Origin of the sequence: Methanolobus sp. (assembly GCF_030682845.1) — an archaeon.
Taxonomy (GTDB): domain Archaea; phylum Halobacteriota; class Methanosarcinia; order Methanosarcinales; family Methanosarcinaceae; genus Methanolobus.
The window spans coordinates 1-49,790 of sequence record NZ_JAUXNK010000011.1 but is presented as its reverse complement, the minus strand read 5'-3'; the positions used below and the strand labels follow the sequence as shown (position 1 = coordinate 49,790).

The following is a 49,790-nucleotide window of genomic DNA, read 5'->3' as shown; positions in this document are numbered from 1 at the left end:
TTTTTTGTCATTGTTCATCATACATATGGTTATCATACGTATTTATACTTGTCTCTGAAAAGTTGACGAGCTGTATCCCACCTTTGAAAAGGCGGGGATTAGCCCTTTCTTTATCCTAAAATCCTCGATTCAGATATATTAAAACATATGACAAGTTATTTAAACAAGGGGCGTAATTTATTGCATATGGAGAAAGAGAATCTCAAGTATGTCTCTTCAGGAAAGGCTAAGGACATCTATGAAAGCTCAAGCGGGAACCTCGTTTTTGAATTCACCAACAGGGTAACTGCTTTTGATGGCAAGAAGAAATCAGAATACGATGAAAAAGGAGAAATTACGTGCAAAATAGCGGAACACTGGTTTAAGATCATGGAAAAAAACGGTATTCCTACGCACTACATTGAATGCCCGACCTCAACCAGCATGATTGTCAAACGTCTGGACATAGTACCTGTTGAGGTCATCTGGAGAAATTACGTGGCAGGTTCCTTTTTGCGTCGATATAGAGCAGGCGAGATCACACTTCCCGAAGGTGTAGGAACAGAAGAAGGTTCGCCAATACCTGGTGGAATGATCGAGTTCACCACTAAGTTCGAAGCCGTGGACCGGCCTGTAGACACAGACGAAATAATAGCAAATGGCTGGTTAAATAAAGAGGAAATAGAATATATAACGGATCTTACAAAAACAATAAATGATATAATAAGTCAGGAACTTGTTTCCAGTGGTATAATACTGGCAGACTTCAAGGTAGAATATGGAAGAACCCCTGATGGTCAAATAATCCTTGCTGATGAAGTGGGCACTCCGGATGGATGTCGTTTCTGGAAAAAGGATGATTTTGATAAAGGAGTTATAACGAGTCTTGACAAAGATGTGTTCAGAAAAAGCATCGGAAATCTGAGTGTTGCTTACAGGGAACTGTTCAATAAGCTACAGGGAACCAATATCTGAAACAACAATACCAGACAACTTTATTTGAGGAGATCCTTATGGATAATCGGAATGAGAATTCGTTAGATGAACTGCTTATATGGGTCATAAGTGTCGATCGGCGTCTGGTACTAATGGAGGCTATGAAAGATCATACTATTATCAAGGCTTCCGACATTGCCCATGAGACAAACAGATCGACACAGAATATCAGTCGTGCCTTGAAGGAGCTTGAGGATAAGGATCTGATAAAATGTCTGACTCCCGAAAAAGCAACCTGGAAAAAATATATTTTAACGAGCACGGGAAAAGAAATATTGAAGAAGATGGAAGATGAATATTATGATTGATATTCATCTTTTCCTGAACATAATTTGAGATACTAGGCTTTACGGAACCTATTCGAACAGGCTTAGTGCGTCCATCTCTACTTTATCTGCAAGTTCTTTTCTATATTCTGCCATTTTTGCTTCCAGTTCCTTATCAGTGACTGCCATTATCTGAGCAGCGAGAATGCCTGCATTGTCCCCCCTGCCAATTCCCACACATGCAACCGGAATACCCGGAGGCATTTCTGAACCATCGAGAGCAGGGAATCATTTCCGTCAAGCTCGGCATTCACAGGAACTCCAATAACCGGTTTCGTTGTGTGTGCTACCACCACACCGGGAAGATGCGCTGCTAGTCCCACCACAGCTATGAAGACTTTGACATCGTTCTTATGAGCATCTTCGATAATCTCAAAAAGCCATTGAGATAGATGTAGATGCTATCTGTGATGGAAAAGATGTGTATATTGCCGGGATCATGGAACATATTGAAGAAGCAGGTATCCATTCGGGGGATTCAGCCTGTGTCATTCCCCCATAATCCCTGTTAATGGAGTGATCGAGAAGATCAAGCGATATACTCGGGATCTTTCACTTGAATTAAAAGTAAAGGGACTTATAAATATACAATATGTTGTGTGCAACGGGGATGTGTACATACTTGAAGCCAATCCAAGAGCCAGCCGCACAGTTCCTTTTGTGAGAAAAGTAACAGGTATGGCCACCGCAAAGATAGCTACCAAGGTATGGCAGGAGCAAATCTCGAAGACTTTGTTCTCACTGAAAAAGAAATAGGCCATGTGGCTGTAAAAGAGTCTGTGTTCCCATTTATAAAGCTCAAAGGTTCAGACATCCTTCTAGGACCGGAAATGAAGAGCACAGGTGAGGTCATGGGAGTTGACGGCTCCTTTGAGGTGGCATACTACAAGGCACAGTTAGCAGCAAACTCTCCACTTCCAACAAAAGAAAGCATATTTGTTTCAGTCGAAGATGACGAGATAGCAAGTATAATTATAGCTGCTTGTTATACTAACTTCAGCTGTCCGTATATGTTTAGATATGCGAACACAGCCATTCTCTGACATATCATGGTCATCAAGGATATGACTCACAGCGATAACGTATCTGAAACAATGGATTGCTGTATCAATGGCATCACTTATAAATATACGGAACACAATCATAATAATTATGTTCCGTAATTTCGTTAATCGTGTTCATGAGCTGGAATATCTAAACAGGGAATATGGTTCCGGCGCTTTCTCGTTCACAGTTATCTACGGGCGCCGGCGTGTTGGCAAGACAGAGCTTATCCAGCAGTTTATGCAGGACAAACCTCATATCTATTTTCTGGCAGACATGAGAGGTACACAGTCCAATGTTCTAAGGTTCAGGAAAAGGGCTTCAGACCTGTTCAATGGTATTGAGCCGGCCGCCGAAAGTTTCGATGAGATATTCGAGTACATAAGAAAACAATGGAAAAGTGACCAAAAACTCATTATTGCCATCGATAAATTTTCCTACCTGGCACAGCAGGATGAATCCATACCTTCTGTGTTCCAGCTCATTGTTGATGAGGTCCTCAGGGGAGGAGCATTTCACCTGATCCTCTGTGGTTCCTCTGTCTCCATGATGAAAAAAACAACCCTTGCCCGCTCCAGCCCGCTTTATGGCAGAAGGACGGGACAGATGAAGATAGAACCACTGCTTCTGCGTCACACCGCTGAATTCTTTCAGGGTTTAACAGCACAGGAACTGATGCGGATCTATGGTGTGACCGGAGGTATTCCCTTTTACATGGGCTTCCTTGATCCGAAAAAGGATCTTTATACCAACCTTGAACGCTCCGTATTTTCCAAAGAAAGCGTGCTTTATGCCGAAGGCGAGTTCCTTCTTCTGGAGGAACTGCGGGAGCCTGCCACTTACATGAATATACTGTATTCCATATCCCAGGGAGCGACCAGAGCAGGAGAGATCGCCACCAATGCCTTCCTTGAGGCCAAAGACCTATCCTATTACATGGATACCCTCATGAAGCTTGGCTTTGTGAGAAAAGAACACCCTGTAGCTGAGAAGTCATCAACGCGCAAGACCATTTACTCCATCGATGATCCATTCCTTCGCTTCTGGTTCCGTTATGTACTGATTCACAGGAGTTCTATTGAAACCGGCGATGTCTCGCATCCTATCAAGGACCTTGATAAGAGCTACGACCGACACCTTGGGGAAACATTCGAGCAGGTGGGCAAAGAAATACTCATGTACCTCAGTTCACAGGATGAACTCCCGTTCCAGATCAGATCCATCGGCAGGCAATGGGGAAAGATCTTAAACATGCCGGCAGGAAAGAATGATTATGAGATAGACATAGTGGCTCTTAATCAGGATTCAAAGGATATCCTTTTCTGCGAATGTAAATGGCAGAACCAGAGAACAGACGCAGATGTCTATTTTGAACTGAAGGAGAAGGCAAAACATGTAAAATGGCTGCCGGAAAGAAAAGAGCACTTTGCCCTTATAAGTAAGTCCGGTTTCACAAAAAAGATGCATGAGATCGCCAGACAGGAAAGTGTTCTGCTGATCACACTGGAGGAGTACCTGTCACATTTCCAGGCTGAGTAAGTTCCACTGACTTATACTTATCTCAATATACTCAAGCTCACACGATCTGTGTGAGCTTACTTTCTTACACTGGCACCTGTCTGATCTCATCCCATGATCCATCAATTACAGCCGATATGATCTTCCGCTGGCTAAGACCAACTCTGATTGTATGGTTTGTGGCTGTTTCAGTTAACACTTCATCCGAGCGATTACCATAGCCTTCATGACTGCTGGTAAACGTGTAGATCAATCCATGTGTTGAAGGCAATGTCTCTTCAACAATATGGTCTTTTAATGTGAGGTTAGAACCATCAAAACTGTAAGTTGGCATCGAAGTGATCCATTGTTCTGTAATTTCCTGATTGTTTGTGTGTCAAAACCGAAATTTCTGATATTTGACCTATATTTTCAATTCCCTTCACTGGGTCGTAGTCTTCTATAGTTTCATCATCATTTGAACCTCTCGTTAATACTATTTTTTTTATGAGCCATGTCCCAATAGAATACGCAGATTGAGGGCACCAGTTTCTCCTTTAGGATTTTAGTCGTGAGCTCTAAAATCGCTTCTTCTGTCATTGCTGTACTCATCTGATTACCTTAAAGTAGTGTTCTACAATTCCTGTCATTTGAAACTTATAGTATTTTTATTTTTTTAACTTTAAGAAAATGCTCTTACTTTGTAATTTGCTTCGATTTGAACATGTAATACGTATAGGGAAAGTATGGATTTTTGATGCATTGTGCAATACATATAGGAATTACAAGCACATGCGAAACAAAAATTATATATATGTCAAAAATATTACACCATACTTAGAAAACTATTGAAGAAGGTACATATGACACAAAAAATGGTTATGACTAGGCTTGGCGTGATTTCCTGCGCAAAGATGTTGGGTATATTGTATTTGATCATAGATTATTGATTGCAATTCCGATGGGAATAATAGCAATTCTGAGTGGCCCTGTTTCTGAGGGTATTTTTATCTTCGTTGGGTTCCCGATAATCTACGGTATTATGGGAGTAATTGGAAGCATAATAATGGCCATCCCGTACAACCTTATTGCAAATAAGATCGGTGGCATTGAGTATGAGGCCGAAGCGGTCTTAGATTGAATCGACAGGACCTAAAAAAGACTTTTTCCTCTCTTTTTTTACACTTAATTGTAGCCTTACAGATTGAGGAAGTGCCCGAAAAGGTGCTGGAATTCAAAGCTGATCATCCTTTTATGTTCTTCATTGAGAATAAACGGACGAAATGAATACTCTTCATGGGAAAAGTTGAGGATCCTGAATATTGAGATACGAAGCCGCACCAAGAGGACTGTAAAATGGATAGGGAACTTGTAAAAGTAGTAGTTGACGAGGACACAATAAATAAAGGATGGCTCTGTGAAATCATTGACCCGTTGTGGTGGACCGTCAGCATCTACGACGGCGAAGAGCAGTATCTGAAGGATCTGGAGAAGTTTACCGTTCCCCAGAAGTATGTATTTGCAATTGAGTGGTATCTGGCAGAAGTCGGCAACGGTGGGCATGACCAGTTCTACTTCAACTCCACGGGGGTCGTCTGGGAAGATGCCATGAAAGCCTTCGAGTTAATGGGAATGAAAGAGAATTATGAGCTCATCAAAGAATCAGCCAGAAGAATGGGCGGATATCCTATTAAGGACAGATACGAACGGCAGAAACAACTCGATGAACTCGAACCGGATTTTGGAGATTTGGATGATAAACTATACAAACTGCAGGCTGAGACTGAAGCTGGCGTACTTGAGTATGTTAAAAATCATAAGTCGGATTTCTTTTTTGAAGGAATGATTGAGAAGCCAAAGATTTGAGCCCAGCGTGTTGGGAACCAAGAGAAGCTCCCCAGCCGGAATGAGTACTTCAACAAATTTAATAGCTGGCTACATCAATCATAAATTATGAGCCATAGAAAAATTATTTGCATTGTATTATTTTGTTTTTCTATGCATCAGATGCATAGGCAACGATACAAACCAGAGGATGCTGTGGATAAAGTTGAGAATCCTGGGAGTAGTGTAACTCCCGGCAATGCAACTGAGATCGAACAACAATGAGGAATAATGGATGAGAGATAACACAAGATCTGGAATAATTTCTATTGTTGTTATAGTATTCGTCATAACTATAGCATTCTCTGCTGCGATTATTGCCGATGTAGGGTCAAAAAAGAATTACACTAACTGATGAAGAACTTCATTCTCTGTACCAGAAGTACGGGATAACTGAGAACGACGTAAAATTTGCACGGGAGGAACTTCCTGCTTATCTGAATGAGACATCCTTGAGAGTGGAAAAAGAATCATCGTTACTGAAAATGGAGTGCCGCCAGAAAACATGGTTAAGGGCAAGGACTACGACCTTATTATGAGCGAGCAGGAAATGCTGGATGTTTCTGAGAATGCAAGGCTGGCTTATATCGAAGAATATGGTGTCAATCCTTTTTTTCAGGAAGCACCAGCACTTCAAAGTTCATCGATGCTCACGAACTCGTCCTTACGCTCAGCAACGAAATTGCAGCTGTGCTCCACAAGCACTTTGCTGTTATGTTCTCTGATAAGGCCCTCGATCACACTATTATAATCCTCGTACATGCGACCTAGCGCAAGCAGAGCGTTTCTGGTGGTCTTTTTTACCTGGATGGTTATTGTGTCGTTCATATAGGATATTATAGGCACTATAGGCACTATACGACTTATAATTTTAAGAAAGGCAAAGAAGATTGCAACTCAAGGTGCTTTGGAGGTTGGTCCGGTTGATGACCTGAAGAATAGATCAGGCATATGAGATGCACAACCTTAAGATCAAGCCCGATCTTGAACACACACTCAAGAAGTTCGCTAAGAAGAACAAAAAACAGGCCGAGATCATTCTATCGAAGGCAGAAGAGATCCTTTAGAATTCTCATAGATACAAGACATAGAATATATCTATTAGGTTTTATTTTGCTTGAAACATGTTCCTATGATATTATCTCGAAAGTTTATAATGCATATTATAGAAAACAGCGTATGAATAAGACTATATAATGTATATTAGTAGCCCGGCACGGATTCGAACCGAGGTTGCGGGATCCAGAGTCCTGCATGATTGACCACTACACTACCGGGCTTCTACGAAAGTATTCCTAAATTGCAATAGTAAGATATTAAGATATCGGTCGAAGCCTCCTGAGTTTTTAAAGGCTTTCAGGATTCTCATTAAGGACAGCTGTCCACCACCATCGGGCCAGGTCGATGAGATCCTTGCTGAACTGGCCGGATAAACGATACTCTCCATTGCGATTAGATATCAGGCCGGCTCCCAATAGCTTATTACGCATGGCATAAAAGGAAGCGCGTCCGATGTCAAGCTCCTCAAGCATTTTTTCCCATTCGCTTGTTTTGATAGGGTTGCCGCTCTTCTGTCGCTCTTCTACCATGACAAGGAACTTCTGACCGCGCACGGCAGTGGCTTCTTCCTGGAAGAGGCGTCTCATCAGGTTATAGTAGGGGTCCCTGGAATGAGTTATGCGTGCATTAGCATCGGAACGTATAACGATAGTGGTAGATGTCCGTGGAGCATTCTTGACTATGGACATGCCATCCTGGTAAATCACACTGCTGGTTGTGCGGTGTTGCTTGATTCAAGCGCATTTCTGATAAGATCAGCATACTCTTCTTTCAGGGAATAGATTATGGGAGTTTTGTAGGATTCCTTATAGGATCTGAGTATTCCTATTTTAGAGTATATATACCCGACCATTGATGCCACAGCACTGCGTGAGACCGCATACTTTTCAGTGATGGCTGCATGCAATTTGTCGACAGTGGTTTCCTTGACGTTCAGGAATTTTGATAGTATACAACTGCGAAGACCATTGACATCAAGTTCGATAAAGCGTTGGAGTCTTCGTATTATTTTTGATCGAATTGATTCTATAGTCACACCTCTTACTATATTGATATAGCCTTTTTTTATATCTACTTCTATCTATAAATAGGTTTTTAAAGTTTGATATCATGAAGGACTAAAAAAGCTTGTATTATAGTTGTACAAAAGTTGCATTCTCAATAATCTCTCAGTTTTTGGTGAAGCTATGCCTTATACTTATGACCTGCAGAAGAATATCCTCAAAACCAGCGAGATAGAGCTTCCCCTTGATAATCTTGAACAGAACCTTATTGGTATTTGCAGTAAATGTAATGCTGATGTTGTCAGTATAAGTTATCATCTGCAAGGTGACAAGAATGTGGTCGCTTCCAGGTGCTCTGCATGTGGGCGAATGTATGCTATCCTGTATGATGAATATTGGGTATGGCTTGGAGAACATCCTCTCCAGGAAGTCACTTCCCTACAGCAGCCGGTATTGGAAGATGCGGATGCAGTAAATGAGGTGAACACTGAACCTACTGAAGAATTATTAGCTTTACAGGCGATCCCACTGAAGAAGCTGGAAACCATATTCACCCGGGCTGAGATCGAAACTCTGTTCGCAAAAGCAAACAATAAAAAATACGTACGTCAATATCTCTACAGGGCACGCAAGAAATATCCGGAGTTCGGAGAACTCTTTGGTATTTATTTACAGATTTAAACAGTATTAAGAAACGCGTTTCTACAATTTTATGATACATCCGTAAACTAATAACATCTAAATTTTATGGAGTACATAGAATTAGTTGATACTGATTGTAAGATATATCTATTAAACTAGTTATTTCTATGTAACTAAAAATAGTTACAAAAGATATACACATTTAAATAAAAATATATTTATTAAATAAATATTATATATTAAATTTAATATATTTATTCATATTTTATTTACTTCGTTCGCCATATTGCAAACAAAACCCCTCCAATATTCCCCCTGAAAAAGTGAGAGGTTACATAATAATTAAAATTAACATTATGCAATTGAGTAATATTGCACATTTAAGCTGGAGTATATCTCACTATTATAAGGCTATTTTTATATATGTACATTTGGCACGTTTAGTCTACACTACGCAGTCATAATTCTAGTCAGTACGTATAGGGCAAAATGGTAATGTCATTGTAATTAAAAGTATTATTCGAGTTAATTTTTTGTTCAAACGAAAGTCTTTTTTCGAGCCAGCCTACAATAGCCCTTCACATTTCACTTCATGGCACATGTTATCCATTCATTTCAAAATTGTGTTCCCCTTAAACATGACTTTATAGAGAAGCGGCCGCTTGCTATCATTACAATAACTATAAGAATACAGTTCTGACAAAATATGATGTACGTATTTTGAATCTTTTCTTGTAGATCATCGTAGGGTTGAAGGTGGAAAACCCCCCATTCTTATAGTCCATAGAATGAGCGAGTTAAGAGAAATATAGGGTTGAAAACTCCAGGCAAACTCATGCATATAGTATATATGAATACACAAAGCTGCATTTTTTTGCACTTGCAGTGTAAAGAAGAAACACACATAATATTATTTATAGTTATAATAATACACGCATTTATTAAAAACGTATTACGTTCTGAACTAAGAAAATATATCATTACTTAATTGCATAAATATACTATTTTTTATTACACAATCCCTCAGTTTCTCACACCTCCCTTTATTCTTATCAATCCTATCAAGTTATAAAAATTGTTAAAATGAATTTTTATGCTACTATGTTTATATTTACTTTTTTTGTTTACGGAGTATACACTAAACAAGTTAAAAACAATTATATAAATATAGCATTAATTAATTAGACTTTATTATTTTATTTTGTATTAAAATTTAAAAGTTGATACGTAATATAAACAATTCTTTAGAAAAAATATATTAAAGATGTTGTTTGTGTTAATACGAACATTAGTTTTAATATATACTCGAGCATATACTTTAAAATTTGTTTGTTTGTAACTGTAGCGGGTTACATTCGTACTTATTAAGATTAATTTGCAATTTTTATAACGTTCCAAACTGTGAGCCATTCAGCCGAATCTTTGCTAATACTAGTACTCAGACTTGTCGGTAAGTTCTCTGATGATCATTAATTAATGGCGGTTTTGGAATTGCTAAAGAACCCCGTGTTTGTAAGTGATTTTGCTTTCATTGGTTTATTCCCTTGCGTCCAATAAAGATATCCTCATATAACGTGCGTTATTATTATATTTGGGCTGTGGTTCCCTCAGTTTAGCTCCTGCGGAATACCTTTTCACGAGAGCATATTTTCCGCCACGACCTACAAACAAGAAAACTCCGGTTTTAGTGTTTGGTAAGCTAGGTGAAAACATGCAACAAGATAACTAAAGTTACTCTCTTCTTGTTTCTTCGATAAAATGTGATTAGAATATATGTCGATAGCTGAAATGAAGAACGTTAAAATTACAAGTCCAAAAAAAACATTGACATGAGAATTATAAGCATTGAAATATAGACTTATAAACCCAGAGAAAATGAATCCTGTTAAAATTAAAAGAAGCTCGATCAGTCTTATTCTTTTAACTTCACTTTTAGTTATACTCGTATTATGATAAAAAAAGCTTTGCATAGCATTACATAGTCTTACGGCACAATAAGCCCTAAAAACGCAAATATACGCCACTTTTTAAAACTTGGATTTTTGATAGGATTTCGAGGTACCAATTCATAATCTCTTTTTGCTCGTTGTAGACCCTTTCAGCTAAAGTATGCATATCTTGTGATCCAAAAGATGAAGTCAATATTTTCATTCCATGGAACTCTCACTTTTTGAGTCAGTCAAATCGGTAGTTATGAATTTATTTAAAAATTTCATAAAAAAAAGACGAAACTAGATTAATATAGACACAATTTTATATTATTATTGCTCTTTTGTCAAGTATTTAGGGTCTACTGATAAAAAGGCATATTATAAAAATAGCTATATAATAAAAGTTTGCATTTCTTATTTTTTAATTTAACTTTATTTTTTTGTTTATTTAATATTAAATTTATTTAGGAAGTTAACTTATGGGTGACTATAAATTATTGTATACACAATAGTATCCAATAAAAGAAAAACACTTTTAACAAACGAAAATTGATATTTTAAGAACGTAAATTTTTATTGTAAATTTCTTTTACATTTCAATTCAAATTTGGCTGATTTTTGAGGAGTCAACCCATAAATCCTGCATGTTACGGGTTGCATGTACCCTAAGAGATTCTCACTAAGTACACTTGTTCTGATCCTGGGGAAGTGAGAGTTGGCCATGGCCAGCTTTCACGATAAAGGCTATTAAGCTCCGAGCCAATCACTGTGGAGTGGTGACAAAGAGGTATGGACAAAAACAGGCTATTGCTTTACTTTACTGTATTCCTGATAATGGGGTTGTCCAATGCAGTTATACCTGTACTGCCGGAAATAGCGGCTTCGGGGGAGGAGAGTACAGGAGTCCTTGCATCGGGCCTGCTGTTCTCGGGATACTTCATAGGGGCATTGGTGATGATGCTGCCTTTTGGCCTGCTTTCGGACAGGTACGACGGTCTTCGGCTGATTGTATTTTCAATCCTGCTGACGCTGGTTTCCGGTATAGTGCTTCTTGTCAGCGAGAACCTGTTCGTGCTTGTGCTTGCAAGACTGGCAGAAGGGGTTGCCTGCGGGGCTTTCTTCCCGGTGGCCTATGCAAGGCTGTCAGAATACGAAGAGAAGAGCCGGTACATTGGCGAGTTCAACTTCCTCCTGAATGCAGGTCTGGCACTGGGAGTCGCGCTGGCAGGCTACCTAGCGCAATGGTATATCAAAGGCGGGATCTTTATTTTCACCGCAATGGCAATACTGCTTTTAGTAGCTGGCGCAATGATCCTGAGGCAGGATAACAGGAGCCATGAAACGAGTCCGAAAGTGAGAGCAAAGGAACCGGACATACCCGGTGTACGCACAATTACCGATCACTTTACAAATGCAAAATACTCCCGCATATGGATAATCACATTCCTGCTCTTTGGGATAACCGGAGTAGTGATAGCTTTTTATCCGGACTACAGCCAGGAGACCCTTAGCAAAACTGCTCTTGGGATATCCATTGCAGCAATGTATGTCAGTGCGATGATAGCAAATATAGCTGCAGGCAGATTGAATTTGCACTACAGTCAAATGATACGGGCAGGAATAGCAATCGCTGCAACTGGCACTTTGTTAACCATCCTGCACCCCTTGTCCGGATTTGCACTGATTGGTGCAGGCTCCGGCACCGGCATGGTAGGTTTACCGCTGGCAGTCACCAATATGAGAATCCAAAGAGGGCTTGCAATGGGCATCTTTAACACCTGCATCTATGCAGGCATTGGACTGATGCCAGTGTTTGCCAGTGTTTTCCTTGGCATTCTTGGATTTGAAGCTATCTTTGCAGCCTGCGCCATTATACTCCTGTTTTCTCTTCTTATTAAGGATAAATTAAAAAGTGAGAGTTAGAACTAATTATTTATCCCTTACTTCACGAGAGTTCATTCCGGGTCTTTTTATAAAAATGCGTTTCAAATAGAAACTTTATTATAGCGATTCCTCCTCACAGAAGACATGCAAAGAATACAAAAAACATCACTGTTTACACACTCAAGAGTACTGTTGATTCTTTTTTTGCTGGCCTTTGCATTCCAGACAGCCAGCGCAACAGAGATTCTGGAAGTAAACCCAGTCGATATCCCACAAGGAGCAGTGATCCTGATCATCGATGGCCTGGGCTCCCCGTATATCTATCCCGAGTTAACACCTTACGCACTTGATGGGCAGATGCTTCCTAAATCGCAGGGGGGTAATCTTTCACTCATTTTAAGCAAGAGTTACATGGTGCTTGATGTGCGGGCTCCCCAGACATACACGGAAGCAGGGCACTCTGTCCTTGTTACGGGTTACTCAAAGGCCCTGTCCGATGTAATAGAAGGGTCGGGCACTACCATCTACGATGTAGCTCATGAATACGATTATTACAGTTTCGCAGTAATGCACAAAGGCGATTTCGCGAGCCTGTGCTCCAAGCAGGATGTTATCATACGTGATGTCACCAATTCCGTCAACCGGCCTGAGATGCTCGTCATGACAAATGTTAACTCCGCAGGGCAAAAACAGATACCAATGGAAGTGGCTGCCCTCATGCAGGATAGCATACCGGTACTGGATGACCGGCTCAGGCAATTCCCGGAAGGGTCCCAGCAGAGATACGACATATATAATAACTGGGCTATTAGTACTGCAATAGATGTAATCGATCACATGCACGCCAATTATCCGCAAGAGCACTACCTGCTTACAATTAATGTAGGTGCTGTCGATTCTGCAGGTCACTACAAAAAAGATACTGGCTATATTGCATCTATCGATGGCATTGATGCTGCATGCATGGACCTTTATGTAAAATGCAAGGAGAATAACCTTGCTTTTATCTTCACGGCAGATCACGGCATGGCTTTCCCAAGCCCGGATTCCCGTGGCGGCCACCAGGCAGCCAAATATTCCAAGACCAATGAGGCACAAATGGTGCCTTTCGTTGTATCGGCATCCGGTATTGCAAGTAGCGTCATAGAAGGCAGTTACGGGCAGGAAGATATTGCTCCTACAATACTTGATATATTATATCTGCCAAACGAACTCAGATTGTCCGATGGGAATGCGATACCACTCAGGGACAATACAGTCCTGAAAGTATCAGTGCCTCAAAAAGGCACCCTGGAGATCATGAGAGAAGGAGACACTATTTTTTCGACGACTCTCTCCGACAGCAGCCTGCTCCGGGGAGTGGAAACCGGTTACAATTACAATATCCACTTTACATCCGATGATAGCTCCGTATCGGTTATGAAAAAGGAGATATTTATTGCCGGAAGCGAACATATTGATTTCAGCCTGCCTGCGGCAGCTTCTACAAGCGAGGTATTCCTCAGGAACCCGCGCTATCTTATTGGCAGTGTCCTGATAGTCATTATCAATATCATCGGGTTTGTTCTGATAAGGAAGATACTGAAAGAATAAATCCTAAGTCTTTCTTAGTGATGTTAAAAGTGATGTATTCACTCAATTATACATACAGTCCCCAAGCTATGGTTACAACTATAGACTACAAATAGAAGTTACAATAAGACCTGGACAAATAATGTAGAGTGCTGCACTGTTAAATACTGCAAAGAATATAGTGATAGATATAAAGTGTTGATTAATATCAGTATAGATATCTGTCAAGGGTTAGAACTATATTATTGTAGATAGTACAGAGGAGTTAACAGCGTTAACCAGCTGTTGCATCCGGTCCAACGGGGATTATTATGGCAAAGGTGGAAATTGATGTAAGGGGTCAGACATGTCCTGTCCCTCTCGTGGAATGCCGTAAAGCACTGAGAAAAGCATCGCCTGGAGATGAGGTAGTGGTCATGGGAACACACCCTGCTTCAAAAAAAGAGATACCTATGGCTTGTGAGGCTATGGGGCTTGAAGTTGTTGATATCGAAGGTAAAGACAACGACTGGAAGATAAGGATAAAAAGATAGGCGGCGGTTAAAATGTCCGGAAAGACAGTTATCGTGGTTCACAGCGGGGACCTGGACAAGATATACAGTGCCCTCATAATAGGCAATGGCGCTCTTTCCATGGGAATGGAGGCATCCCTGTATTTCACATTCTGGGGACTGCAGCGGCTTAAGAAAGGGGGCCTGGAGAAAGGGCCCTTATCAAAGATGCACATGCTGGGACTTGGAAAGTGGATGGTCGGCAAGAGAATGAAGAAAGCCAATGTCGCGCCGCTTGAGAAGCTCATGGAGGATTACAAAGAACTCGGCGGCAGGATAATAGCCTGTGAGATGACAATGGAAATAATGGGGATAAAGCCTGAGGAGCTCCGCAGGGAATGGATAGATGATTACGGAGCAGTTGGCACTTACATCCATGAAGCAAAGGATGCCAGTATCACACTTTTCATTTAGATCGATATGTTAAAGTTTAGTTGTTGGAGGTTAAATGTTGGATAAGACAGTTTATCTTGATAACGCTGCCAGTACCCGCCTTGATGAAAGGGTGCTGGATGCTATGAAACCATACTACTTCGATACTTACGCAGTAGCCACTTCAGAGTTCGGTTACTCCATGGGTATCGATGCCAAGGAAGGGCTTGAGAGTGCACGTGCAACGATATCTTCATTCCTGGGGGCAACTGCGGATGAGATCGTGCTCACTTCCGGTGAAACGGAATCAAGCAACATGGCAATCAAAGGTGTCGCCTCGGCTCTCACCAAAAAGAAAGGCAATCACATAATTGTCTCAAAGATCGAGGATTTCCCCGTGCTCAATACCGCTAGGGCCCTGGAAAAACAGGGTTATAAGGCAGATTATATCAGTGTGAGTCCCGAAGGTGTGCTTGACCTGGAAGAACTTGAAAGTGCCATTAACGAGAACACTACCCTTGTTTCCATACAGCATGCGAACCAGGAGATAGGGACTCTCCAGGACCTAAAGGCCATTGCAGAGATCTGTAAAGAGAAGGATGTGCTGCTGCACACAGATGCGACACATAGTTTCACCAGGGTGCCTATCGACGTCAGCAAGATACCAGTTGACCTTGTAACGATGTCCGCACATACCATCCACGGTCCAAGGGGTGTCGGGGCATTGTATATCCGGGAGGGCACACCCATCCACAAGTGGATGGATGGAGGATTCCAGGAATCCAATCGCCGTGCAGGACTTGAGAACATCCCGGGAGCTGTCGGGTTTGCAAAGGCCGTGGAGCTTGTGACACCTGAGGAAAATAAATTTCTTGCATCTCTGAGGGACCATACCATAAAGAGAGCTGAGGAGGAGGTCCCCCATGTGACGCTGAATGGCAGCAGGCATCAGCGTGTACCGCAGAACGCGAACGTAACTTTCCACTATGTTGAAGGCGAATCAATGACACTGCATCTGGACATGAGAGGATTTGCAGTGAGCACCGGCTCCGCCTGCTTCAGCCGGTCACTTGAGGCAAGCCATGTGATCATGGGCATAGGCGGGAATCATGAAAGAGCGCACGGATCCCTGCGCTTTAGCTTTGGACGCTATAACACTATGGATGATGTGGACGGCATAATCGATGCCGTGAAAGAAATAGTGGCACAGCTTAGGGCTATCAGTCCGCTTTACGAGAAAAATAAATGAATTGGAATTCAATATTAAGTTACATATCGAGGTAATATAATGAAGTTCCCATACAGTGAGAAAGTTCTAGAGCATTTCAAAAACCCCCGGAATGTGGGAAAGATGGAGAACCCGGATGGTAAAGGGCTGGAAGGCAGCCCCGCCTGTGGTGACATGGTTGCAGTTTACCTGCAGGTCAACCCGGAAACAAAGGTCATAGATGACGTGAAGTTCGAATCATACGGATGTGCATCCAATATTGCCACAGCTTCAATAATCACTGAGCTGGCCAAAGGCAAAACCATCGATGAAGCAAAAGAGATAAGCTGGAAACAGGCCACCGAAGAGCTTGGAGGTCTCCCGCCGGTAAAAGCCCACTGCTCGGTGCTTGCCGTTGAAGGCCTCAGGTCTGCGATACGTGACTATGAGGAGAAGCATGGACTTGTGAGCGCAAAGGAGCCTACCACCGAGGTCGTGGTCAGGAACCGGCTCAAGCATGTCATGAATCCCATGGCAGGGCTGGACATCGTCAGGACGGAACTGGTGACAAAGATAGACGTAAAGGAAGGATCTGTCAGGATACTGCTTGATCTGCCTTCCAACCACCAGTTTGCCGCAGCCATAAGGGAAGATATAATAGAAAAGATTCAATCTCTCTGGGATGTTACTGAAGTGAAGGTCATCTTTGCTGAATAAAGATGATCCTTCCCATTTTTGGTAGAGATACCTGTAGAACGATTCCATGTTGATGGAATCAGGTAAGTAACCAGGATCTTGAGTAGTACAGGTATGTTAATACTGGGAGTCAGCCCGCCTGATCAGGGCCATCTGACGTTTGATCTCATAATCCCTTATCAGCTGCTCCAAGCAATTTCATAAGTATCTCGAATAGTTTGTAATGTGCTATTCTTATTCCCCCTTTCTCCCATTATCCACTATCATGACAAAGACCCCTATCCAGGGGAAGCGTGAATGTAAAAGTGCTGCCCTTGCCGGGTTCACTTTCCACCCATATTATCCCGCCGTGGAGTTCAATGAGTTCCTTGGAAAGGGCAAGGGCAAGACCCGTACCCTCATATTTTCTGTGAGTATGAGCTTTCCGGAAAGCGTATGTACCTCGCTCAGAAAAACAACCTACTTGATAAAATGCCCGCCGGAATCCATTTTTTCATAATATTGCTGATGATATTCTTTAGCCCTGTAGAAACGGGTCACTGGCAATATTTCAGTAACGATATCCCTTTTGAAGTATCCGGCATCCTGCTTTTCTTTTTTTGAATCTGCAGCTATTTTGCGCTGTCTTTCATTATGATAGAATATCATGGACCTGTACTGGCTGGAAAGGGTTTCTGAGTCCTTCCCGGGGGCAGTCGGATTATGCAATTCCCAGAAAAGTTCCAGCAGTTTATCGTAAGAAACGATCTCATGGTCAAATATAACCTGCACAGCTTCTACATGACCTGTCTTGCCGGTGCTGACCTGCTCATATGTTGGATAGTCGACCGTACCTCCAACATAACCCACGGCTGTGCCTATAACACCTGCTACCTGGCGGAATATGGCTTCAACTCTCCAGAAACTTCCGGCGCCAAAGGTTGCTATCTCATAATCACCGGCCAATAGTTGGTCGTGGAGACTCTGCTCAGTGCTATCCGCCCTTTCAAATGGAGAGATCGCAGCATCCTGCTTCATGATAGTATCAGATATTGTTGACAGACTCTGGTTGCGCTTAGTGTACATATTATAACACTTACATCCAATGTGATTTGGTTTAAAGTTTTGGATTTACCTGCAATAAACATTTCTGTAGCTTCCTATCCAAACCCCTGAGACTTGACTGTGCAGCTTATTCATGACTTGCTTTGTAGTTCATCAGGTAAACAATATATTCTAATCAACAGGTTTAAATAAATTGTCATAAATTCTCATATTAACATCACGTTGAGTTGAAAAGTACGATAAAACATCTCTTCAGGAGAATCGTACTCTGAGATTCCTCGTGCCTTGATGATAACGTAAATTGAAAGAAGGTGAACTAAATGCTGTACCCAAACCCCCAGAACCAGATGCCGCAGATAAGTGAAAAAGCGTGGGTTTCCGAAACCGCCATTATCGTCGGAAATGTCACTATTGGGGATAATGTGTTTGTGGCTCACAATGCGATCATCAGGGCGGACGAGCCTGGCTCATCCGTTATGATCGGTGACAACTGCAACATCCAGGATAGTGTTATCATTCACTCTCTTTCCAACTCCGATGTGGTGGTCAACAGTAACACATCCCTCGCACACGGATGCATAGTGCATGGCCCCTGCATAATGGGCGAGGGTTGCTTTGTGGGTTTTGGCTCTGTGGTGTTTGACTGCGTCGTAGGTAATGATACGCTCGTCCTTCACAATGCGACTGTACGCAAGGTCCGGATTCCTGCCGGCAAGGTAGTGCCTGATGGCATGAGCATAACCAGCCAGGATGCGGTGGAGTGTCTTGAGGATGTAAGTTCTGAGCTTGTGAAGTTCAAGGATTCAGTTGTGAAGGCAAATCTCAACCTTGTGAATGGCTACAAGAATCTTGCTACGCAAGCATAGGGCTTTAAAATGGACCAGAATTATTTTCCTTCCATTTTTGAATAAGTGTCTTGCCATAAGCTGTAAGAACATATCTTTTCCATGTTGTTTTTCCGGGAGTCAGGCATTCGATGATTCCCCTGTCCTCATATTCTTTCAGAGCGCGACTTATATTCTGCGTAGACCGGTTGGTCTTGTGAGCAATATCCGATGCTTTTGCTATTGAGTGTTCTTTCAGATAGTCAATCAATATTACACGGCGTTCAACACTTACTATCCACCTGAGCAGTTCGTCTATCGAATCTTCGGCCATATTATTCCCACCACAAATATCAGACGACGTATCATTTCTAATTAATAATACTTATCGCTATGCAGACTTCCATGTAAGGTGTTACTATGTGTATCACAGGACAGGCTTGAATGTCCTTGGATCAAGAAATAGATCACTTTCACAGTAGTTACACATCGCATTTAGCTGAGTTCCTGTCATTAGGGACCTGTCCACTTCGTCCTGCGGCGTGATGTACTGGGTCATTTCCTCCCCGCAATGGGGGCATTGTATCCTGAACCATTCAAATCTGGTAAGGTTCCTCAAGGTATATATCAGGTATCCCAGTGCATCCGTATAGGTATTCTGCGAGAACAATATTGGTTTTATATGCTGGACTAGTATGGGAAGCTCAACACCCTTTTCTGCAAGGACAATGACCAGCTTGTCACATTCTGATGCAGCCATACCTATTTCCTGGTTGACGCGCGGTGACAGGGCGCTCTCTCTTGTTAGAATAACTATCATGCAATCTGAATGGCTGATACCAAAACGGATGCGTTGCGCCATGGAAATATAAAGAACTTTACTGTACATGGAAGAGGAAGTCTTCAGGTTCACAGCCCATAGTGCCTGCGCCAGTTCCTGCGCAAGGAGTTCGTCATTTTCAGTATAGGAAATGTATATCCTGTCAATCATACAGAGGTAAAATGATATCTTTCCTGATATAACAGGTTCGCGACTACGAGAGAAGAATAATGTCATTCATTAAGTGCCATTTAAATGCAGAATATTTCTGCTGAGAAAAATGAGAAAAGACATTCAGGTAAAGATCATCTAAAAAATAGCAGTTAATTTTCTGTATAGGAAGAGGCCGTCTAATTAGAACTTCGGCATAAAAGCTTATCCTTTTTTTTTCGTTATCCTCAGCACCTATTTTTTTTTTTTGGGGGGGGGGGCGGTAGCTATAAATAGCATAAATCTGGCCCGCCTCATGGCTAAAAAATCTAGAATGTATGGAGGAGTCAAGTTTGAGGAGTCCATTGAAAACTATCTGAACAGAGAAAGCGCCTCAATTTGCCAATTCCTGCACTTCCTCTGCATAGAAGATATTTCACAGTACTTAGAACGTACTGTGTATGCCAACAACAGTTGGCATTTTAAGTATAGCATTTCCTCAATGATAAAACTCTTCATTGTGATGTGTTTCAGGCAGTTATCCTATGAGAAAACTATGGCCTCTTTAACTGAGGAAGAAGCAATACTGCTCGCTTTTTACGATGACAATGGTGTCATAAAACTTCCTTCACCAAAGACATTACATAATTTTGTAAATACCGATTGGGCGAAGATGGAATCAGTGAAATAATGATGTTAGTCGGTGAAAGGATTCTCAAACTTACTCAAATAAGAGAAGCTAAGATCGATTCAACTCCGCTTGAAGCCTCAAGATACGATAAATATGCTGATTACAATTCTCATTACGAATGCAAGATGGACAAAGCCCACATTACAATGGTAGGAACCTATCCTGTTTTCATGACACATACAAATGGCAAAGCAGGGGATTCCCCCGAACTTATCAAACATGTTGAAGCATTGAAAAAAATGAATGCGGATATTGATCTTTATTCAGCTGATACGGGTTATAAAGCATTTACAAATCATGAAGATATCTGGTATCATCTGAATGCAAGACCAGTTATTGCTTATCCTAAAAATGCTGTGATCAGCAAAGAGGGTGAAATTGACCGAATTGATCACTGGGTAAATAAAATGTGGGATATAGGTGAAGATGTACATGCAAGTATTGAAGTTAAATTAAAGTTTCTCTATGAAAATGGAAGGTCTGAACAGGTTGGAATGTACTTGCGGAATCAAAATATGAGAGACAGATTGTTCCTTAGCCTGTACAAGAAAAGAGGAGAATGTGAACCAAAACATGGACACATTAAGGATGTGGTCAAGTTCGATATAAGAAGAGTTAGAGCAGAGAGTGGGAAACTCTACTCTCTACTAAGTTTTGTATCGTATCAGTTGCTTGTACTTACAGAACTGCAGAGTGGGTTTACGAAAAGAAATTCATTTGGAAGGTTTTATTGAAAATGATTTGTCTAATTAGAATGGGAGGGTTTGGGAGCTAATTAGATAACCTCAGGAAAGCGCCTTCCGGCTGAAGAGAAGATTTTTATACTAGTTTTGACTTATTACAACTAATAAAGGATAAGGTGAGACACCTGGAAACCACCTCGCTTTAAGGTTTCTCTCTCCTTACGAATCCGAGATATTCCCCAACATCCCTTAAGTCTTCATTTACGGTTGTGTAGTAGGATGAGGCGCCTGGAAACCACCACGCTTTAAGGCGCCTCTCTCCTAACGAATCCGAGATGTTCCCCAACATCTCTCAACTAATCCACTCCCGTGTTGCGGTTCATTTCCCCACGACCCGCAACACATAGTAAGTCACCTTTTTTATTTAACCTAAACCTTGATTAATTTTGCGTCGCGGCTAAAGATGGCACAATAGATGATTTTCTAAACGTCCCGTTCATTTCAATGACATTGAATTTTCATTTATGCACTGAAATTCCCGCATAAAAAATGAGAGAGGGAAGAATAATCTTTTTCGAATACATCCGGCTTTATTATCATATCTGCATACAACATAATATACAATGGATCTGATAAATCTTCATACTTTACACAATATACGTATAGTCTGGTAGTTGCCCATAAGGAGCACATACCCTTTAAGGTTGAGTTTTTCTAGTGCAGCCTCAAATTGCGACTCTTTTAACGATGTCGCTTTTTTTGCCTCTTCAACGGATACAGCAACATCCGTGCCAAAGGCTGCGCACAGGTCAGTATAAAGGGTTTTTTCAGTTCTCCTGAGGCTGTACAGTTCAGTGAGGGTAACAGGAGTTGACAGTTCCCTGCTGACATTGTGGGTCATATCCACCCAGAAATCAAAGACTTCCTTAACATCATCTTTTGAGCATTCCGTTTTATGCTGCAGCCTTGAATAGGCAAGACCCATAAGGGAAATTGCAGAGCCCAGGTCCTGGTTATAAGGAAGTCCGCCCATATCCATCAGGTCGTTCCTGAGTTCATAGGTCTTCTCAGTGATATAAGGGTCCAGAGATGCAGGTATGGACGGATTCATCAACAGGGTATCAAGAAGGTGCGCATTCAGCACAGAGTAATCCTCTTTACAGTACGCGTTGATCTTGCTCCGGCTTTTCACATCCTCGATATCAAGTATTAGAGGCAGTTGCATTGGCGTCACCGCCGGATTCAGATATGAAAGGCTGACCTCTCTTCTCGTTCCTGTTTCAAATTCCCGGTCCTGCTCTGAGAGCTTGTAGTAATAATCTGAAGATGCTCTTCTGAAGTCTGAAGGAATCACAGCGTTCATTGAACCGGTGTACGCATTCCAGTTTTTCTGTTTTCCAAGCACTGCTGCATTAATACCTCCGACCTGCCGGGTACGTGGAGGAGTGGAGGAAATGTATAGGGCGCTTCCCATGCCGATACAGTCAAGTACGCCTTTATCTCCAATGTAAGGCATTTTCAGGTAATCAATGACTTCCTCAAAGTCCATAAGGCTTCTGGCCTTTGAGATCGAGTTAGGATCGATGGACTCCCAGCTCTTGACAAAATTGACTTTCGTTTTAGAGAATCTGCCCTTCCCTCCCTTGTGAATTATCTCGGAGTCTGCCACCTCCACCTTTACAAGTTCGTTCTTGCCCGGCGCCTTGCCGCTGATAAGATAGAATACCTCATTTTTGTCTGATACTAAAAAAGGAGATGGTTCGAGATAGAATGTGCGTCTGCTATTGCCGTCAAATCTGACAAAACCGGTATTTTCCCGGTTGAAGAGGAGCTCTCTCTCTATAGTGCTCATCTGTGAGCCGTATATCCTGTCATCGAGTTTCATACTGATGATTATGATTGTGGACTTGTTCTGATATCTGTTTTGTGGACGGATGAACTTCTGCAGGCTGGCGGCACATCCATGAAAAAGAATCTATTTTATCGGCAGTTCTTTCTTTATCAGAGGGGGGAAGTCACTCTATAAATATGAACTCTCATAATGATGATAGCCATTATATATTCTAGTATAGATATATTTATATATTATTATTGATTAGTAGGTTTTGCAGGCATAACACCTGCAATGACCAATTAGCATATAGGTACGATATGTAACTTAACCGGAATCTCCGGGAAAGTAAAACGGAAAAACGAAATGCAACTGCAAAACGGAATAAGGGTAAAGGCTCATCCCCTCAGCCCCCTAAAAACGTTGACCTTTGCCTTATCCCTTTGCAGGAACACAATAAGTGGAGTATGAGCGGTTCGGTGGGAAATGGTGGACTGTGGTGGTTCAGTAGGGGAATAGTGTAGTATGAGCATGGGTACGCTACATTCCGGCACTGACGGAATGTACGGGGTTATTGTCAATTATTGAAATTATATTCCGTTCTATTTATTTAAACGAAATAGAACATGCTAAACGAAATAAAACATGCAGCAGCAATCTCTGAATAGGTGCTGCTTTTTAACTATGCTGCAGTCACCTGCTTTTATTCTTTCTCATACCTGCATCCTCTTAGAGTCTGTTCTTTGTCTTGTTGGTGTTTTGCAGCAACTGCTGCTTCGCTCTTATTCACGCTTTCTTTTCTGGCGTTTCCATCTTTACTCTTATTTGTATCCAAACTGAACTTAGACACTACATTCTGCATATCCGATGCTATGTCTGCCAGCTCCTGGGCAGACCTTGAAAATTCATTCATTGAGGCTGTTTGCTCCTGGACCGAAGCAGAAGTCTTTGTAGTATTTCCCTCAGTATTGCTTCCAGCAGGGTTCCTGAGGAGTGGAATGTAAGTCTCCTGAAAAAAAGATCATTACAAATTGTGAGTCAGGCGTAAGGAAATCGTTCCGACTCAATAAGGGCGATTAGTTGTAAAATAAAAAATGCAGGATATATCAAGAAAACTGCTTCTAATCCTATCGTAAAACTTTTATCGTATTGGAATACCTGAGGAATGGGTGCTTATGATTAGATGGATGTAGTCAAGTATAAGTACCTGGAAATAAAATCTATTTCGTGATGACTATAGTAATGGCTGCTGTTGTATAAAGCGGAGGCGAAAAAGAAATAATTGTGATTATATTCTACAACAGCCGGTTTCACAATCAGTTTAAGATGATATTTAGAGTGATAATATGAAAGGATCAGATCTAGCGGACAAGAAAATACTAATGATCATAGCACAAAATAATTTCAGGGACGAGGAGTTCTTTGAACCCAGAGAGATCTTTGAGGATGCAGGAGTGGACATAACAGTCGCAAGCAACAGCACGGATGAGGCCGTTGGGACCCTTGGCAGGAAAGTGAGACCCGATATAAGTATTGACAATGCCAATGTAGCAGAATTCGATGCTGTGGTAATTGCAGGCGGCGGTGGTTCAAGGGAATACCTCTGGTCCAATAAGAAATTGCATAAGCTCGTCAAGGATGCCTATGAGCATGAAAAGGTCGTTGCAGCCATATGCATCTCTCCTGTGGTGCTTGCAAGGGCAGGCGTGCTTGAGGACAGGAGGGCTACAGTGTTCAAGGACTCAGCATGCATTAAGGAACTTGAGAAGGGGGGCGCTTCTTATGAGGATGAGGATGTTGTCGTCACGGATAATGTGGTGACAGCTGCCGGACCAAAGGCTGCGGAAGAATTTGGTGAGGCTGTCCTTGAAATGCTGGGAAAGCTGTAGTAAATGCCTGTGCCAAGACCCCATCATACTTTTTTTACCGGTAGGCCTTAAAACTGAAAACATTAAATCATTGGGCAGCAGTGCTGATACACAGGTCCCGTAAAAGACTGTATAGATTTAAGGACTGCTGCTTGATGACTATACCTCGATCTTCATCAGGTCCGAAGCGATGGTGATGTTACCTTTGAAGTAGCGCATGATGTGTTCCACGGCTTCCGCTTCATGCCCCTGCATGTGGGGGTAGAGATGCACAAGGTAGAGATGCCTGACTTCAAGAGGGTATTTTTGCATCATGCCGGTGAGCATGTCCGGCGTGGTATGGTTGGTTGTCTCAAAGCCCAGCGGGAAAGAGCATTCATGAATAAGTGCGTCAGCACCCTCTGCAAACCTGAAGAGCATCTCCGATGGCTCTGTGTCGCCTGTGTAGACTACCGCCTTGCTGCTGCTCTCCACCCGGTAGGCCAGTGACGGGACGTTGTGAACCGTGGGCGTGCATGTGATCACGCAGTCGTCCCCGGCCTCCCCGTCAACACCTTCGGGAGAGAATGCCTCCCCGCCGCTGAGCTCGGTTATCTCCACCTCAAACCTGCCCCGGAGATAGTCGTAGGATTCCATGACCTTCCCGAACCACTCCTGCGTCCCCTGAGGCCCGTATATATGCACCGAATCCGCCGCGCCCGAGAGCCACCTGGCCTTGAGCAGTGCCAGCAAATCCCCCGCATGGTCAAGATGCAGGTGCGTCAGCACGACAGTATTGATGTCCGTATGCCCATACCCCGCCTCCACGATCCTCCCCAGGACCCCGCAGCCGCAATCGAAAAGCACCGGCCTGCCGCTAATTTCCATGATTAGCCCTGACTGCACTCTCCCCATCTGCGGAATCCCGACACCTGTTCCAAGAAATGTTATCTTCATACTTACTAGAATAAGGGTTAAATAACTTAACTCTTATTAGTGGCTTACAATTCCCAAAGGCCAGTAACTCTGTTCTTTTCATCACGCGAGGGTTGCCCAGCTGGTCAAAGGCGCTGGACTTAAGATCCAGTATCGAAGGATTTCGAGGGTTCAAATCCCTCCCCTCGCATAAGGTTTTTGGGATATAGTTATCTTCGAATTTTTGGCCGTGTCCGTGAGTAATTGAGTTCTTTCCTATTTATATACCTGTAAACCAATTTTTAAGGGGGGGGGGAGAAATCACTTCCGAAATAGATTTATTAGAATTTTGCTGCTTAAATATTGATTGTCCTGATTATGGACTAAAAAATCAAGGAAACATAGTACTTAAAGAAAGATACGGCAAGAGTAATCACGCACTTCTCAAATGCAGAACATGTAAGCATTGTTTTAGTGAAACAAGAGGTACAGTTTTTTTTGAGCTGGATACTCCTCAGGAAGAAGTTCTAAGGACATTGGCCATGATTCCTGAAAAAGGAAGTATTCGTGGAGTTGCAAGAGCTAATAATCACGATAAAGACACAATTCGCAGATGGGTTGAGGTTGCGGGAGCTCATGCTAAAGAAGTTACATCTTACTTCCTCAAAGATCTGAACCTTGATAAGGTAGAAGTTGATGAAATCTGGTCATATATAAAAAAAAGCAAAAGAACGTGACAGAAGAAGATTCTCAAGAGTATGGTAGCGTGTACTCACTTACTGCAATTAAAAGTGATATAAGACTGTTTCTTTTCCATCATGAGGGAAAACGTAGTGCTAAGGATGCAATTGAATTGTTTGCAGAGATAGAGAAGATGCGTGAAGCATCTTCTCCTGTTCCTGTATTCGTTTCAGATGACTGGGATGCTTTTGAAGAAGGACTCGTTAATGTCTACGGTCAGATAGAACTGCCAGAATACAAAGGAATTGGAAGAAAACCATTACCAAAACTGATTCCAGCTGAAGACCTAAAATATATCAAAGTGTATAAGAAAAAAGTAAAAGGCTATGTGGTTAGCACAGTTTCTAGTATTGTTTTCGGCAATGCTGATGAAATCTTTGAGATGCTTGGGGCTTGTTCTGAAGACTATATTGGTACATCCTATGTAGAGAGAATAAACCTCACAATTAGAACCTGCCTTGCCAGGTTCATAAGAAAAGGTGTCAATTTCAGCAAAACAATGATAATGCATCAGAAAGCCCTTGATTTCTTCCAAGCATGGTACAATTTTATTAAGCCTCACAATTCTCTAAAACTTAAAGTTGATTCACAACATAGAAAATGGTTGCAACGAACTCCTGCAATGGCAGAAAACATAACTGACCACATATGGAGTTTAAAAGAATTGTTAACTTTCAGAGTTCCGATTCAATAACTTAGGGACACGACCAATATTTCAAGTAATAATCAAAGAGAAGTTCGCATCCGTCTGTTAAGGTTGGCAAGGCATCAATGCCTCTTTTTTTGAATGTAGTAATTCTTGGCATGTCCTGCCTTATTGGTAGTGATCTTTACAGGCGTAGATGATTCTATGAATCCAAGTTCAGGGTGGGATAAAAATGTACTGATAGCCTGGGGCATGAAGGATATCGCCTTCAGGGAAAAGGAACTGGATCGATGGACAGGAGCATTCCCGGATGCAAAAGTCATCAGATTTAAAGATGCAGGCCACTTTATTTCAGAAGAGGAGCCGGATGGACTGATTGCAGCGATTAACGAATCCATTCTGGATCGATGACATCGGGGCACATAAGAGCAGCCATCCATTAATTAAACTTTCAGTTGCCTCTGTGCTCCTGAAAGCTTTGACCTGAGAGAATATCTTTCAGTCTTCATAATTCCATATTTCAGTCAATAACATCCTCATTCTCCTGCAAATCGCACACTTAATTTTATCCGGGCTACAAGGGGATATTGTCTGAACAAGAATGAACGCGCCTTGATCCGAGATATTCTTTAAAAGGTAACAACTCATCGATTTTAATGACTAACATCTGAATAGGCAGGCCCTCATTAAGCCTGATGGCAAAAGAACGATGCGACTGTTTAAAGGCATCGATAGTTTTTGCATGAACGGGGTTCTTTAGCATATTGTAATATTCAACATAATCTTTGAACATGCTTGCTGCCATATCGCATGGAAACAGAAGCAAGGCATCCGGCATGGTGCTGATGTTGAACGGGAACAATCGGCACATAGTTGGTCTCATGCCATATACGCCGCATCTATCAGATCTTAAAAAGGGGCAGGGAGGATGCATTTTGTAAAGAGGCTCTTCGTCCTCATTATAGGATTCGATCCTGTCGGCCTCATCTTTTGATGCCTGCCTTAATATTCTCATATCTTTTTCATCCAGATTGATATCTGCTATTTTGCAGCAGATCGCAGGACATGTAGATGGGCATGAATAGTGTGAAAGTATTTCCTGAACAGTTTCAAAAAAAGGTACATCGCTAAACCTTCCTTTTCCGTGCATGACAAATAATCAAATGAACAACTATATGACCGTTTCCAGACATCATACCATAAATAAGTCCTGTAGCAGATTTTACACATAAACGGGCTTATCAGAATTGCCTTTAACGGACTTTTCTTATCTTCATCCCGCATTCCTTATCTTCGAAAGCACGATACCGAACAAATTTGGTTCTGACATTTTTGATAAAGACCATTTATACAAAGTTTTAAACATTATTGTTTAAAAAACAGGATTTCTTATGCTTGTCTTCAGATTAAAGACATATCCCAAAACACATATTAAGGAGGAAGTTCATGAAAAAAACGGAAAATCAGATATTCATTTGCGCAGGCACAAGACTGAACGGAAAGGTGCAGAGTGCTGCAAGAACAAAATGTGATGTTAGCCTTTCTTAGATTATTTCGACCCGGGAGATTTCAGGGAAACCCGGAAATCCCAATTCAACTTATTTTTGTTCACGGGTACGAAGTTGCATCTGACCATCGCTTCTTTGAACTGCTTGTTAGTGATAAAGAAACCATCCTTTGACTGTTCGAACAGAATTTTAAGCGCATAGCTGGTGTAGTTTTTATCAGGTGCTTTTTGCGGGAGTATATTTGATATTATCCAATTATCCAGAGCTTTTCTTTCAACGTCGCTAAATTCGTATTCACTCATTTTGCTCACTTCCATGATTCATAACTTATCGATAGAGTACCATTAATCTGTGCATCAGTTCTTTTACTTTTGCTCATGTACTGCACAGCCAGACTCGGAGCAGACAATTAAGAGCCCAGTTATAGCCAGCCCAATTATAGCCTAGCTGTGACAATAACAATGGGAGAGGTTAATCCTAATTTCCAAAGAGTATATACTCCACAAGTATCAATAAAATATTTATAGATATCACTTTTCAGCCCCGTTCGGAAAGATAGATACCCGCCAGTACAAGTGCTGCCCCTATCATTACATAGATATTCGGTGCATTTCCAAGGATCAGACTATCCCCTATGATTGTTACAAGCGGGATCATATAGATACCATTGGTTATGGTAGAGGTCCCTGCCAGGTGTATCGCCCTGTTCCAGAAAAGGAATCCCAGTGCAGAGCAGAATACTCCCAGGTAGATCATAGTGGCAATGACCACCAGCATGTCGTGCTGAGAGAATATGTCCATCCTCAGGTCCCCTACCCTCAGGACCAGGAAAGGAAAAAGGAATACAGTGCCAGTAAGTGTTAAATCACGGGAGACAATGAACATGTCTATTGAAACCATTAACCCCGATGATGGCATATATGGAATGAAGATAGTAAAACCAAGGAGTGAAAACTGTCAAGCTTGGGATATCAGATACCTGACGAAGGCTAAAATTTTATGTGGAAGGGATAAGGAATTAAAACGAACAAATGTAAAATTTCTTGCTTATTCACATTGTTGCTTCTATCCTAAAGCAGCAAGAGAATTCCCTTTCTCTTCTCTGATGCAAACAACACATCAAGCAATGATTTCTTCATTTATAGCGCATTCTCTAAACGAATTGCAATTAAGAATATTTCGCTCAAACATATTGATTATGTGTCTCTTACCAATATACAGAAATTCTTACACTGCTTTAGAGCCTGCTTTCGTATTTTTGAAAGTATGTATCACTCCTCCAATTGGAAAAAGGTCCTGAATATATCGAGGGAATCCAGGAAGTCCTGTTTGCCCATCAGCTCCCTGGCTGAATGCATTGCCAGCATCGGCACTCCTGCATCCACCACATGAACAGGCACATATTTGCTAAGCAAAGGACCCAGGGTCGTTCCTCCGGGTTGGTCTGAATGGTTCACGAACTTTTGATATTTCACACCGGCTCTCTCACACAGCTGCTGAAAAGCTGCAATGGTCTCCACTTCCGATGCATAGGACCTATTACAACTACTCTTAATAGCCATCCCCTTGTTCATCACAGGCTTGTTGGTGATATCGCTCTTTTCACCGTAATTGGGATGCAATCCATGGGCACAGTCAGCCGAGATCACAAAGAAGTTCATTGCCTGATGATTGGGTTGTTGTTCCTTTCCCAACGTTCCCATGCGGATCCTCTCCAGAATATTGCTCAGCATCATGGAGTCAGCACCCTGTCTGGTCATAGAGCCAATCTCCTCATTATCCATGAATGCCACCATATTGATTCCGTCCTTATGCTTTGACTCTACAAGAGCTTCCATAGCAGCATACACCATGGACAGGTCGTCGATCCTCGGACAGGAGATGAATTCCTTTTTTGAGCCCACCAGCATACCTTCTTCACAACAATAGACGCTCAGGTCCATGTCCAGAATATCTTCACTATTGACCCCGGCCTCCTCCGCAACCAGATCCAGCAGATAATTATCTCTGATCTCGTCTTCTATCAACTGGGTCAGGAGAGGTTGCATTTCTTTTTGAACCTTAATCTCCACACCTTTATTGACGTCGCGGTTCATATGGATGGCCAGATTAGGGATGATAAGTAAAGGTCTTTGGAAATCCAGATGAATCACTTTGGGCTTTAGAACCTCATCCGATTTCACAGCTATTCTTCCTGCAATGGATAACGGACGATCGAACCATGTGTTCAGGATAGGCCCGCCGTAACGTTCCACATTCAGCGTCAGCATTCCTTCACTGCTTACCTCCGGATTGGGTTTTATCCTGAATCCTGGATTATCCGTATGAGCAGCAATCATCTTCACCCCTTTTGCCGGAAATTGACCGCTTCCGATAGTAAAGCCCACCAGCATGGAAGGATATGGGGCCAGATAGTATTTCCCCGACGCATTCAAGGTCCATGGGTCATTCATTTCCAATTCCATGAAACCTTCAGCTTCCAGACGTTCTCTTATGGAATCCACCGTCTGAACGGATGTTGTTGCTTTTTTCATAAATCCAAAAAAATCACTGGTATAATCCCTGATATGACCCATATTTGCCACCTTTCTCATGATACCCTGTTCATTCAGTTTTGCAATTGACTTTGAAGCAGTTTCCCGCCATAATTTCTCATTGTAGTAGATAATAGATTCTCAGGATACTTAATACTGTAACTTAACACTGAACCCATTTCAACAGGAAAGGTACTAAGTGCTTATAGATGGGGTTTTGATAATCCCACTAGCAAAAGAGATATATACGGAAACTAGCTACTCTTCTCTAAATTTTTATTTGGAAGTTGCCAGGCCTTAAATATTTTGATCTAAAATCATGCAACCGATAGGAAGAGAGGACGACAATGAGCATTTCTATCAGATTAGAAGAAGAAAAGGACTTCAAAAGTGTAGAATACATGACAAGAGAAGCATTCTGGGATTTATACAAACCAGGATGTGATGAACATCTCCTAGTGCATAAAATAAGGAAGGTACCGGCATTTGTAAAAGAATTGGATTTTGTTGCATGCGATAAGGATATAATCGTCGGCAATATCATCTATTCAAAAGCTAAGATTATAAATGAGGATAATAAAGAATTTGAAGTTCTATGCATGGGTCCATTTGCAGTATTGCCGTCATATCAAAAGCAGGGGATTGGTTCTTTATTAATGAACCATTCTGTCGAAAAAGCAAGGCAGTTAGGTTATAAGGGTATTATCATTTTTGGAAATCCCGACTATTATCATCGTTTTGGCTTTGTCAGTGCTAAAGAATATAATATCCAGACATCATGGGGTGATGATCTTGATGCATTTATGGCATTGGAACTCTACGATGGTAGCCTGAAGGGCATTTCTGGTAAATTTAATGAGGACAAGGTTTTCAAAATAGAAAATGAGGAACTGGAGGATTTTGAAAAGCAATTTCCCTACAAAGAGAAGCATGTTACAGACACTCAGTTAAAACTATAAATAAAGGAATTAATGCATTTGGAAGCGTGGTACAATAAAAATAACGGTTCTAATAGTACTACTTTTAATGATAGCACCTGTAAGTGCTGGTTCTGGTGAGAATGGTGTTGATTACGATACTTACAGGAACAGCTGGGACTTACTTAATGAAGATAAGAAAGACTGGGTATGCGTGGACCATGCAGTGAATTACTCAAGGAACAATCCTGGATGGGGGATAGTTATTCTTTCGCCATCGCCGCGTTTTAGTGTTCAGCCCCATATGACTAATTATAAGATTGATGGCAAAACACTTTTGATACACGAAGCACAGGTAAACATCACATATGAACTGGAGATCGTAAATGGAACCATGACAGTTCCTTATTATGAGGATTTTCCCGGCTCATTCTCAAAGTACTGGGAAAGTAGTACATATTTTCATTTCATCCCAAATGAAACAGGTGTGGTCAGAGTATATACTGTTTTAAAAGACAACCGTGATGAGTTTTTTGATTACGGTTATATAAGCCAGGATAACATTACAAACACTACAGTAGAGCTTAATTATAACGCTGCTTCTGTGGTGCCCGAGAATAATGCCGGCAGTACAACTGATGATAAAAATATATCAAATTATACAACCACTGATGATCACTACCTTGAAAATATTGATGAGCCAGAGGGATATATCACACGATTTGTCATGTTCATAGAATCACTTATAGGTGTATTTGGATAGACTATGCATTTAGCAGTTGAAGCACCAACCCAACTTACTAAATATGGTCCGATAAAATCACATTGAACTGTCCCGAAATCTTAAACAACAAATTTACAAGGTCTCTAATATGCAAGTCCTTATTATCCATCATTTCAAGGATTTTTCCGGGATTTTTTTAGTATGCTCCAGATTGCTATGGGTATTGCAATCCCAAAAAACAATGGGAGTAGCCACTCAGAAAATTTTCAGAGGTCCTTCCAACATAAGCATAATACACGGAAACAGGGATTATTCCGAGTAAACTTAAGATAATGAATTTCCTCCAGGAGATTCCTGTAAGCCCGGCAAAACATGCCATAGTCTCAGACACTATTGGAATCATTTTTGATAGAATTAGTATTCCTTCATGAGAAAAAATATTATTATGGCTGCTGCAAAAGAACCTGATTCCAGGACAAGAACATTAATTTTTCCAAGAGTTATTAAGCCTGAAGCCTCAAATATTATAAACAAAAAAAGGAATATAGAAGCAAGTATTACAGGAATGTGTTTCCAGCTTAAGGCTTTTTTATCTTTCCTCATATAATTCCTTTCCTTTAAATCTCCGGTCGTAGTATGAAATTTGGTGTCCTTCTTGTAAAGGCTTTTCCAAATTTGAGTTGAAGAATAAAAACATGAACATCTTATTGTTGTATATATCCAAATGCGATTGTTTGTAAAACGAATAATTCCGTTTTAGCAGAAATTTTAAATATTAAAAGATTAGTACAAAGATGCCGATTGTCTAGTAGCAAGCAGCATACAGAATATAAGAAAGATTTGATCGAAAAGGAGAAACAACCATGTCTGAAAATGAAGAGCTAGTATTTACTACTTCTCCCCTGCCACCCGTATTACATGGATTCAGATTGAGATATATGAAGACTCAAAACAAAGTACATTCGATACCGGATAGTCACGCAGCCAGTGTAGAATAATAGTCATTTTCCTGCCAGGCGCCGATACTTATCACAGATATCGGGCCATCTATCTTTACCCATATTTGGTCATTCGGGCAGAAATTTTTATTGTCTGAAGGAGGCTTCTCAATGAAACTACCTACACCCATAAAACATGCACTGATCGAAGCAACGATTTCTATGTACACTGAAATCTATCCGTCATCCAGGATCAGTAAAGAGCCCCTTACTTTTGCGATTCCCCTGGTCAAAATCCTGGAAGATACAGAAAGATTCGGCATCACAGACTCCGACATCCAGGCCACGGTAGCCGAAAATCCAGATTCCCTGTCATGTATAAACCCTGACTCCATACAGTTCATTCCTCCATTTATCCGAATCTGCAACCTTTACGATAAGGTCCTCTATAGTATCAAAACGAATACATCTGTTGATCCAAAAACCACAATCTTTTATGACCCTGCAATAAAAGAAGACCTCATCTACCATTTCTTCACTGGCTCAATCGTCCTGATGGTCCCCGAAGACATGTCCGACCTGTCACAGCTTAAATTCGCTCTAACGGCCGGAGGAAGTAAGCTCCGTGCCATTATTGATATTACAGGGGGCTGGGTTTACCTTTTCCCAAAGTATATCATGCAGTCCCTGGAATGTGGCAAAATATTAGCCAGGGATACGAATGTTGATCAGGTCCTTGCAAGATATCTGGACGAGATGTTTCCTGAAGAAACTCTATAATTTATATCATTTCAGTCTCAATCTGATGTTCCTTGTCGAACAAATAAGGCGGAAGGCTATTTCCTTAAATGTTCTTCATGCAGGTCTTAGAAATAACATATCATTCCCATTCTTCGTCATAAATGAATTGCCAGCCGACCCCGAACTTATCAGTCACGAATCCATATAATTTACTCCAGAACGTTTCCTGAAGTTCCATACCTACGGTGCCATCAGCTTCAAGTTTTCTGAACATTGACCTTATTTTATCCGTATCTTTACTGATAATTACAAGACTGATATTATTCCCGACAGTGAATGGCATACCCGGAGGGATATCGGAAAACATCACAGTGCTTCCCTCGATATCAAGAGAAGTATGCATTACCAGATCCTTTGTCTCTTCCGTTATAGGAAAATCCTCATCTTTCGGCGCATCCTTGTATAACATGAGTTGAGGCTTTTCGGTTCCAAAGACCCGAGCATAGTATTCCACAGCTTCGCGACAGTTCCCGTTAAAGTTTATGTATGCCTCTACAGACATTTCTGACACTTCCATCTTTAAGTATGCTTGTTATAACTGATGCCCACTCCATTAAATAGCTTACTCATGGTCCAAAACCAATTATGCATCACTTGAAGGAGGGAGTTTAATATAGAAGTTATGAGAAAAGGTAAACTACCTGTTCAGACCTTGCTGGCTAATATCAGCCCTCCGGCTGTAAACCTCACTGTAAAACGTCCTAAAAACTAACAAGGAAGTACCTGAAATGCCATCGTTATATCTGATATCATGCAGGATGTTCGAAGATGAACTTGTCCACATATTTGAAGAAGATGAAGATGAGAATACTCACCTGATACTTATCGAGAATCAAAATATCAGCGAGATCGAAAAGAAATTAAGTGAAGCATCTGTAGAATATGAGAGGACATCATTTGAGAATCTGCCTCCTAAAATTAATCAAGTAGATGACTTTGTAGTTGTTCTGGATCTGCTGGAATTTGCACTGGATGCTAATCCTCAGACACTCAAAGAGAAGGTTTACAGAGCCATTGAAACAAGAGGAGAATTGTTTGATGGGATCCTTGTCTTTTATGGGCTCTGTGGCAATGTGCTGGGCTCTCTTGAAAGTGATTTTGCCTACATGGGAATTCCTATAAGAATACTTAGGGACACACATGGGGAAATTGTGGATGACTGCATCTGTGCCGCCTTTGAGAGCAGAGGTGCTTATGCAGAGGCCATGATGGGTGAAAAAAGGGGCGAAGGGACATACTTCCTCACACCGATGCAGGCGGCCAACTGGAGGGAGATGCTTGTCCTTGCCAAACTGGCTCCCAATCCTGATGACACCGAAATGATGAAAATGGTCTTTGATTACTCAGGTTATAAGAATGTCGGAAAGGTGGACACAGGTTTATGCTATGAAAAAGAATTCCACAAAACAGTGGACGAATTCGCCAACCTCTTTGATTTGAAGATACGGTCTTTCACAGGTTCTACAAAGGTAACAGACGGATCATATCATTCTATCAAGAAAGATATCATTCAGGAAGCATCGGAAAAACCAGTACTTTAATAATCATCCACAGGGTTCACTGAGATTTTTCCAAGTCTGCTTCATGAAATTTTCCACATATCTAGAAAGATTAGATCCCATACCATTTGTCCAAATACTTAAAAACAATATTGTTGAATTCATCGTATTGCTCTATTGAACAGACATGTCCGCAATCATCAATTACCTCTACATGGGAATTGCTGATTCTCTTACTGTACTTCAAGGTGTCCTTTAAAAAAAGATAGTCCTGGTTCCCTGAAACATATAAGACCTTGATAGTACCATCCAATTCATCCAGCCATGTCAGACTGTTCGTTGTCTGCGGAATTATATCCAGCCATCTACAAAACTCATCATAACCCAATTTCTTTGCTTCATTCACAAAGATAACTCTTGATCTTTTGTGGTTTCTTTTTGGCATTATGATATATGCGAAAAACCTGTAGAGTATCATATAATTGATCGCTCTTTTGAATGTTATCGCCAGTAAAAGCAAAGACCTTGTCTTCAAATTGAATCTGACTATACCTCCGCCCATAATCAAAGAATTCACTTTTTCGGGATACAGCACGGCAAAGCGTAAACATATCAATGAACTAAAGGAAAAGCCCAGTAGATGGGCTTTGCATATCTGATAGTAATTCAGGGTATTTTTTATACGCTCGCATACTTTATCCAGGTCCAGGTCCGTATTTACTTCCCCTTTATGCATTTCCAGCACAAGCAGGTTATAATATTTTGAAAAGAAATCGACCTGTTTTTTCCAGGTCCTTGCACTGCCTCCGAAGCCATGGATAAGTACTATCCATTCAACAGAGCCGCTCTTGTAGTATACTTCGGCACTAAACTTTTTTTCTTCTGCCATCGGTTATTCCTTTCTTGAAAGCAAAGTACTTCAAGAACCTAGGAAAATTTTTCTGGTTATGCTCTGGCATCTTTCTAAATAGCTCTTCTGCCTTCACTTCCCACTCTTTGGCCCGTTCAAAACTTTTCTCCGCAAGAGCTTCGGCAGATTCCGGATTAGCTAAATGGGTTGACCTTGCTCCTCCGGCATTGACCACGTCAATGATAGCCTGTGGATTATCTATCAAAGGGCAGGGCCTTAAAGGATTTTGTGAGAATGGCTGAGCATCTCTAAAAGCAGTGAAGAATCTAGACCTGAGAGCTTCAGCAAGCGATACTTCGTATATGTTCGAATCCGAATAGTGACAGAAGGCACAGGGCTCCACATCACCCTTGGCATTTATATGAGCAAAACCAACGCCTGCACCAATACAACCGAAAGACAGATGACCATTGTTCCAGAAATCTATGATAACATAGTCGTGTTTTATGCAGTAATCCCTGATCCTTTCCTGTACGTATGCTCTTTGCTCGACAGTGCACACTAATGAAGTATCAGCATCACTTCCCACCGGTATATACTGGAATAACCATCCAAACCAGGCACCTCTTTCGCGCATATGATCAAGGAATTCATCACTGGCTATGGTCTTGTAGTTCCTGGAATGATAGCAGGCAGAAAAAGCAAACGCAATGCCCCTGGAACTCAAAATATCCATGGCCTTGATGGCTTTATCATAAACACCCGGCCCCCTTCTGAAATCGGTTTCTTCTTTTGTCCCTTCGATGCTTATAAAGACATTCAAATTCCCCAATTCAGCCATTGCATCGGCGAGCTCTTCATCGATCAGAGTTGCATTAGTAAATGCACCGAACGTCATTTTGTTATGTTTTTTGCACAATTTCAGGATATCGTCTTTCCGGATTAAAGGTTCGCCACCGGTCATTAAACACTCCATGATCCCTAATTCTTCAGCCTGATCTAGCAGGTCGTCAAACTTTTCATATGAAATGTTATGCCCGCTTTCATAATCCTGTGACCAACACCCCTTACACTTCAGATTACAATCACTGGTAGGATCTATCAGAAGATCTCTTGGAATAGAACTTTTGTTTTTGAATCCTTTATATAGCTCTTTGAGAGTAACGAAATTGCTCATGGCAAAATGGGTGGTCATTCCCTTCGCAAAAAAGAATTGCTTGCATTGGTAGACATAAGCCTTATGATGTGGGAAAGGAGGTATTTTTTCTCTTTTCCCGTTGATCATTAAATACTTCAATTACAAAACCCCATATCTTATTTTTTCGTTACGGATACTTTCTGTGGAACAACTCCATCAAAAACGAATTCACCATTCGAATTAGATGTCAGGCTGGTTATTTCAAGTCCAGGTACAACCGTATAGATCCGGGGGAAATATTCTTCCATTACGCTTACACTTTCTTCCTCCATGTATGAGCCTGGAAGTGGAACGGCTCCAAGGTAGAATGTTTCCGGGTCTCCACTTAATTGGTTATTTGTTACACTGACCCGCCCTTTGCTATAGATGTTCAAACTGTCAGGCAGGGGAATCGGAACATCACCTGCAACATCAGAATACAGATCAGTCTTCAGTCGCTTAATATCAGCAGTGCTCGAACCTTCCATAGTCCCATCAGGTAAGACTTTTACCTGCAGGTTGTCGAACCACCAGAATCCAGGTGCAATTTCATTCAATAGAGCTGTAGCCTCCTCTTTGGTAAGAGTGAATTCCTTTCGTTCATAGTCCGAGAACTCAAAGTTATAATCATGGATAGATTGCTTTTCTACATTCTTCTTATATTCTTCCAGTTCTTCGCCGGTCATACCTTCGTATTCTATCTGGATGCCGGTTTTTCCCAGAGCACTTACATAGTCAGCATGAGTGTAACTAACTCCCAGGTCTTTAGGTCCAAATAATGAAAAACTTGCATATACCCAAGAAACACTAGCTAAAATTAATACAAATACTACTAAAAGTATGTATTTGAGTTTTCCTTTTTCTTCAGTTATTGTATCACCCATTCATTATTCTAAGTTTATAATAATAAAGACTTCTGCTTTATTCTATTTAAGTTAATATCCTCAAATCAAAAGCAAGTAATAGCCTTGCATTTATAGTATGCAACATTATAGAAGAACAAAGGACTTTAACATCACCTTGGCAGGAATATATGCTTTCTATAATTCCTGTTCCGGTTGTAAACTTTTAATGCAGAATCAGATTTGCTCTATATTGCATGAAATTTCAATATCCATCAAAGCACTGTCACTCACAAACACTAAATACAACTTTCTCCAAATAAAAAACAGGAGATAATCAAAATTGGTTTCATCAATACTTATCCTTATTCTTTGCCTGCTAGCATTTGCAGCAATTCACAGCATCGTGGCGAGCCTGCGCTTCAAGCGCTTCCTGAGGCGACGCCTGGGACCCAGAGTAGATACACTATATATGCCTGCTTTCAGTATCATGGCAGTGCTGACGATATTGCCGCTTGCGTATGTTCTTTATAAGAACCCGGGACCTTTCCTCTACATAATACCTTCTCCCTGGCGTTGGCTGATGGTCGGCGGACAGCTGGCCGCTGCGATAATGGCACCCATGGCTTTCAGGGATGCGCCCCACAGGTTCAGGGTAAGCTCACAGTTATCCAAATCAGGGACCGCTGAAGCAGGCCGTCTTGATATCCGGGGCGTTTATCGCTGGGTGAGGGACCCCTTCCTGCTCTCCGGACTTGTCATAATGTGGCTGACTCCCTTTATGACCGCCAATCTGCTTATCATATACATTTTGACGACCATATATCTGTATCTGGGTTCCCGGCACTGGGAAAGCAGACTGGTGGCACAATTTGGTGATGAATACAGAGAATATCAGAAACGCGTACACAGGATAATCCCACGTTTGGGTGGATATAATTAGAGCACAAGAGCATTTTATATCAAATAAATCTCATTTATCTCAATAACTCTATTATAATGACTCTAATTAGCTTATCAATGAAGATCAATGGCAATCGATAAAACCGTAAGAACCCTCCTCCGGGAACTAGGAGAAACAAAACTCGTGTGCGTTACCAAGACAGTAGACCCGGCGAGGATAAATGAAGCCATCAGAGCCGGAGCTACAATCATCGGGGAGAACCGAGTCCAGGAATTTGAGGATAAATGTGATGAGATACTGTCCTGTGAAAAGCATCTGATAGGACACCTGCAGACAAACAAGGTTAAAAAAGCCGTCCAGCTCTTTGATGTGATCCAGTCAGTTGACTCCCTTAAATTGATCCAGGACATTGACAGGAAAGCCGCAGACAATGACAAGATACAGCAGGTATTCCTCCAGGTCAACATCGGCAGAGAGCCACAGAAGTTCGGTTTCGTTGAGGAAGAGATCGGACAAGTGATAGCCGACATTCGCTCGCTCCGGAATATCCAGGTGAATGGGTTCATGTGTATGGCCCCCTTTGTGCCTCCTGAGCAGACCCGCCCTTATTTCAGGAGCATGAAAATGCTTTTTGATAAGATTCAGCAGGGGTTTCAGGTTACACTGAAAGAGCAAGACAAGCAGGATATTCAGAACAACATCGACATCAGGGAGCTATCAATGGGAATGTCCGGGGATTACAGGATTGCCATCGAGGAAGGAGCTACGATAGTTCGCGTCGGTTCTGCAATATTCGGGGATAGGGAATACAAAAGGTAGTATCAATTGCTTCCAGTGGATAAACACGATATATACCAAGATAATCCTGTATATGCTTTAAAAATATGTCAGCGACAGTAATGGCATTCTATATATTCTACTTTATTGACCTGAGTTTAGGGAGAATAAAAATGAATTTACGGGCCGAACGGCCGTAAACTCTCACATTCACGCACCCGGATGAACAGCCAGTGCAATCAAATGCTTTGTATCGATACTAAACCATTCCCATTATGAGATACCATTGGCCTTGGCATGTCAATGCCCAGAGCTTCTCTCAGGACATCTTCTATAGTCTCTACAGTTACGAACTTCAGTTCGTTCCGGGCATCTTCAGGTACATCATCCAGATCCCTCTCATTCTCTTTCGGAAGGATCACCTTCTTTATACCTGCCCTATGTGCTGCAAGCACTTTCTCTTTGATGCCTCCCACCGGCAGTACGGCTCCGCTTAACGTGATCTCGCCTGTCATGGCAAGTTTGGGGTCGACTGTTTTACCGGTTATCAAAGACGTCAGTGCAGTGAAGAGAGTCACACCTGCCGAAGGACCGTCCTTGGGTGTTGCACCTGAAGGCACATGGATGTGGATATCACTTGCAGTGAAGTCAAAGCTGCTCGCAGTGTTTGCAAGCCGGGACCTGACAAGGCTTAAAGAGATATGTGCCGACTCTTTCATCACATCCCCAAGCTGTCCTGTAAGCGTAAGTTTCCCGGTACCAGGCATGAATGTGCCTTCTATGAAGAGAATATCTCCTCCCACAGGGGTCCATGCAAGTCCGGTAACCACGCCAGGAACGTTTTCTTTTCTTGCTTCTTCCTGACGGATTAACTCCTTTCCAAGGATCTGTGTGAGCATATCCGCCTTCACTATATAAGGAAGCTCAGCCTTTCCTGAAACTATCCTCTCGGATATGAACCTTGCAGTTCTCGCAAGCTGTTTCTTGAGGCCTCTTACTCCTGCTTCGCGGGTGTATTTATCGATGATTATCTTTAGAACATCGTCTTTGATCTCTACCTGACCTTCATCAAGGCCATGCTCTTCCAATATACCGGGCAGTATGTGATCTTTTGCAATTGCAAGTTTCTCGTTCTTCGTGTAGCCCGAGATTTCAATTATCTCCATTCTGTCAAGAAGCGGTCCCGGAATGCTTGCCAGAGAATTGGCAGTGGCTATGAACAATACCTCCGAAAGATCGTATGAGACTTCAAGATAGTGATCTGAAAATGTACTGTTCTGCTCGGGGTCAAGGACTTCCAGAAGGGCACTTGCCGGGTCTCCTGAATAGGAAGACGAAAGCTTGTCGATTTCATCGAGGATGAATACAGGATTCTTGGTCCCTGCTTTCCTTATGCTCTGGATGATCCTTCCTGGCATGGCTCCGACATATGTCCTTCTGTGACCTCTGATCTCTGCTTCATCCCTGACGCCTCCAAGGCTGACGCGGACATATTCCCTACCAAGTGCATCTGCAATGCTCTTTCCAAGACTTGTCTTACCGGTACCGGGGGGTCCTGTGAAAAGTATGATCGATCCCTGTTTCTCATGCTTTAGTTTCATTACTGCCAGATGCTGGATTATCCTCTCTTTGACCTTTTCAAGTCCGTTGTGATTGCCCTCAAGCACATTACGGGCCTGAGCAATGTCAATGCTCTTTTTCTCCTCCACTATCCATGGAAGGTCAAGCAGGAGGTCCAGATAATTCCTGATAACATGGCTTTCAGGATTGTGATTTCCTCCGGTCTCGAGTTTCTTTAACTCTGAAAGCGCCTTCTTTTTGACATCGTCTGGCATCTTTGAACTCTCGATCCTTTCACCGTATCCTCCTTCACCTGAAACAAAGTCCTCATTTTCATTGAGCTCTTCCTGGATGACCTTCAGTTGCTCACGCAACATCGCTTCTCTGTGTGACTTGTTTACCTTCTCGGCAACTTTCTTTGCCACTTCGATCTGGATGTTAATGTTCTCTTTCTGGTTTGTCAGAATATAGAGGAATGTCAGATAGCGTTCACGAGCGGAAACAGTTTCCAGGAGATCCTGTTTCTCTTCCAGCTCTATCGGCATGAATGGCATAACATATCCCATTATCTGATCAATGGAATCCATCTTGTCAATGGGCTTGGTGAATTGTTCTGAACTCTGAAAACGATCGCTTATCTCATGAATCGTCTTCCTGACATCTGCCATTATCTGTTTGTGGAAATCTTCATCAAGATCATGAACATCAGGGATGTCAGTATGTGTAGCATAGAACACTCCATCTTTCTGGTTCAGGGAAACAGAGCCTACTCTTTGAATAGCCTGTGCATAGACCAGAAATCCTTCATCAGCTGGTTGTACAAATTTGATCTCGAGCAGATTCCCTGTCCTATACAGATCATCTTCTGACAGATCTGAAGCTTCCGTTCCGCTTTTTGCCGTTAACCCAATTGCATATGCTGATCCTTCATTTTTGATTTCGTTTAAAAGTATTTCTCCTATATTCTTATCAGCCAGGAACTTTGTCTGGCTATTGGGATAAACTACGACTTCAAAGAGCGGAATTACAATATTCTCTCTGATATTGTTGATTTGTTGCGGATACATTGTTGTTTGTCTCATTTGTATATTGATAGTTAGTTAATAAGTTAGTTATTTAGTTAGATTTACCCTAACTAATGGTTAATAAAAAATCATCTTACCTTTCGCAGGATCTGTATCAGTTCATCCATATCCTTTTCATCCAATGACTCTGCCAACTTTTCAATGAGTTTTAGCAGAGAATTCTGTTCGGACCGGGCTATTATCTGTCCTTTTTCGGTCAGACGGATATAGAATATCCTCCCGTCATCAGATGATCGTTCTCTGTACACGCACTCCATTTGAACGAATTTCTTGACCATCTCAGTGATAGTGGGTTTAGAGTTGCGGGTGATCTTCGCAAGTTTGCTGAACGTTACTTCCCCGTGTTCATCGATGGTTTTCAGATATCCTATCTGCTTCACGGTAATATCCGATAGACCACATCCGGAGAAGATAGCACAAGAGCAATCGCTTTTGATTTTGAACAGGCCTTCAAAAACTGTAAACAAATGCTCTTTTTTTTCCATCATGATTCTATCTGAAAGTTAGTTAGCTGCTAACTAATTATATAGTTGTTGGCCATGGTGAGCCCCACAAAAATGGAGTAAATATAAAAGACACTATTAATCCTAATCATGGGGAGGTATCTCTTTCCCTCTGGCAAGAGAAGCAAACACCCCCACAACGCAGAATATCGTGAAGAGAGTAAACGCATAGTGTAGGCTTGTAACAAACTGTGGGTAATACTCAGGCGTGATAACTACAGGACCGGTAACAACTGCAAGGATCATCATTGCAATTCCCATTGAAAGCATCTGGCCAAGAAGCCGCATGGTCCCGCTCATGCCGGATGCGACACCATAGAATCTTTTATCGACCGAGCTCATGATGACATTCGTGTTAGGAGATGAAAAGAGCCCGAAACCTGTGCCAAGTATGAGGAGAGCGAGTACCATGTACCATATGGGCGTCGTCTCTGCAATGAATGTCAACAGGAAGAGCCCGACCGCAATGATGGCCATTCCAAGGGATGCAATGAATCGAGGCTCAACTTTATCAGAGAGCCGGCCGGCAATGGGTGAGATCATAGCCTGGACAACAGGCTGTGCTATAAGGATAAATCCGGCCTGCTGGGGAGTGAAGCCTTTTGTGTACTGCAGGTCAAGGCTCAGTAGGAAAGTAACTGCAAATGTTGCACTGTAACTGATCAGTGCAGAAAGGTTTGACAGGGCAAAGACCCGGTTTTTAGTAAGGAGTCTGATGTCAAGGACAGGATAAGGTATTCTCATCTCGTACAGGACAAAGATGATTACCCCGATAATTCCTGTTACTATGAGGAAAGCGCCTTCCATGTCAGGGAGGATCGAGAAGCCGTACATAACGGCAACCACCGCTGAGCCATAGATGACCGAACCCGTTACATCGAACTTTTCTCCTTTGCACTCGGTCCATTCCCCTTTAAGCTTCCATTTGATAAGAAAGATCGTTATGATGCCTATGGGTACATTTACCAAGAAAATACTCCTCCATCCAAGGTGCTGGGTCATTATTCCTCCAATAAAGGGGCCGCTGGAAAGTCCGATATAGACCGCAGTGATATATATGCCCAGAGCCGTTCCCCTCTCTCCCGGGGGGAAAGCAGAAGTAACGATAGCAGCCCCCGTACCGAAGATCATTGCACTTCCCATACCCTGGATAACACGAATTACGATCAACATCTCTGTTGAAGAAACCATGACCATCGCCAGGGATGCAAGGCTGAAGACCGCTATGCCGTAAAGAAATATCTTTTTTCTCCCGTAGATATCGGCTATCTTCCCAAACGGAACAAGGAAAACCGCTGAAGAAAGCAGATATGCGGTCGCAACCCATGAAAGGGCAATAGCATCCATATGGAATTCCGCCCCCAATGTCGGTAGCGCGATATTTACCGCTGAGCCATCAAAAGGAGTTATGAATCCTGCAAGTACAGCAATAAAGAGCACAATGCGTTTTTCGGAACTGGGAATAACATCAGGGGTATGACATATCTCTGAAGATGCAGAACCTGATCCGGCATTTCCAGCAGATGGAACCGAGCTGCTTGTTTTCTGTACCATTACACACCTGCTAAGCAAAGTCATCTCTTTTTGAAAGGTGGAGTAATTCATTTATTATAAAACCAATAGCCTCATAAGGATACTGGAAGAGCATTATCTTGTTAACCATTAGAGAGATACTTACGAACTGACAGTTGTTGGAAGGCTGATAGTTGATAAAATGAAACCTTTTTTAGATACTATTGAGACTATTGATAATCACATCTCTTATTTGGAAACTCATGATATTGATTTTATCCCTTCTCACATACTAAAAAGAATTAAAGATATCAGGGGTTGCGAAGTCATCGAGCCGAGTCTGGTGAATATATATGAGATAAACAAAGACTTTGTTGAAATATCTAAGGAATCAAGTTCACTTTTCTTTGTATTCACTTTTATGCACCCTACTTTTCCTACGATAATGGAGCAATTTATCCGGAACAACATAAATGTTTCAATTGTAATGTCCAGGGAAATGCTTGCAAAAATAAAAGATGGGTGGCAGGATGAGTATTATAGGTTCGTTTCATCCGGGAAAGTTAAATTCTACTTATGCCAAAAGGAAATTCGATTGCTATCTTTATCTTTAAGTGATGATTGCTTCGTTTTACGATTATTTTCTAAAGATAATGAATTTAGCAACAGGCAATTATTCTGCTGCAATCCTGAAGCATATCAATGGAGTAAAGATCTTTTTGAGTATTATCTAAAGGATTCGATACTGGTAACTGCTTTATAAAGCCGGCCTTAAGTGTTCTCAAAGAACACTTTTCATTTTTGAGATTACACTATCCGAAATTATGTGGACCTCTATTGAGAGAACTATGCCTGCTATGGCGGCTGCAATGAAATTTGGAGGCATATTCTGCAGATCGACACCTGCAAGCAGAAGTAAAGGAATGACTATCAGTGCAAGATTTGCCACTATGGACAGCGGCCCGAGTATTGGATTGTGGGAGAATCCCCTGTGTTTGAATATAACCTTGTAGGGCCACCAGAGTATCCTGAAGATCTTCCATCTTCTGTAAGGCCTGCTGTCGATGTCCAGGTCCGGGCTGAGGAAGAATGTTGCGAAAAGGTAGGTGGCAGAAAAGATGAGTATAGTGTAAGTGTTCAGGTAACTGCCAACGACAGCATTTCCATATTCTGTTGAAAGGTAATACAGGCCTGCTATTGAGGCCATCAGTACTAAAGCATTGATTATTTCATGCGTTTTTCCGTCCGGCATTGTTTATAGGTCCCCTCATTATGAATTGAGTTATCCAATGCTGCGATCATTATTATAATCTTCGTATCCTGCTAATGATTCTATGCGGAAATGACCTTCATCACATCTTCATTTTGACTCTGCTCCGGCATGTTCACGCCATGAAATATACCAAACTCAACCAAAAAGGAATGATAACACGTCAAACTGGATCAACAGCATATACAGCCCCGTACCTGCGAAAATACTCAGCATTGCGTTACGTTTCCACACGTGTAGAGCTGTGACTGATACTATCGTGAAGATTTCGGGTGCTCCGTAAGGAGGCTGGAACCACTGCACGTCTTTGAGGCAATAGATAAGCAACAGCAGAAGAATCATGGGCGGTAGATTCTTTTCGATGGTTGAAAGTAGTTCCGGCGGTTCTCTTGAGTTGAAGAATACAAAGGGCAGGGCTCTTGTGGCAAACGTGGCTAAAGCTACGGTTGCTATAACCATCAGCATATAGGAGGTTTCGCTCATCATTTCTCCTCCTTCGGATATATTTCAGTATCTGGCAGATCTGCATGTCCACGTTTTGTAATTTTCTCGTGTACCATAAGAATGAGGGTCCCTATGACAATTGAAAACAACAGCATGTTTTCCGGGCTGAAGAGCATAAGGGATATGACACCGGCACCAATTGCCGCCATAAAGGGGAAACGTGTCCTTGAAGCATAATACTGCTCAATGGTCAGTACCACAAAGAGTGCGGCCAGCACAAAAGTGAGCCCTTCAAGATTAAGCCTGAGCATAGAACCCAGCACAGCTCCAAGGACTGAACCCACTATCCAGTATAGGTGGTCCAGCGCAGATATGTAAAAATAGAACCTGGCCTTTGAAGCTCCTTCCGGGACCCTGGTGGTAGTGAGCAGCGCATAAGTTTCGTCGGTGAGCGCGAATATGAGGTAGGGCTTGACCTTACCCACGCCGGAGAACTTGTCCAGCAGAGACAGGCCGTAAAAAGAGTGTCTCAGGTTTATCAGGAGTGTGACCGTGACAAAATCCATAAGCTGCGCACCCGCTGCCAGCAGCGCCACAGCGATGAACTGCCCAGCTCCGGTATAGATGAATATGCTCATCACAAGCGCATATATCCAGTGATAGCCAGCGCCTGCAAGCAGGAATCCAAAAGCTATCCCCAGGGGAATATAGCCAAAGAAAACCGGGAGCGTTGTCCTGAGTGCGCTCAGGAAGAGTTTTTCACTCTCATGGTTCATGGTCTGGTTACACCTGCAAGATTTCCGAGGATATCGAAACGACTTTCCCGGAAGGAAAACAAAGTGCAAAAAAGGATTTAATCTTATTTATGTCTTATCAAAAGAACCTTGACGGACTAAATATTGCGTCCGTCAAAATCAACACTGTATTGCAGGCGATCACATCGCATCTTTTGAGGCCTTGGAGAAATATTCGATGGCCTGCGCCAGTTCCTCATGATCTTTGGCATATTGCTCAATATCCATGTTCTTAAGATAAGCCTCACATGCCTGTACCAGGGCTTTTGCTCCCCTTTGCGTTCCGCCGGGATGGGCATGCACGCCTGATCCCATGGTGGTAATGAAATCCACGTTTCCCATGATATCGATAAAGGGTTTCAGCCTGATGGGATTAAGCCCGCCGGAAACGATCGGGCAGCATTTCTTCATAGCTCTCCAGCTGTCATCCTCCAGGATGACATGGTGAGCTGTATCCTCGTTCACAAGAGTTATGACATCTTTATCGAGATCCGGTATCTTTGACCAGGACTGCTCAAAGAAGTGCCCTTTAGATCTCAGATACAGGATGCCGTTCGCGGCAACAACATCCTCTTCGGGGGTGCCTTTCATCTTACCTACTCCCGCCGTGCCGGTATGAATCCCGGAGGCACCTGCAAGACGTGCGAATTTGGACAGTACCAGTACGGAGAAACCGAGCGGGTTCTCAGGTCTTGTGAAAGCCCCGTGACCTGCCCTGTGGAAATGGATGAAAACACCCGGATATCTTCGCCTGAGAGTTTGGACAGCCATCCAGCCGGCAGTTATCCCGTCTATCAGGAACGCATAGCTTCCGGGTTCAAAGCCTGCATTGACGATCATCTCACATCTTTCGATCATCGTGTCAAAATCAGCGGCAGAGACATTGAAAGAGTGGACTTTCTTTTTCCCGGTTTCCTTCACTGCCTTGTCCATAGCTTCCTTGACATGCTTCACCATCTTGTCATATGGGCAAAAGTCCTGGTTTGCCTGAGGCTCGTCGTTCTTGACGAAATCCCCCCCGCCAGCCCAGAAATCATAACAGACCTCTGCGTATTCCGCAGAAGTGAGTCCCATCTTTGGTTTCACGATAGTTCCAAGAATGGGCCTGTTATATACGCCAAGATATTTGCGCATATCATCCACAGTGTAACCGGGACCGTCGTACTGCTCAAGCATAGATGGCGGGAACCATACATCCATTAATTTCAGGGCCTTAACTTCCTTCATTCCCAGGATATTCCCGACTATATAAGTCAGGATATTCTGGACATTACCGCCCCTATCAAAGAGCCTCCATGGATAGGCTATCCATACCAGGTCCCTTTCCAGGTCAAGCTGGTAAACAAGGGCATTCATCACTTTGGAAAAAGGGGTCTCGGTATTTACTTTGAAATTTGTCCCCGTAGATGATTCTGCTGCAACTTCCGCAGCAGTCTGTAGCACATTTAACCTTCCTTCCGGAACTAGATGAAAGACCCCAAGCAGATATTCCCCATTCCGGGGGTCGGCCAGCTTAAGATTCACATAGCCCTGTTGTTTGGGATTCAGCGATTGTACCAATTGCTCTTCAGTCAGGCTCATAACAGTAATAACAGCCTGCAATCTATTTGAGTTTTTGGAATCGCCGGAAATGGAAAAATATGGCTGCAAACATACAGCAGCTACAGATAGAAGTCTGCTGAAAAAGAATAAACCAAAAGGGTTTTTCGCAAGGAAAGGTGAAGCACCTGGAAACCACCACGCTTTAAGGCACCTCTGTCCTTGTATATCCGGAATATTCCCCGCTGACCGGATAAGTCACTTAAAGACCCGCAAGTTATTCCCTAACCCGCAACATATAATAAGTACTTTTTTTATTTAACCTAAACCCGTTGCAATTCGATACTAAATGATATATTTCAATGTAATTGAAAATTCAATCGTCATTTTGCGAACAAATCTTCGTGTATCTGATTGAGAACAGACATATCACCTAAATGGTGGTTATCAATGTCGAATCCATTTTATAGTATTCAAAGAGGTCCTTTCCCCATTCAAGTGCACTCCTGCTATAAGAGATCAGTTCTTTGTTATCATACCATCCATCCTTTTTCAGCATGGTCACTAAAAGACAATAGTCATTCAATGAAAAGAACACAAAGCGAAAAGGTTTGCAATAGAGGCGGAACTCAATGTTACTGTTCTCCAGTAAATGCTGGAAGTCACTGAGATTATGCGTCCTTAGTTTCTCGAAGAGTTCTTCCGAGAGGATCATTGTAATCTTTGCGCCATTTTGCGTCCACAGATCAAACAGATCCATAAAATTAGGATGAAAT

The 49,790-nt window shown here is 42.1% G+C and carries 58 protein-coding genes, 2 tRNA genes and 2 pseudogenes; 30 read left to right on the top strand and 32 right to left on the bottom strand.

Features of this window, described 5'->3' with window-relative positions; genetic code table 11:
• Positions 1-186 precede the first annotated feature (186 nt).
• Positions 187-954, top strand: coding sequence for a phosphoribosylaminoimidazolesuccinocarboxamide synthase (purC, locus tag Q8J68_RS01245; RefSeq protein WP_305309751.1), 768 nt, complete (start codon positions 187-189; stop codon positions 952-954).
• Between the two features lie 38 nt (positions 955-992).
• Positions 993-1,283 (top strand): winged helix-turn-helix transcriptional regulator, encoded by a 291-nt coding sequence (locus Q8J68_RS01240; protein ID WP_305309750.1) that lies wholly within the window; start codon positions 993-995, stop codon positions 1,281-1,283.
• Between the two features lie 48 nt (positions 1,284-1,331).
• On the opposite strand, the gene Q8J68_RS01235 is transcribed toward Q8J68_RS01240, so the two are convergent.
• Both Q8J68_RS01235 and Q8J68_RS01230 read right to left on the bottom strand, forming a co-directional pair.
• The gene (locus Q8J68_RS01235) at positions 1,332-1,505 is read right to left on the bottom strand and encodes an AIR carboxylase family protein (protein WP_305309749.1); all 174 of its coding nucleotides are present in this window, start codon (positions 1,503-1,505) and stop codon (positions 1,332-1,334) included.
• The gene (locus Q8J68_RS01230) at positions 1,430-1,627 is read right to left on the bottom strand and encodes an AIR carboxylase family protein (RefSeq protein ID WP_305309748.1); all 198 of its coding nucleotides are present in this window, start codon (positions 1,625-1,627) and stop codon (positions 1,430-1,432) included. Before Q8J68_RS01230 ends, Q8J68_RS01235 begins: the two co-directional genes overlap by 76 nt.
• 190 nt (positions 1,628-1,817) lie before the next feature.
• On the opposite strand from Q8J68_RS01230, the gene Q8J68_RS14935 reads away from it, so the two are divergent.
• The 3 genes from Q8J68_RS14935 to Q8J68_RS01220 all read left to right on the top strand — a co-directional run bounded on the left by Q8J68_RS14935 (position 1,818) and on the right by Q8J68_RS01220 (position 3,884).
• Complete coding sequence (locus Q8J68_RS14935) at positions 1,818-2,057, top strand: hypothetical protein (protein ID WP_370867574.1); 240 nt, start codon at positions 1,818-1,820, stop codon at positions 2,055-2,057.
• Positions 2,009-2,344 (top strand): hypothetical protein, encoded by a 336-nt coding sequence (locus Q8J68_RS01225; protein WP_305309747.1) that lies wholly within the window; start codon positions 2,009-2,011, stop codon positions 2,342-2,344. Before Q8J68_RS14935 ends, Q8J68_RS01225 begins: the two co-directional genes overlap by 49 nt.
• A 109-nt stretch (positions 2,345-2,453) precedes the next feature.
• A complete protein-coding gene (locus tag Q8J68_RS01220) occupies positions 2,454-3,884 on the top strand; it encodes an ATP-binding protein (RefSeq protein ID WP_305309746.1) in 1,431 nt (476 codons plus the stop codon).
• A gap of 64 nt (positions 3,885-3,948) precedes the next feature.
• Here Q8J68_RS01220 and Q8J68_RS01215 read toward each other — a convergent pair whose 3' ends face one another.
• Together Q8J68_RS01215 and Q8J68_RS01210 are read right to left on the bottom strand one after the other, a co-directional pair.
• Positions 3,949-4,197, bottom strand: a complete 249-nt coding sequence (locus tag Q8J68_RS01215) for a hypothetical protein (protein WP_305309745.1) — start codon at positions 4,195-4,197, stop codon at positions 3,949-3,951.
• Between the two features lie 119 nt (positions 4,198-4,316).
• Positions 4,317-4,442, bottom strand: a complete 126-nt coding sequence (locus Q8J68_RS01210; protein ID WP_305309744.1) for a hypothetical protein — start codon at positions 4,440-4,442, stop codon at positions 4,317-4,319.
• Between the two features lie 361 nt (positions 4,443-4,803).
• On the opposite strand from Q8J68_RS01210, the gene Q8J68_RS01205 reads away from it, so the two are divergent.
• Both Q8J68_RS01205 and Q8J68_RS01200 read left to right on the top strand, forming a co-directional pair.
• A complete protein-coding gene (locus Q8J68_RS01205; protein ID WP_305309743.1) occupies positions 4,804-4,983 on the top strand; it encodes a hypothetical protein in 180 nt (59 codons plus the stop codon).
• 215 nt (positions 4,984-5,198) lie between these two features.
• A complete protein-coding gene (locus Q8J68_RS01200; RefSeq protein ID WP_305309742.1) occupies positions 5,199-5,708 on the top strand; it encodes a DMP19 family protein in 510 nt (169 codons plus the stop codon).
• A gap of 651 nt (positions 5,709-6,359) precedes the next feature.
• Here the strand turns inward: Q8J68_RS01200 and Q8J68_RS01195 are convergent.
• The 4 genes from Q8J68_RS01195 to Q8J68_RS01180 form a co-directional block, all read right to left on the bottom strand.
• The gene (locus Q8J68_RS01195) at positions 6,360-6,554 is read right to left on the bottom strand and encodes a hypothetical protein (protein WP_305309741.1); all 195 of its coding nucleotides are present in this window, start codon (positions 6,552-6,554) and stop codon (positions 6,360-6,362) included.
• Between the two features lie 379 nt (positions 6,555-6,933).
• A tRNA-Gln gene (locus tag Q8J68_RS01190) sits at positions 6,934-7,006 on the bottom strand.
• A gap of 66 nt (positions 7,007-7,072) precedes the next feature.
• On the bottom strand, positions 7,073-7,474 hold the full coding sequence (locus Q8J68_RS01185) for a hypothetical protein (protein WP_305309740.1): 402 nt from the start codon (positions 7,472-7,474) through the stop codon (positions 7,073-7,075).
• A 14-nt stretch (positions 7,475-7,488) separates the two neighbouring features.
• Positions 7,489-7,815 carry a DUF2551 domain-containing protein gene (locus Q8J68_RS01180; protein WP_305309755.1) on the bottom strand — a complete coding sequence of 109 codons (327 nt, stop codon included), beginning with the start codon at positions 7,813-7,815 and terminating at the stop codon, positions 7,489-7,491.
• Positions 7,816-7,972: 157 nt separating this feature from the next.
• Between Q8J68_RS01180 and Q8J68_RS01175 the strand changes: the two genes are divergently transcribed.
• The 7 genes from Q8J68_RS01175 (at position 7,973) to Q8J68_RS01145 (ending at position 16,665) form a co-directional block, all read left to right on the top strand.
• Positions 7,973-8,470 (top strand): hypothetical protein, encoded by a 498-nt coding sequence (locus Q8J68_RS01175; RefSeq protein ID WP_305309739.1) that lies wholly within the window; start codon positions 7,973-7,975, stop codon positions 8,468-8,470.
• A 2,681-nt stretch (positions 8,471-11,151) separates the two neighbouring features.
• The gene (locus tag Q8J68_RS01170; RefSeq protein WP_305309738.1) at positions 11,152-12,285 is read left to right on the top strand and encodes an MFS transporter; all 1,134 of its coding nucleotides are present in this window, start codon (positions 11,152-11,154) and stop codon (positions 12,283-12,285) included.
• Positions 12,286-12,390: 105 nt separating this feature from the next.
• Positions 12,391-13,839, top strand: a complete 1,449-nt coding sequence (locus tag Q8J68_RS01165) for a sulfatase-like hydrolase/transferase (RefSeq protein ID WP_305309737.1) — start codon at positions 12,391-12,393, stop codon at positions 13,837-13,839.
• A 290-nt stretch (positions 13,840-14,129) separates the two neighbouring features.
• Entirely contained in the window at positions 14,130-14,351 is a 222-nt protein-coding gene (locus tag Q8J68_RS01160) for a sulfurtransferase TusA family protein (RefSeq protein WP_015052150.1), read from the top strand.
• Between the two features lie 12 nt (positions 14,352-14,363).
• The gene (locus tag Q8J68_RS01155; protein WP_305309736.1) at positions 14,364-14,783 is read left to right on the top strand and encodes a DsrE/DsrF/DrsH-like family protein; all 420 of its coding nucleotides are present in this window, start codon (positions 14,364-14,366) and stop codon (positions 14,781-14,783) included.
• 34 nt (positions 14,784-14,817) lie between these two features.
• The gene (locus Q8J68_RS01150) at positions 14,818-15,990 is read left to right on the top strand and encodes a cysteine desulfurase family protein (protein ID WP_305309735.1); all 1,173 of its coding nucleotides are present in this window, start codon (positions 14,818-14,820) and stop codon (positions 15,988-15,990) included.
• Between the two features lie 39 nt (positions 15,991-16,029).
• On the top strand, positions 16,030-16,665 hold the full coding sequence (locus tag Q8J68_RS01145) for an iron-sulfur cluster assembly scaffold protein (protein WP_305309734.1): 636 nt from the start codon (positions 16,030-16,032) through the stop codon (positions 16,663-16,665).
• Positions 16,666-16,897: 232 nt separating this feature from the next.
• On the opposite strand, the pseudogene Q8J68_RS01140 reads toward Q8J68_RS01145, so the two are convergent.
• Together Q8J68_RS01140 and msrA are read right to left on the bottom strand one after the other, a co-directional pair.
• Positions 16,898-17,017, bottom strand: a pseudogene (locus Q8J68_RS01140) (ATP-binding protein); the annotation flags it as partial.
• Between the two features lie 86 nt (positions 17,018-17,103).
• Positions 17,104-17,709 (bottom strand): peptide-methionine (S)-S-oxide reductase MsrA, encoded by a 606-nt coding sequence (gene msrA, locus Q8J68_RS01135; protein WP_370867573.1) that lies wholly within the window; start codon positions 17,707-17,709, stop codon positions 17,104-17,106.
• Between the two features lie 299 nt (positions 17,710-18,008).
• Between msrA and Q8J68_RS01130 the strand changes: the two genes are divergently transcribed.
• Complete coding sequence (locus Q8J68_RS01130; RefSeq protein WP_305309733.1) at positions 18,009-18,554, top strand: carbonate dehydratase; 546 nt, start codon at positions 18,009-18,011, stop codon at positions 18,552-18,554.
• A gap of 4 nt (positions 18,555-18,558) precedes the next feature.
• Here Q8J68_RS01130 and Q8J68_RS01125 read toward each other — a convergent pair whose 3' ends face one another.
• Together Q8J68_RS01125 and Q8J68_RS01120 are read right to left on the bottom strand one after the other, a co-directional pair.
• Positions 18,559-18,846: a winged helix-turn-helix transcriptional regulator gene (locus Q8J68_RS01125; RefSeq protein ID WP_305309732.1), complete on the bottom strand. Its 288-nt coding sequence runs from the start codon at positions 18,844-18,846 to the stop codon at positions 18,559-18,561.
• 93 nt (positions 18,847-18,939) lie between these two features.
• Positions 18,940-19,503 (bottom strand): toll/interleukin-1 receptor domain-containing protein, encoded by a 564-nt coding sequence (locus Q8J68_RS01120; protein ID WP_305309731.1) that lies wholly within the window; start codon positions 19,501-19,503, stop codon positions 18,940-18,942.
• 295 nt (positions 19,504-19,798) lie between these two features.
• Here Q8J68_RS01120 and Q8J68_RS01115 point away from each other — a divergent pair.
• Positions 19,799-20,907: pseudogene (locus Q8J68_RS01115) on the top strand (transposase).
• Between the two features lie 589 nt (positions 20,908-21,496).
• On the opposite strand, the gene Q8J68_RS01110 reads toward Q8J68_RS01115, so the two are convergent.
• Positions 21,497-22,741 (bottom strand): hypothetical protein, encoded by a 1,245-nt coding sequence (locus Q8J68_RS01110; protein ID WP_305309730.1) that lies wholly within the window; start codon positions 22,739-22,741, stop codon positions 21,497-21,499.
• A 649-nt stretch (positions 22,742-23,390) separates the two neighbouring features.
• Positions 23,391-23,600 carry a hypothetical protein gene (locus tag Q8J68_RS01105; RefSeq protein WP_305309729.1) on the bottom strand — a complete coding sequence of 70 codons (210 nt, stop codon included), beginning with the start codon at positions 23,598-23,600 and terminating at the stop codon, positions 23,391-23,393.
• Between the two features lie 433 nt (positions 23,601-24,033).
• On the opposite strand from Q8J68_RS01105, the gene Q8J68_RS01100 reads away from it, so the two are divergent.
• Complete coding sequence (locus Q8J68_RS01100; protein WP_305309728.1) at positions 24,034-24,576, top strand: DJ-1/PfpI family protein; 543 nt, start codon at positions 24,034-24,036, stop codon at positions 24,574-24,576.
• 138 nt (positions 24,577-24,714) lie between these two features.
• Here the strand turns inward: Q8J68_RS01100 and Q8J68_RS01095 are convergent, their stop codons facing one another.
• Positions 24,715-25,449 carry an MBL fold metallo-hydrolase gene (locus Q8J68_RS01095; protein ID WP_370867572.1) on the bottom strand — a complete coding sequence of 245 codons (735 nt, stop codon included), beginning with the start codon at positions 25,447-25,449 and terminating at the stop codon, positions 24,715-24,717.
• Positions 25,450-25,576: 127 nt separating this feature from the next.
• Here Q8J68_RS01095 and Q8J68_RS01090 point away from each other — a divergent pair.
• The 4 genes from Q8J68_RS01090 to Q8J68_RS01075 all read left to right on the top strand — a co-directional run bounded on the left by Q8J68_RS01090 (position 25,577) and on the right by Q8J68_RS01075 (position 27,247).
• A tRNA-Leu gene (locus Q8J68_RS01090) sits at positions 25,577-25,660 on the top strand.
• A 331-nt stretch (positions 25,661-25,991) separates the two neighbouring features.
• A complete protein-coding gene (locus Q8J68_RS01085) occupies positions 25,992-26,186 on the top strand; it encodes a hypothetical protein (protein ID WP_305309726.1) in 195 nt (64 codons plus the stop codon).
• Complete coding sequence (locus tag Q8J68_RS01080) at positions 26,183-26,884, top strand: IS1 family transposase (protein WP_305309725.1); 702 nt, start codon at positions 26,183-26,185, stop codon at positions 26,882-26,884. The genes Q8J68_RS01085 and Q8J68_RS01080 overlap by 4 nt, the downstream gene beginning before the upstream one ends.
• A gap of 156 nt (positions 26,885-27,040) precedes the next feature.
• Positions 27,041-27,247, top strand: coding sequence for an alpha/beta fold hydrolase (locus tag Q8J68_RS01075; RefSeq protein WP_305309724.1), 207 nt, complete (start codon positions 27,041-27,043; stop codon positions 27,245-27,247).
• A 163-nt stretch (positions 27,248-27,410) separates the two neighbouring features.
• Here Q8J68_RS01075 and Q8J68_RS01070 read toward each other — a convergent pair whose 3' ends face one another.
• From Q8J68_RS01070 to Q8J68_RS01060, 3 genes are all read right to left on the bottom strand, one after another.
• Positions 27,411-27,986 carry a YkgJ family cysteine cluster protein gene (locus tag Q8J68_RS01070; protein WP_305309723.1) on the bottom strand — a complete coding sequence of 192 codons (576 nt, stop codon included), beginning with the start codon at positions 27,984-27,986 and terminating at the stop codon, positions 27,411-27,413.
• A gap of 399 nt (positions 27,987-28,385) precedes the next feature.
• A complete protein-coding gene (locus Q8J68_RS01065) occupies positions 28,386-28,646 on the bottom strand; it encodes a hypothetical protein (protein WP_305309722.1) in 261 nt (86 codons plus the stop codon).
• Between the two features lie 235 nt (positions 28,647-28,881).
• Positions 28,882-29,244: a DMT family transporter gene (locus Q8J68_RS01060; protein ID WP_305309721.1), complete on the bottom strand. Its 363-nt coding sequence runs from the start codon at positions 29,242-29,244 to the stop codon at positions 28,882-28,884.
• On the opposite strand from Q8J68_RS01060, the gene Q8J68_RS01055 reads away from it, so the two are divergent.
• Positions 29,228-29,644: a hypothetical protein gene (locus tag Q8J68_RS01055; protein WP_305309720.1), complete on the top strand. Its 417-nt coding sequence runs from the start codon at positions 29,228-29,230 to the stop codon at positions 29,642-29,644. The two genes, Q8J68_RS01060 and Q8J68_RS01055, sit on opposite strands and share 17 nt — an antisense overlap.
• On the opposite strand, the gene Q8J68_RS01050 is transcribed toward Q8J68_RS01055, so the two are convergent.
• Entirely contained in the window at positions 29,616-30,920 is a 1,305-nt protein-coding gene (locus Q8J68_RS01050) for a M18 family aminopeptidase (RefSeq protein WP_305309719.1), read from the bottom strand. The two genes, Q8J68_RS01055 and Q8J68_RS01050, sit on opposite strands and share 29 nt — an antisense overlap.
• 305 nt (positions 30,921-31,225) lie before the next feature.
• Between Q8J68_RS01050 and Q8J68_RS01045 the strand changes: the two genes are divergently transcribed.
• Both Q8J68_RS01045 and Q8J68_RS01040 read left to right on the top strand, forming a co-directional pair.
• Positions 31,226-31,837, top strand: a complete 612-nt coding sequence (locus Q8J68_RS01045) for a GNAT family N-acetyltransferase (RefSeq protein WP_305309718.1) — start codon at positions 31,226-31,228, stop codon at positions 31,835-31,837.
• 67 nt (positions 31,838-31,904) lie between these two features.
• Entirely contained in the window at positions 31,905-32,558 is a 654-nt protein-coding gene (locus Q8J68_RS01040) for a hypothetical protein (protein ID WP_305309717.1), read from the top strand.
• Between the two features lie 175 nt (positions 32,559-32,733).
• On the opposite strand, the gene Q8J68_RS14930 is transcribed toward Q8J68_RS01040, so the two are convergent.
• On the bottom strand, positions 32,734-32,934 hold the full coding sequence (locus Q8J68_RS14930) for a VTT domain-containing protein (protein WP_370867575.1): 201 nt from the start codon (positions 32,932-32,934) through the stop codon (positions 32,734-32,736).
• Between the two features lie 30 nt (positions 32,935-32,964).
• Between Q8J68_RS14930 and Q8J68_RS01035 the strand changes: the two genes are divergently transcribed.
• Positions 32,965-33,126 carry a hypothetical protein gene (locus Q8J68_RS01035; protein WP_305309716.1) on the top strand — a complete coding sequence of 54 codons (162 nt, stop codon included), beginning with the start codon at positions 32,965-32,967 and terminating at the stop codon, positions 33,124-33,126.
• A 502-nt stretch (positions 33,127-33,628) separates the two neighbouring features.
• Positions 33,629-34,237 carry a hypothetical protein gene (locus tag Q8J68_RS01030; protein WP_305309715.1) on the top strand — a complete coding sequence of 203 codons (609 nt, stop codon included), beginning with the start codon at positions 33,629-33,631 and terminating at the stop codon, positions 34,235-34,237.
• Between the two features lie 100 nt (positions 34,238-34,337).
• On the opposite strand, the gene Q8J68_RS01025 is transcribed toward Q8J68_RS01030, so the two are convergent.
• Positions 34,338-34,775 (bottom strand): VOC family protein, encoded by a 438-nt coding sequence (locus tag Q8J68_RS01025; RefSeq protein WP_305309714.1) that lies wholly within the window; start codon positions 34,773-34,775, stop codon positions 34,338-34,340.
• A 211-nt stretch (positions 34,776-34,986) separates the two neighbouring features.
• Between Q8J68_RS01025 and Q8J68_RS01020 the strand changes: the two genes are divergently transcribed.
• The gene (locus tag Q8J68_RS01020) at positions 34,987-35,799 is read left to right on the top strand and encodes a DUF1638 domain-containing protein (protein ID WP_305309713.1); all 813 of its coding nucleotides are present in this window, start codon (positions 34,987-34,989) and stop codon (positions 35,797-35,799) included.
• A gap of 70 nt (positions 35,800-35,869) precedes the next feature.
• Here the strand turns inward: Q8J68_RS01020 and Q8J68_RS01015 are convergent, their stop codons facing one another.
• The 3 genes from Q8J68_RS01015 to Q8J68_RS01005 form a co-directional block, all read right to left on the bottom strand.
• Entirely contained in the window at positions 35,870-36,646 is a 777-nt protein-coding gene (locus Q8J68_RS01015; RefSeq protein WP_305309712.1) for an alpha/beta fold hydrolase, read from the bottom strand.
• Positions 36,624-37,784: a radical SAM protein gene (locus Q8J68_RS01010; protein ID WP_305309753.1), complete on the bottom strand. Its 1,161-nt coding sequence runs from the start codon at positions 37,782-37,784 to the stop codon at positions 36,624-36,626. The genes Q8J68_RS01015 and Q8J68_RS01010 overlap by 23 nt, the downstream gene beginning before the upstream one ends.
• 137 nt (positions 37,785-37,921) lie before the next feature.
• Positions 37,922-38,668: a hypothetical protein gene (locus Q8J68_RS01005; protein WP_305309711.1), complete on the bottom strand. Its 747-nt coding sequence runs from the start codon at positions 38,666-38,668 to the stop codon at positions 37,922-37,924.
• A gap of 301 nt (positions 38,669-38,969) precedes the next feature.
• Between Q8J68_RS01005 and Q8J68_RS01000 the strand changes: the two genes are divergently transcribed.
• Both Q8J68_RS01000 and Q8J68_RS00995 read left to right on the top strand, forming a co-directional pair.
• Positions 38,970-39,569 (top strand): isoprenylcysteine carboxylmethyltransferase family protein, encoded by a 600-nt coding sequence (locus Q8J68_RS01000; protein WP_305309710.1) that lies wholly within the window; start codon positions 38,970-38,972, stop codon positions 39,567-39,569.
• A gap of 87 nt (positions 39,570-39,656) precedes the next feature.
• Positions 39,657-40,349 carry a YggS family pyridoxal phosphate-dependent enzyme gene (locus tag Q8J68_RS00995; RefSeq protein WP_305309709.1) on the top strand — a complete coding sequence of 231 codons (693 nt, stop codon included), beginning with the start codon at positions 39,657-39,659 and terminating at the stop codon, positions 40,347-40,349.
• A 197-nt stretch (positions 40,350-40,546) separates the two neighbouring features.
• Here Q8J68_RS00995 and lon read toward each other — a convergent pair whose 3' ends face one another.
• From lon to Q8J68_RS00980, 3 genes are all read right to left on the bottom strand, one after another.
• Entirely contained in the window at positions 40,547-42,949 is a 2,403-nt protein-coding gene (lon, locus tag Q8J68_RS00990; protein WP_370867571.1) for an endopeptidase La, read from the bottom strand.
• Between the two features lie 71 nt (positions 42,950-43,020).
• Positions 43,021-43,440 carry a MarR family winged helix-turn-helix transcriptional regulator gene (locus Q8J68_RS00985; protein WP_305309708.1) on the bottom strand — a complete coding sequence of 140 codons (420 nt, stop codon included), beginning with the start codon at positions 43,438-43,440 and terminating at the stop codon, positions 43,021-43,023.
• A 99-nt stretch (positions 43,441-43,539) separates the two neighbouring features.
• On the bottom strand, positions 43,540-45,009 hold the full coding sequence (locus tag Q8J68_RS00980) for an MFS transporter (protein ID WP_305309707.1): 1,470 nt from the start codon (positions 45,007-45,009) through the stop codon (positions 43,540-43,542).
• 160 nt (positions 45,010-45,169) lie between these two features.
• On the opposite strand from Q8J68_RS00980, the gene Q8J68_RS00975 reads away from it, so the two are divergent.
• The gene (locus Q8J68_RS00975) at positions 45,170-45,730 is read left to right on the top strand and encodes a winged helix-turn-helix domain-containing protein (RefSeq protein WP_305309706.1); all 561 of its coding nucleotides are present in this window, start codon (positions 45,170-45,172) and stop codon (positions 45,728-45,730) included.
• Positions 45,731-45,748: 18 nt separating this feature from the next.
• Here Q8J68_RS00975 and Q8J68_RS00970 read toward each other — a convergent pair whose 3' ends face one another.
• From Q8J68_RS00970 to Q8J68_RS00950, 5 genes are all read right to left on the bottom strand, one after another.
• The gene (locus tag Q8J68_RS00970; protein WP_305309705.1) at positions 45,749-46,219 is read right to left on the bottom strand and encodes a metal-binding protein; all 471 of its coding nucleotides are present in this window, start codon (positions 46,217-46,219) and stop codon (positions 45,749-45,751) included.
• A 156-nt stretch (positions 46,220-46,375) separates the two neighbouring features.
• Positions 46,376-46,720 (bottom strand): branched-chain amino acid transporter permease, encoded by a 345-nt coding sequence (locus tag Q8J68_RS00965; RefSeq protein WP_305309704.1) that lies wholly within the window; start codon positions 46,718-46,720, stop codon positions 46,376-46,378.
• Positions 46,720-47,457 carry an AzlC family ABC transporter permease gene (locus Q8J68_RS00960; protein WP_305309703.1) on the bottom strand — a complete coding sequence of 246 codons (738 nt, stop codon included), beginning with the start codon at positions 47,455-47,457 and terminating at the stop codon, positions 46,720-46,722. Before Q8J68_RS00960 ends, Q8J68_RS00965 begins: the two co-directional genes overlap by 1 nt.
• Before the next feature lie 159 nt (positions 47,458-47,616).
• Positions 47,617-49,056, bottom strand: coding sequence for a ribulose-bisphosphate carboxylase (locus Q8J68_RS00955; protein WP_305309702.1), 1,440 nt, complete (start codon positions 49,054-49,056; stop codon positions 47,617-47,619).
• 391 nt (positions 49,057-49,447) lie between these two features.
• A partial coding sequence (locus Q8J68_RS00950) for a winged helix-turn-helix domain-containing protein (RefSeq protein WP_305309701.1) occupies positions 49,448-49,790 on the bottom strand: 343 nt, incomplete at its 5' end.

Excerpts from the sequence above, each read along its gene's own strand:
- Q8J68_RS01110 (WP_305309730.1), bottom strand. The coding sequence starts at position 22,741 with ATGAAACTCGATGACAGGATATACGGCTCACAGATGAGCACTATAGAG.
- Q8J68_RS01085 (WP_305309726.1), top strand. The coding sequence starts at position 25,992 with ATGATTCCTGAAAAAGGAAGTATTCGTGGAGTTGCAAGAGCTAATAAT.
- Q8J68_RS01105 (WP_305309729.1), bottom strand. The coding sequence starts at position 23,600 with ATGAATGAATTTTCAAGGTCTGCCCAGGAGCTGGCAGACATAGCATCG.
- Q8J68_RS01050 (WP_305309719.1), bottom strand. The coding sequence starts at position 30,920 with ATGGGTCATATCAGGGATTATACCAGTGATTTTTTTGGATTTATGAAA.
- Q8J68_RS01215 (WP_305309745.1), bottom strand. The coding sequence starts at position 4,197 with ATGCCAACTTACAGTTTTGATGGTTCTAACCTCACATTAAAAGACCAT.
- msrA (WP_370867573.1), bottom strand. The coding sequence starts at position 17,709 with ATGTACACTAAGCGCAACCAGAGTCTGTCAACAATATCTGATACTATC.
- Q8J68_RS01160 (WP_015052150.1), top strand. The coding sequence starts at position 14,130 with ATGGCAAAGGTGGAAATTGATGTAAGGGGTCAGACATGTCCTGTCCCT.
- Q8J68_RS01060 (WP_305309721.1), bottom strand. The coding sequence starts at position 29,244 with ATGGTTTCAATAGACATGTTCATTGTCTCCCGTGATTTAACACTTACT.
- Q8J68_RS01010 (WP_305309753.1), bottom strand. The coding sequence starts at position 37,784 with ATGAGCAATTTCGTTACTCTCAAAGAGCTATATAAAGGATTCAAAAAC.
- Q8J68_RS01015 (WP_305309712.1), bottom strand. The coding sequence starts at position 36,646 with ATGGCAGAAGAAAAAAAGTTTAGTGCCGAAGTATACTACAAGAGCGGC.
- Q8J68_RS00955 (WP_305309702.1), bottom strand. The coding sequence starts at position 49,056 with ATGAGCCTGACTGAAGAGCAATTGGTACAATCGCTGAATCCCAAACAA.
- Q8J68_RS00985 (WP_305309708.1), bottom strand. The coding sequence starts at position 43,440 with ATGATGGAAAAAAAAGAGCATTTGTTTACAGTTTTTGAAGGCCTGTTC.
- Q8J68_RS01165 (WP_305309737.1), top strand. The coding sequence starts at position 12,391 with ATGCAAAGAATACAAAAAACATCACTGTTTACACACTCAAGAGTACTG.
- Q8J68_RS01120 (WP_305309731.1), bottom strand. The coding sequence starts at position 19,503 with ATGATTGACAGGATATACATTTCCTATACTGAAAATGACGAACTCCTT.
- Q8J68_RS01040 (WP_305309717.1), top strand. The coding sequence starts at position 31,905 with ATGATAGCACCTGTAAGTGCTGGTTCTGGTGAGAATGGTGTTGATTAC.
- Q8J68_RS01075 (WP_305309724.1), top strand. The coding sequence starts at position 27,041 with ATGAATCCAAGTTCAGGGTGGGATAAAAATGTACTGATAGCCTGGGGC.
- Q8J68_RS00965 (WP_305309704.1), bottom strand. The coding sequence starts at position 46,720 with ATGAGCGAAACCTCCTATATGCTGATGGTTATAGCAACCGTAGCTTTA.
- Q8J68_RS01020 (WP_305309713.1), top strand. The coding sequence starts at position 34,987 with ATGCCATCGTTATATCTGATATCATGCAGGATGTTCGAAGATGAACTT.
- Q8J68_RS01200 (WP_305309742.1), top strand. The coding sequence starts at position 5,199 with ATGGATAGGGAACTTGTAAAAGTAGTAGTTGACGAGGACACAATAAAT.
- Q8J68_RS01210 (WP_305309744.1), bottom strand. The coding sequence starts at position 4,442 with ATGACAGAAGAAGCGATTTTAGAGCTCACGACTAAAATCCTAAAGGAG.
- Q8J68_RS01055 (WP_305309720.1), top strand. The coding sequence starts at position 29,228 with ATGTCTATTGAAACCATTAACCCCGATGATGGCATATATGGAATGAAG.
- Q8J68_RS01100 (WP_305309728.1), top strand. The coding sequence starts at position 24,034 with ATGAAAGGATCAGATCTAGCGGACAAGAAAATACTAATGATCATAGCA.
- Q8J68_RS01125 (WP_305309732.1), bottom strand. The coding sequence starts at position 18,846 with ATGGCCGAAGATTCGATAGACGAACTGCTCAGGTGGATAGTAAGTGTT.
- Q8J68_RS01145 (WP_305309734.1), top strand. The coding sequence starts at position 16,030 with ATGAAGTTCCCATACAGTGAGAAAGTTCTAGAGCATTTCAAAAACCCC.
- Q8J68_RS01155 (WP_305309736.1), top strand. The coding sequence starts at position 14,364 with ATGTCCGGAAAGACAGTTATCGTGGTTCACAGCGGGGACCTGGACAAG.
- Q8J68_RS01235 (WP_305309749.1), bottom strand. The coding sequence starts at position 1,505 with ATGCCTCCGGGTATTCCGGTTGCATGTGTGGGAATTGGCAGGGGGGAC.
- Q8J68_RS01240 (WP_305309750.1), top strand. The coding sequence starts at position 993 with ATGGATAATCGGAATGAGAATTCGTTAGATGAACTGCTTATATGGGTC.
- Q8J68_RS01045 (WP_305309718.1), top strand. The coding sequence starts at position 31,226 with ATGAGCATTTCTATCAGATTAGAAGAAGAAAAGGACTTCAAAAGTGTA.
- Q8J68_RS00980 (WP_305309707.1), bottom strand. The coding sequence starts at position 45,009 with ATGGTACAGAAAACAAGCAGCTCGGTTCCATCTGCTGGAAATGCCGGA.
- Q8J68_RS00975 (WP_305309706.1), top strand. The coding sequence starts at position 45,170 with ATGAAACCTTTTTTAGATACTATTGAGACTATTGATAATCACATCTCT.
- Q8J68_RS01025 (WP_305309714.1), bottom strand. The coding sequence starts at position 34,775 with ATGGAAGTGTCAGAAATGTCTGTAGAGGCATACATAAACTTTAACGGG.
- Q8J68_RS01130 (WP_305309733.1), top strand. The coding sequence starts at position 18,009 with ATGCTGTACCCAAACCCCCAGAACCAGATGCCGCAGATAAGTGAAAAA.
- Q8J68_RS01035 (WP_305309716.1), top strand. The coding sequence starts at position 32,965 with ATGGCTGCTGCAAAAGAACCTGATTCCAGGACAAGAACATTAATTTTT.
- Q8J68_RS01220 (WP_305309746.1), top strand. The coding sequence starts at position 2,454 with ATGTTCCGTAATTTCGTTAATCGTGTTCATGAGCTGGAATATCTAAAC.
- lon (WP_370867571.1), bottom strand. The coding sequence starts at position 42,949 with ATGAGACAAACAACAATGTATCCGCAACAAATCAACAATATCAGAGAG.
- Q8J68_RS01095 (WP_370867572.1), bottom strand. The coding sequence starts at position 25,449 with ATGGGGAGAGTGCAGTCAGGGCTAATCATGGAAATTAGCGGCAGGCCG.
- Q8J68_RS01175 (WP_305309739.1), top strand. The coding sequence starts at position 7,973 with ATGCCTTATACTTATGACCTGCAGAAGAATATCCTCAAAACCAGCGAG.
- Q8J68_RS01185 (WP_305309740.1), bottom strand. The coding sequence starts at position 7,474 with ATGTCCATAGTCAAGAATGCTCCACGGACATCTACCACTATCGTTATA.
- Q8J68_RS01070 (WP_305309723.1), bottom strand. The coding sequence starts at position 27,986 with ATGCACGGAAAAGGAAGGTTTAGCGATGTACCTTTTTTTGAAACTGTT.
- Q8J68_RS01205 (WP_305309743.1), top strand. The coding sequence starts at position 4,804 with ATGGGAATAATAGCAATTCTGAGTGGCCCTGTTTCTGAGGGTATTTTT.
- Q8J68_RS01030 (WP_305309715.1), top strand. The coding sequence starts at position 33,629 with ATGAAACTACCTACACCCATAAAACATGCACTGATCGAAGCAACGATT.
- Q8J68_RS01195 (WP_305309741.1), bottom strand. The coding sequence starts at position 6,554 with ATGAACGACACAATAACCATCCAGGTAAAAAAGACCACCAGAAACGCT.
- purC (WP_305309751.1), top strand. The coding sequence starts at position 187 with ATGGAGAAAGAGAATCTCAAGTATGTCTCTTCAGGAAAGGCTAAGGAC.
- Q8J68_RS00970 (WP_305309705.1), bottom strand. The coding sequence starts at position 46,219 with ATGCCGGACGGAAAAACGCATGAAATAATCAATGCTTTAGTACTGATG.
- Q8J68_RS01150 (WP_305309735.1), top strand. The coding sequence starts at position 14,818 with ATGTTGGATAAGACAGTTTATCTTGATAACGCTGCCAGTACCCGCCTT.
- Q8J68_RS00995 (WP_305309709.1), top strand. The coding sequence starts at position 39,657 with ATGGCAATCGATAAAACCGTAAGAACCCTCCTCCGGGAACTAGGAGAA.
- Q8J68_RS01005 (WP_305309711.1), bottom strand. The coding sequence starts at position 38,668 with ATGGGTGATACAATAACTGAAGAAAAAGGAAAACTCAAATACATACTT.
- Q8J68_RS00960 (WP_305309703.1), bottom strand. The coding sequence starts at position 47,457 with ATGAACCATGAGAGTGAAAAACTCTTCCTGAGCGCACTCAGGACAACG.
- Q8J68_RS01170 (WP_305309738.1), top strand. The coding sequence starts at position 11,152 with ATGGACAAAAACAGGCTATTGCTTTACTTTACTGTATTCCTGATAATG.
- Q8J68_RS01225 (WP_305309747.1), top strand. The coding sequence starts at position 2,009 with ATGGCAGGAGCAAATCTCGAAGACTTTGTTCTCACTGAAAAAGAAATA.
- Q8J68_RS01065 (WP_305309722.1), bottom strand. The coding sequence starts at position 28,646 with ATGAGTGAATACGAATTTAGCGACGTTGAAAGAAAAGCTCTGGATAAT.